44 protein-coding genes and 2 tRNA genes (1 of these 46 running past the window's edge) are annotated in these 57,671 nt (G+C 73.5%); 16 read left to right on the forward strand and 30 right to left on the reverse strand.

What is annotated here, in order from left to right; genetic code table 11:
- On the forward strand, positions 1 to 1,237 hold the 3' portion of the coding sequence (locus GQS52_RS03995; protein ID WP_182311682.1) for a pyruvate dehydrogenase. Its footprint begins 1,190 nt before the window's first position; 1,237 of the gene's 2,427 nt are visible here — the last part of the coding sequence; its start codon lies beyond the left edge, outside the window; the stop codon is at positions 1,235 to 1,237.
- Between the two features lie 57 nt (positions 1,238 to 1,294).
- Here the strand turns inward: GQS52_RS03995 and GQS52_RS04000 are convergent, their stop codons facing one another.
- Positions 1,295 to 2,926 carry an ABC-F family ATP-binding cassette domain-containing protein gene (locus tag GQS52_RS04000; protein ID WP_182311683.1) on the reverse strand — a complete coding sequence of 544 codons (1,632 nt, stop codon included), beginning with the start codon at positions 2,924 to 2,926 and terminating at the stop codon, positions 1,295 to 1,297.
- 128 nt (positions 2,927 to 3,054) lie between these two features.
- Here GQS52_RS04000 and GQS52_RS04005 point away from each other — a divergent pair, with 128 nt between their 5' ends.
- Positions 3,055 to 3,984 (forward strand): alpha/beta hydrolase, encoded by a 930-nt coding sequence (locus GQS52_RS04005; RefSeq protein ID WP_182311684.1) that lies wholly within the window; start codon positions 3,055 to 3,057, stop codon positions 3,982 to 3,984.
- 14 nt (positions 3,985 to 3,998) lie between these two features.
- Here GQS52_RS04005 and GQS52_RS04010 read toward each other — a convergent pair whose 3' ends face one another.
- The 6 genes from GQS52_RS04010 to GQS52_RS04035 form a co-directional block, all read right to left on the reverse strand.
- The gene (locus tag GQS52_RS04010; protein ID WP_182311685.1) at positions 3,999 to 4,835 is read right to left on the reverse strand and encodes a hypothetical protein; all 837 of its coding nucleotides are present in this window, start codon (positions 4,833 to 4,835) and stop codon (positions 3,999 to 4,001) included.
- Between the two features lie 116 nt (positions 4,836 to 4,951).
- A tRNA-Met gene (locus GQS52_RS04015) sits at positions 4,952 to 5,025 on the reverse strand.
- Between the two features lie 211 nt (positions 5,026 to 5,236).
- A complete protein-coding gene (locus GQS52_RS04020; RefSeq protein ID WP_182311686.1) occupies positions 5,237 to 5,602 on the reverse strand; it encodes a MerR family transcriptional regulator in 366 nt (121 codons plus the stop codon).
- Between the two features lie 731 nt (positions 5,603 to 6,333).
- A tRNA-Met gene (locus GQS52_RS04025) sits at positions 6,334 to 6,407 on the reverse strand.
- 154 nt (positions 6,408 to 6,561) lie between these two features.
- On the reverse strand, positions 6,562 to 8,013 hold the full coding sequence (locus GQS52_RS04030) for a WGR domain-containing protein (RefSeq protein WP_182311687.1): 1,452 nt from the start codon (positions 8,011 to 8,013) through the stop codon (positions 6,562 to 6,564).
- A gap of 159 nt (positions 8,014 to 8,172) precedes the next feature.
- Positions 8,173 to 9,210, reverse strand: a complete 1,038-nt coding sequence (locus tag GQS52_RS04035; protein WP_182311688.1) for a phosphotriesterase — start codon at positions 9,208 to 9,210, stop codon at positions 8,173 to 8,175.
- A gap of 313 nt (positions 9,211 to 9,523) precedes the next feature.
- Between GQS52_RS04035 and GQS52_RS04040 the strand changes: the two genes are divergently transcribed.
- The 4 genes from GQS52_RS04040 to GQS52_RS04055 all read left to right on the forward strand — a co-directional run bounded on the left by GQS52_RS04040 (position 9,524) and on the right by GQS52_RS04055 (position 15,537).
- The gene (locus GQS52_RS04040; protein ID WP_259370567.1) at positions 9,524 to 10,702 is read left to right on the forward strand and encodes a CaiB/BaiF CoA-transferase family protein; all 1,179 of its coding nucleotides are present in this window, start codon (positions 9,524 to 9,526) and stop codon (positions 10,700 to 10,702) included.
- A 115-nt stretch (positions 10,703 to 10,817) separates the two neighbouring features.
- Positions 10,818 to 11,960, forward strand: coding sequence for an acyl-CoA dehydrogenase family protein (locus GQS52_RS04045; protein ID WP_182311689.1), 1,143 nt, complete (start codon positions 10,818 to 10,820; stop codon positions 11,958 to 11,960).
- Positions 11,961 to 12,043: 83 nt separating this feature from the next.
- Positions 12,044 to 13,258 (forward strand): acetyl-CoA C-acetyltransferase, encoded by a 1,215-nt coding sequence (locus GQS52_RS04050; protein WP_182311690.1) that lies wholly within the window; start codon positions 12,044 to 12,046, stop codon positions 13,256 to 13,258.
- Positions 13,259 to 13,362: 104 nt separating this feature from the next.
- Positions 13,363 to 15,537, forward strand: a complete 2,175-nt coding sequence (locus GQS52_RS04055; protein ID WP_182311691.1) for a 3-hydroxyacyl-CoA dehydrogenase NAD-binding domain-containing protein — start codon at positions 13,363 to 13,365, stop codon at positions 15,535 to 15,537.
- 48 nt (positions 15,538 to 15,585) lie between these two features.
- Here GQS52_RS04055 and GQS52_RS04060 read toward each other — a convergent pair whose 3' ends face one another.
- The gene (locus GQS52_RS04060; RefSeq protein WP_182311692.1) at positions 15,586 to 16,416 is read right to left on the reverse strand and encodes a MerR family transcriptional regulator; all 831 of its coding nucleotides are present in this window, start codon (positions 16,414 to 16,416) and stop codon (positions 15,586 to 15,588) included.
- A 132-nt stretch (positions 16,417 to 16,548) separates the two neighbouring features.
- Entirely contained in the window at positions 16,549 to 17,598 is a 1,050-nt protein-coding gene (locus tag GQS52_RS04065; RefSeq protein ID WP_182311693.1) for a helix-turn-helix domain-containing protein, read from the reverse strand.
- Positions 17,599 to 17,650: 52 nt separating this feature from the next.
- On the opposite strand from GQS52_RS04065, the gene GQS52_RS04070 reads away from it, so the two are divergent.
- Positions 17,651 to 18,088, forward strand: a complete 438-nt coding sequence (locus GQS52_RS04070; RefSeq protein ID WP_182311694.1) for a cupin domain-containing protein — start codon at positions 17,651 to 17,653, stop codon at positions 18,086 to 18,088.
- 239 nt (positions 18,089 to 18,327) lie between these two features.
- On the opposite strand, the gene GQS52_RS04075 is transcribed toward GQS52_RS04070, so the two are convergent.
- The 3 genes from GQS52_RS04075 to GQS52_RS04085 form a co-directional block, all read right to left on the reverse strand.
- Entirely contained in the window at positions 18,328 to 18,849 is a 522-nt protein-coding gene (locus GQS52_RS04075; RefSeq protein ID WP_182311695.1) for a hypothetical protein, read from the reverse strand.
- Positions 18,850 to 19,018: 169 nt separating this feature from the next.
- Positions 19,019 to 21,271 (reverse strand): DUF6571 family protein, encoded by a 2,253-nt coding sequence (locus tag GQS52_RS04080; protein WP_182311696.1) that lies wholly within the window; start codon positions 21,269 to 21,271, stop codon positions 19,019 to 19,021.
- Positions 21,272 to 21,284: 13 nt separating this feature from the next.
- Positions 21,285 to 21,584: a hypothetical protein gene (locus GQS52_RS04085; protein WP_182311697.1), complete on the reverse strand. Its 300-nt coding sequence runs from the start codon at positions 21,582 to 21,584 to the stop codon at positions 21,285 to 21,287.
- Positions 21,585 to 21,954: 370 nt separating this feature from the next.
- On the opposite strand from GQS52_RS04085, the gene GQS52_RS04090 reads away from it, so the two are divergent.
- A complete protein-coding gene (locus tag GQS52_RS04090; protein ID WP_182311698.1) occupies positions 21,955 to 22,560 on the forward strand; it encodes a class I SAM-dependent methyltransferase in 606 nt (201 codons plus the stop codon).
- Positions 22,561 to 22,612: 52 nt separating this feature from the next.
- Here GQS52_RS04090 and GQS52_RS04095 read toward each other — a convergent pair whose 3' ends face one another.
- Positions 22,613 to 23,341 (reverse strand): maleylpyruvate isomerase family mycothiol-dependent enzyme, encoded by a 729-nt coding sequence (locus GQS52_RS04095; protein ID WP_182311699.1) that lies wholly within the window; start codon positions 23,339 to 23,341, stop codon positions 22,613 to 22,615.
- A gap of 217 nt (positions 23,342 to 23,558) precedes the next feature.
- Between GQS52_RS04095 and GQS52_RS04100 the strand changes: the two genes are divergently transcribed.
- The gene (locus GQS52_RS04100) at positions 23,559 to 24,035 is read left to right on the forward strand and encodes a GNAT family N-acetyltransferase (protein WP_182311700.1); all 477 of its coding nucleotides are present in this window, start codon (positions 23,559 to 23,561) and stop codon (positions 24,033 to 24,035) included.
- A gap of 52 nt (positions 24,036 to 24,087) precedes the next feature.
- Here the strand turns inward: GQS52_RS04100 and GQS52_RS04105 are convergent, their stop codons facing one another.
- The gene (locus tag GQS52_RS04105; RefSeq protein WP_182311701.1) at positions 24,088 to 24,864 is read right to left on the reverse strand and encodes a hypothetical protein; all 777 of its coding nucleotides are present in this window, start codon (positions 24,862 to 24,864) and stop codon (positions 24,088 to 24,090) included.
- Between the two features lie 480 nt (positions 24,865 to 25,344).
- On the opposite strand from GQS52_RS04105, the gene GQS52_RS04110 reads away from it, so the two are divergent.
- The 3 genes from GQS52_RS04110 to GQS52_RS04120 are packed head-to-tail and all read left to right on the forward strand — an operon-like array spanning position 25,345 to position 30,382.
- Positions 25,345 to 26,004 carry a DUF4011 domain-containing protein gene (locus tag GQS52_RS04110; protein WP_182311702.1) on the forward strand — a complete coding sequence of 220 codons (660 nt, stop codon included), beginning with the start codon at positions 25,345 to 25,347 and terminating at the stop codon, positions 26,002 to 26,004.
- The gene (locus tag GQS52_RS04115; RefSeq protein ID WP_182311703.1) at positions 25,995 to 29,015 is read left to right on the forward strand and encodes a hypothetical protein; all 3,021 of its coding nucleotides are present in this window, start codon (positions 25,995 to 25,997) and stop codon (positions 29,013 to 29,015) included. The genes GQS52_RS04110 and GQS52_RS04115 overlap by 10 nt, the downstream gene beginning before the upstream one ends.
- A complete protein-coding gene (locus GQS52_RS04120) occupies positions 28,901 to 30,382 on the forward strand; it encodes a DUF3320 domain-containing protein (protein ID WP_182311704.1) in 1,482 nt (493 codons plus the stop codon). Before GQS52_RS04115 ends, GQS52_RS04120 begins: the two co-directional genes overlap by 115 nt.
- Positions 30,383 to 30,646: 264 nt before the next feature.
- Here GQS52_RS04120 and rox read toward each other — a convergent pair whose 3' ends face one another.
- From rox to GQS52_RS04150, 6 genes are all read right to left on the reverse strand, one after another.
- Positions 30,647 to 32,113, reverse strand: a complete 1,467-nt coding sequence (rox, locus tag GQS52_RS04125; RefSeq protein ID WP_182311705.1) for a rifampin monooxygenase — start codon at positions 32,111 to 32,113, stop codon at positions 30,647 to 30,649.
- Positions 32,114 to 32,307: 194 nt separating this feature from the next.
- Positions 32,308 to 35,016 (reverse strand): tetratricopeptide repeat protein, encoded by a 2,709-nt coding sequence (locus GQS52_RS28190; protein ID WP_182311706.1) that lies wholly within the window; start codon positions 35,014 to 35,016, stop codon positions 32,308 to 32,310.
- Positions 35,017 to 35,512: 496 nt separating this feature from the next.
- Positions 35,513 to 35,785, reverse strand: coding sequence for a hypothetical protein (locus tag GQS52_RS04135; RefSeq protein ID WP_182311707.1), 273 nt, complete (start codon positions 35,783 to 35,785; stop codon positions 35,513 to 35,515).
- Positions 35,786 to 35,946: 161 nt separating this feature from the next.
- Positions 35,947 to 37,314 (reverse strand): hypothetical protein, encoded by a 1,368-nt coding sequence (locus GQS52_RS04140; RefSeq protein WP_182311708.1) that lies wholly within the window; start codon positions 37,312 to 37,314, stop codon positions 35,947 to 35,949.
- Between the two features lie 6 nt (positions 37,315 to 37,320).
- Positions 37,321 to 37,650: a hypothetical protein gene (locus tag GQS52_RS04145; RefSeq protein ID WP_182311709.1), complete on the reverse strand. Its 330-nt coding sequence runs from the start codon at positions 37,648 to 37,650 to the stop codon at positions 37,321 to 37,323.
- A 200-nt stretch (positions 37,651 to 37,850) separates the two neighbouring features.
- Positions 37,851 to 38,270 carry a DUF2809 domain-containing protein gene (locus GQS52_RS04150; protein ID WP_182311710.1) on the reverse strand — a complete coding sequence of 140 codons (420 nt, stop codon included), beginning with the start codon at positions 38,268 to 38,270 and terminating at the stop codon, positions 37,851 to 37,853.
- Between the two features lie 734 nt (positions 38,271 to 39,004).
- Here GQS52_RS04150 and GQS52_RS04155 point away from each other — a divergent pair.
- The gene (locus GQS52_RS04155; protein ID WP_259371033.1) at positions 39,005 to 41,440 is read left to right on the forward strand and encodes an SdrD B-like domain-containing protein; all 2,436 of its coding nucleotides are present in this window, start codon (positions 39,005 to 39,007) and stop codon (positions 41,438 to 41,440) included.
- A gap of 320 nt (positions 41,441 to 41,760) precedes the next feature.
- On the forward strand, positions 41,761 to 42,435 hold the full coding sequence (locus tag GQS52_RS04160) for a hypothetical protein (protein WP_182316191.1): 675 nt from the start codon (positions 41,761 to 41,763) through the stop codon (positions 42,433 to 42,435).
- Positions 42,436 to 42,442: 7 nt separating this feature from the next.
- Here the strand turns inward: GQS52_RS04160 and GQS52_RS04165 are convergent, their stop codons facing one another.
- Positions 42,443 to 43,798: a right-handed parallel beta-helix repeat-containing protein gene (locus tag GQS52_RS04165; RefSeq protein ID WP_182311712.1), complete on the reverse strand. Its 1,356-nt coding sequence runs from the start codon at positions 43,796 to 43,798 to the stop codon at positions 42,443 to 42,445.
- A gap of 87 nt (positions 43,799 to 43,885) precedes the next feature.
- On the opposite strand from GQS52_RS04165, the gene GQS52_RS04170 reads away from it, so the two are divergent.
- Positions 43,886 to 45,037, forward strand: coding sequence for a Dyp-type peroxidase (locus GQS52_RS04170; RefSeq protein ID WP_182311713.1), 1,152 nt, complete (start codon positions 43,886 to 43,888; stop codon positions 45,035 to 45,037).
- 124 nt (positions 45,038 to 45,161) lie between these two features.
- On the opposite strand, the gene GQS52_RS04175 is transcribed toward GQS52_RS04170, so the two are convergent.
- The 8 genes from GQS52_RS04175 to GQS52_RS04210 form a co-directional block, all read right to left on the reverse strand.
- Entirely contained in the window at positions 45,162 to 46,466 is a 1,305-nt protein-coding gene (locus GQS52_RS04175) for a DUF4190 domain-containing protein (RefSeq protein WP_182311714.1), read from the reverse strand.
- 104 nt (positions 46,467 to 46,570) lie between these two features.
- Positions 46,571 to 47,152: a hypothetical protein gene (locus GQS52_RS04180; RefSeq protein ID WP_182311715.1), complete on the reverse strand. Its 582-nt coding sequence runs from the start codon at positions 47,150 to 47,152 to the stop codon at positions 46,571 to 46,573.
- Between the two features lie 124 nt (positions 47,153 to 47,276).
- Complete coding sequence (locus GQS52_RS04185; protein ID WP_182311716.1) at positions 47,277 to 47,945, reverse strand: hypothetical protein; 669 nt, start codon at positions 47,943 to 47,945, stop codon at positions 47,277 to 47,279.
- 193 nt (positions 47,946 to 48,138) lie between these two features.
- A complete protein-coding gene (locus GQS52_RS04190; RefSeq protein ID WP_182311717.1) occupies positions 48,139 to 48,483 on the reverse strand; it encodes a hypothetical protein in 345 nt (114 codons plus the stop codon).
- Positions 48,484 to 48,518: 35 nt separating this feature from the next.
- Positions 48,519 to 50,255 (reverse strand): cytochrome c oxidase subunit I, encoded by a 1,737-nt coding sequence (gene ctaD / locus GQS52_RS04195; RefSeq protein ID WP_182316192.1) that lies wholly within the window; start codon positions 50,253 to 50,255, stop codon positions 48,519 to 48,521.
- 639 nt (positions 50,256 to 50,894) lie between these two features.
- Positions 50,895 to 51,719, reverse strand: a complete 825-nt coding sequence (locus GQS52_RS04200; protein ID WP_182311718.1) for a TrmH family RNA methyltransferase — start codon at positions 51,717 to 51,719, stop codon at positions 50,895 to 50,897.
- Between the two features lie 86 nt (positions 51,720 to 51,805).
- Entirely contained in the window at positions 51,806 to 53,164 is a 1,359-nt protein-coding gene (locus tag GQS52_RS04205) for a hypothetical protein (RefSeq protein ID WP_259370568.1), read from the reverse strand.
- On the reverse strand, positions 53,161 to 56,043 hold the full coding sequence (locus GQS52_RS04210; RefSeq protein ID WP_182316193.1) for a DEAD/DEAH box helicase: 2,883 nt from the start codon (positions 56,041 to 56,043) through the stop codon (positions 53,161 to 53,163). Before GQS52_RS04210 ends, GQS52_RS04205 begins: the two co-directional genes overlap by 4 nt.
- A 306-nt stretch (positions 56,044 to 56,349) precedes the next feature.
- On the opposite strand from GQS52_RS04210, the gene GQS52_RS04215 reads away from it, so the two are divergent.
- Entirely contained in the window at positions 56,350 to 56,715 is a 366-nt protein-coding gene (locus GQS52_RS04215) for a hypothetical protein (RefSeq protein ID WP_182311719.1), read from the forward strand.
- A gap of 104 nt (positions 56,716 to 56,819) precedes the next feature.
- On the opposite strand, the gene GQS52_RS04220 is transcribed toward GQS52_RS04215, so the two are convergent.
- Positions 56,820 to 57,569 carry a 3-oxoacyl-ACP reductase family protein gene (locus GQS52_RS04220; protein ID WP_182316194.1) on the reverse strand — a complete coding sequence of 250 codons (750 nt, stop codon included), beginning with the start codon at positions 57,567 to 57,569 and terminating at the stop codon, positions 56,820 to 56,822.
- Between the last annotated feature and the right edge of the window lie 102 nt (positions 57,570 to 57,671).

Below are 57,671 nucleotides of genomic sequence, written 5' to 3' on the forward strand. Positions count from 1 at the left end.
GGCCCGGCCCGAGCCGGCCGCCGTCGCCGCACCGGCACCCCCGGCCGACTTCGGCCGCCCCCACAACGGCCGCTCCTCCACCCAGCAGGCCCTGGGCCGCCTGCTGCTCGACCTGACCCGCTCGGCCCCCGAGGTCGCGCGCCGGGTCGTCACCGTCAGCCCCGACGTGGCGTCCTCCACCAACCTGGGCGGCTGGCTGAACAAGGTCGGCGTCTGGTCGGAGGAGGAGCGCACCGACTGGTTCGCCGACGACGCCGAGACCGTCCTGCACTGGCGGGAGGGGCGGCAGGGCCAGCACCTCGAGCTGGGCATCGCCGAGACCAACCTGGTCGGGCTGCTCGGCGAGCTGGGGGCGACCTGGAGCCGGTGGGGGCAGCCGCTGCTGCCGATCGGCGTGCTGTACGACCCGTTCGTCAACCGCGCCCTGGAGCCGTGGACGTACGGCGTCTACGCCGGCGGGCAGTCGATCCTCGTCGGCACGCCCTCGGGCGTGACGCTGGCGGGCGAGGGCGGGGCGCACCAGTCGGTCACCACGCCGTCGATCGGCCTGGAGCAGCCCGGCGTGCTCGCCTACGAGCCCGCCTTCAGCCAGGACTTCGAGTGGTGCTTCCTGCACGCCCTGTCGCGGCTGGGACGCCCGGACGGCACCTCCTCGTACTTCCGGCTGTCCACCCGGCCGGTCGACCAGCGCCTGGCCCGGGTGCCGCAGGACCCGCGGGAGCGGGAGGAGCGGCGGCGGCAGGCCGTGGCCGGCGGCTACGTGCTGCGCGAGGCCGACGACGCCGCGGTGACGATCGCGGCGATGGGCGCCGTCGTGCCCGAGGCGCTGGCCGCCGCCGACAGGCTGGTGGCGGCGCACGGGATACGGGCCCGGGTGGTGTGCGTGACCAGCGCCGACCTGCTCTACCGGGCCCTGCAGAACCGCCGGCACGCCGACGCGCCCCCCGGCGGGACGGACGGGACGGACGGGACGGACGGGACGGACGGGTCCGCCGGAGCGGGCCGTCCCGACATCCTGGCGGAGATCCTGCCGCCGGAGCGGGCGGTGCCGATGGTCACCGTCCTGGACGGCCACCCGCACACCCTCACCTTCCTGGCCACGGTCGACAGGGTGCCGGTGGTCTCGCTGGGCGTGAGCGGGTTCGGGCAGTCCGGCTCGCTGGAGGACGTCCTGAGCCACCACGGCATCGACGCCGCCGCGATCGCCGCGGCCGCCGCGGGCCTGGCCGGCCGGTAGCCGCACCGCCGCGTCCGCCCGGCCGTCCCCCGCGGGGGACGGCCGGGCGGACGCGGTTCACACGATCCGGCCGTCCTCGACCCGCACGTGCCGGGTGGTGTGCACCGCCTGCAGCATGCGGCGGTCGTGGGTGACCAGCAGCAGCGTGCCGGTGTACGAGGCCAGCGCGGACTCCAGCTGCTCGATGGCCGGCAGGTCCAGGTGGTTGGTGGGCTCGTCGAGCACCAGCAGGTTCACCCCGCGCCCCTGGAGCAGGGCGAGGGCCGCCCGGGTGCGCTCGCCGGGCGAGAGCGTCACGGCCGGGCGCAGCACGTGGTCCGCGGTGAGGCCGAACTTGGCCAGCAGCGTGCGCACCTCCGCCGGGCTCGTCCCCGGCACGGCCGCGCCGAAGGCGTCCAGCAGGGTGTCCGGGCCGAGGAACAGGCCGCGGGCCTGGTCGACCTCGCCGACCACGACGCCGGGGCCGAGGGCGGCGTGCCCCTCGTCCAGCGGGAGGCGGCCCAGCAGAGCGGCGAGCAGGGTGGACTTGCCCGAGCCGTTGGCGCCGGTGATCGCCACCCGGTCGGCCCAGTCGATCTGCAGGTCGACCGGCCCCAGGGTGAAGCCCCCGCGACTCACCCGCGCCCCGCGCAGGGTCGCCACCACCGCGCCGGCCCGGGGCGCGGCGGCGATCTCCATGCGCAGCTCCCACTCCTTGCGGGGCTCCTCGACGACCTCCAGCCGCTCGATCATCCGCTCGGTCTGCCGGGCCTTGGCCGCCTGCTTCTCACTCGCCTCGCTGCGGAACTTCCGGCCGAGCTTGTCGCTGTCGGTCGCCTTGCGCCGCGCGTTCTTGACGCCCTTGTCCATCCAGGACCGCTGCATGCGGCCGCGGGCCTCCAGGGCGGCGCGGGTGCCGGCGTACTCCTCGTACTCCTCGCGGGCATGGCGGCGGGCGGTCTCGCGCTCCTCCAGGTAGGCGCCGTAGCCGCCGCCGTAGGTGTTGACCTGCTGCTGGTGCAGGTCGAGCTCGACGACGCGGGTGACGGTGCGGGCGAGGAACTCGCGGTCGTGGCTGACGACGACGGTGGCGGCGCGCAGCCCGGTGACGAACTTCTCCAGCCGCTCCAGCCCGTCCAGGTCCAGGTCGTTGGTGGGCTCGTCGAGGAGGAAGACGTCGTAGCGGCTCAGCAGCAGCGAGGCCAGCCCCGCGCGCGCGGCCTGCCCGCCGGACAGGGCGGTCATCGGCAGGTCCAGGCCCACCCGGAGACCGAGCGAGTCCGCGACCTCCTCGGCCCGCTCCTCCAGGTCGGCGCCGCCGAGGGCGAGCCAGCGCTCCAGGCCGGCGGCGTAGGCGTCGTCGGCGCCGGGCGCGCCGTCCACCAGGGCCGAGGTGGCGGCGTCCAGGTCCGCCTGGGCGGCCGCGACGCCGGTGCGCCGGGCCAGGAAGTCCCGCACGGTCTCGCCGGGACGGCGCTCCGGCTCCTGCGGCAGGTGGCCGACGGTGGCGGTCGGCGGGCTCGGCCGCACGCCGCCCGCCTCCGGGGCGTCGAGCCCGGCGAGCAGGCGCAGGAGCGTCGACTTGCCCGCCCCGTTGGGTCCGACCAGTCCGACGACGTCCCCCGGGGCGACGACCATGTCCAGCCCGGAGAACAGCACGCGGTCGCCGTGGCCCGCGGCGAGATCCTTGACGACGAGAGTGGCACTCATGAGGCCACGATCCTACGGGCCCGCCCGCCGCTCTCCTCCCCGGACCGCCGCGAACGGACCGGGCGGTCGCCGCATGAGCAGTGCCCTCCGGGGCAGGGGGAACCGGACGTCCGAGGTCGGGAGGGTGCGTGTTCGACGGTTTCGAGCTGACGCGGTGCGAGGGGGACGGGGCGCGGTTACGGGTGCGTCACGGCGGCAGCGGTCCTGCGGTGCTGCTCCTGCACGGGCATCCGCGCACGCACGCGACCTGGCACCGCGTCGCCCCGCTGCTGGCCGCGTCCGGTCGCACGGTGGTCTGCCCCGACCTGCGGGGCTACGGCGGGTCCGACAAACCCCCGACCGATCCGCAGCACCGCCCGTACTCCAAGCGCGCCATGGCCGCCGACTGCCTGGCGGTCATGCGCCGGCTCGGGCACGAACGGTTCGCCGTCGTCGGGCACGGCCGGGGCGCGTACGTGGCCGCCCGCCTCGCCCTGGACCACCCGGAGGCCGTGTCCGCCGTCAGCGTGCTGGACGCCGTCCCCCTCGGAGAGGCACTGCGGCGCTGCGACGCGACGTTCGCCGCGAGCTGGTGGCACTGGTTCTTCCTCGGGCAGACCGACAAGCCCGCCGAACGCGTCATCAACGCCGACCCCGACGCCTGGTACAGGGCCACCCCCGAACAGATGGGCGCCGAGGCCTACGAGGACTACCGGCGCGCGATCCACGACCCGGCCACCGTGCACGCCATGTGCGAGGACTACCGGGCCGGCCTCGGTGTCGACCGGGAGCACGACGACGCCGACCGGCGGGCCGGCCGGCGCATCGGCTGTCCGCTGCAGGTGCTGTGGGCCACCCGCGACGACATGGCCGACCTCTACGGCGACGTGCTGGGCGTCTGGCGCGACCGGGCGGGCGACCGGCTGGACGGCGGCCCGATCGCCTCCGGCCACCACATCGCCGAGGAGGCGCCCGAGGAACTCGCCGTCGCCCTGCGCGGTTTCTGGCGGAACGCCGGAGGGAGCGGCCCCCGTGCGGAGCGCACGGCCGGCCGGCCCGGAGGCGGACCGGCCGGCTGAAGCGCCCGGCCGCGTCAGCCGGTGCGGCCCTCGGCCAGGGCGCGGACGGACGCCTTCATCGCCTCGACGAAGGCGTCGCGCGCCTCGGGGCCGACCCGGTCCAGGGACAGGTAGGGGTTGAGGTCCTCCAGCTCGACCAGGAGCAGCTCCCCCTCCCGGGTCCGGCACGCGTCGACGCGCTGGATGCCGTGGGACAGGCCGTTCCAGGCGACGAAGCGGCGGGCGAACTCCAGGTCCGCGTCGGTCGCCGCGTACGGCTCGAGCTCCCACCGCCGGGCCGTGCGCGGTGCATGCAGGGCGTACTGGAAGGCGTCGTCGACGAAGTAGAAGGACACCTCGTGACGGAAGTCGACGCGCGGCTGGACGAGGACGTCGCCGAACTCCACGTCCGCCAGCCGCTCGCGCCCGACGATCTCCAGACCCACCGAGTCCGCGCCGAACCTGGGCTTGACGACGTACTCGGCCGCCTCCGGCAGCCGGTCCAGGTCCTCGCGGCGGTCGGCGGTGGGGATGACCGGGTACCCCTGGGCGCTGAGGTCGGGCAGGTACTGCTTGCCGGCCATGTCGCCGCGGCCGGTCAGCGGGTTGTACACCCGGGTGCCGCGGGCGAGCGCCTGCTCGCGGAAGGCGTCGTACTCGGCGCGGTAGTGCAGCACGGGTCCGCTGTTGCGGACCACGACGGCGTCGAAGCCGCCCATGAGCGCGGCCGCGTCCTTCGGGTGGCACAGGGCGAGGTCGAAGTCCTCCCGCAGCCGGGAGGACAGGAATATGTCCTCGTCGCAGTAGCGGCGGCCCTTCGCCGGGTAGGCGAGGTCGGTGACGTAGAGGATCGTGGGGCGGCCGGACGGCATGTGTTCTCCCGGAGGTCGCGGCGGAGCCGCCAACCTACAGCCGCGCCGGGCGGCGCCCGGGAGCGCACACGCGTGAGGACCGGAACCGTTTCCGGTTCCGGGCCTCACGCCGTGAGTAGCGGGGACAGGATTTGAACCTGCGACCTCTGGGTTATGAGCCCAGCGAGCTACCGAGCTGCTCCACCCCGCGTCGGTGAACACCACTCTACGCGAGACCCGCAGCCGGGCCAAATCGTTTCCCCCGCGGCCCGTTCCGCACACCGGAAACGGCGGCCGGTACGCGCCGGCCCGGGCGGGCGGCGGGGCGGGCTGCGGTGATCGCGGACCATCGGGGGCCACCGCGTCACCCGCTCCGCGCCTCCGGCGGTCGGGGCGTTCCGGCGGTCAGGACATTCCTGCGGTCAGGGCTTCCCGGCCGCCGGGGAGTCGTCGGGGTCCCGGGCGTCGTCCCGGCCGCGGCGCAGCTCCTCGTTGATCCGCAGCGCCTCGTCCAGCTGGTCCTCCAGGACGACGATGCGGCAGGCGGCCTCGATCGGCGTGCCCTGGTCGACCAGTTCACGGGCGCGAGAGGCGATGCGCAGCTGGTAGCGGGAGTAGCGGCGGTGGCCGCCGGCCGAGCGCAGCGGGGTGATCAGACGTGCGTCGCCGAGTGCCCGCAGGAAGGCCGGCGTGGTGCCGATCATCTCCGCGGCACGCCCCATCGTGTAGGCGGGGTAGTCGTCGTCGTCGAGCCTGTCGGCCTGGGTCGGTCTGTTCTCAGAAGCCATTGCACCTCTTACTGGACGCGTCGAGGGGCCCTGGTGCCGTACGGCACCAGGGCCCCGAGGGGTTCAACACCATCTACCGGCCGAACTCGTCGGCCCTACTGTGTCCGCACGGCCCTCGAAGAGGGCTCGACTGCGGGGATCGCGGATGCGTGACCGGGGACCACCTTCCAATCCGGGGCCTGCGGTACCCGAGCGGGGCGGACCCCGACCCGGGCGATCCTGATGGCGTCAGCTCCTCTCCTCACTCATCTGTCTGACCTGTACTGCTGAACACTTCGGTACTGCTCGGCGGCCCTGGAGGCCGCCCGGTCCGGCAGCCAGTCCCCGGGCCTTCACTGCACTTCCCGGCCCCGGGGCTCCACTGCCGCACCGCGTGTGACACGCGCCAGTTCGTCTCTGCCGCGTACTGCTGACTTCCTTGGCTACGGCAGAAAATCTAGCAACACAGACGCCCAATGTCTACTGTCACCGATGCAGATTTTCATCAGCCGCGACGAGAGGCAGTCCGTCCCCGAAACGCACCCGGGCCCCGCGGTGCCGGTTCGGGAGGAGAGGCGGCGACCCGGGGCACGGCCGCGGTCTCCGGCGGCGGGGAAAGGGCCGGCGGCCGGGAGAGGGCCGGCCGCGGGGGAGGGTCGCGCGAAGGGCGCGGGAGCGGGGCGCGCACGAAACGGAACGCGCACACGCGTGAGGCCCGGAACCGTTTCCGGTTCCGGGCCTCACGCCGTGAGTAGCGGGGACAGGATTTGAACCTGCGACCTCTGGGTTATGAGCCCAGCGAGCTACCGAGCTGCTCCACCCCGCGTCGGTGAACACCACTCTACGCGAGACCCACAGCCGGGCCAAATCGTTTCCCCCGCGGCCCCTGTTTCCCGCGCCGCCCCGGGCCCGGGCCCGGGGCGGCGCGTCCCGGGGGCGGCCGTCCCCTCCGCGGTCGCCGCCCGGTGCCGGTGGGGCGCCTACAGCAGGCGCCGGATCTCCCCGCGGGCGCGGTAGAAGCCGCCGCCGGCGGAGGGCAGCACCTCGGCGACGACGTAGCGGGCGCCCGCCACCCGCACGTCCTTGGGGAACTGCACCCGCCGGGCCGGGTCGAAGCCGGGCGAGACCGCCCGGACCCGCAGCCGGCCGCCCTCCTGCACGCACTCGACGACCACGCCGCCGTCCCCGGCGAGGACCTCGGCCTCGACGACGGTGTCCAGGGCGGCGCCGGGCACGACCCGCTCCAGATGGGCGGCGTGGGCGGCCTTGATGTCGGTGCGCTGCGGCAGCTGTCCGCCCTCGGCCGCGCGCACGGCGGCCTCGCTCGCGTCGATGCAGGCCAGCGAGCCGTCGGTGGTGACGATGTACAGGCGCTCGTCGCGGTACTGCATGGAGTAGGCGGAGCCGAAGCCGGTGCCCAGCTTCCACAGGCGGGTGCCGTCGGCGGCGAAGCAGTAGACCGAGGAGGAGTTGTCGCCGGCGAAGACGTAGCGGCCGTCGGGGGAGGTGGCGCAGGAGAAGACGGCGGCGTCGCAGCGGTAGCGGGCGGTCTCGGCGCCGTCGTCCTTGGCGAGGCGGTGCACCAGGCCGCGGCTGGTGCCGGCGAAGACCTCGCCGGGCTCCTGCCAGCCGAAGAGCACTTGGCCCTCGGTGGCGGTGTGCCACACCGGCTCCCCGCTGCGGGCGTCGTAGTGGGTGACACCGCGGCCGTGGCCGTGGAAGACGCCCTCCTCGGAGCAGCGGACCATCCAGGCGTCCCGGCCGGCGGAGCGGCGCGACCACTGGAACTCGTCCTCGTGGTCGACGGTGGTGATGCCGCCCTGGCGGTCGGAGACGCCGAGGACGCCGTCGTGGATGTCGAGCCAGTAGATGTCGACGTCGCCCGCTATTTCGTAGGCGACGTGCGGGACCTTGCCGCCGAGGTCGTAGACGCGGCCGTCGTCGCAGCCGGCGTAGATCCAGAAGTCGTCGGCGACGATGCACTTGACACCGTCGGGCAGGCCGAAGCGGCCGGTGACCTGCCCGTCGTGGGTGAGGGTGTAGACGTCGCCGGCCTCGTTGCCGACCCATGCGCGGTCCTCGCCGACGAAGATGCCGAAGGCCGGCGCCCCGGAGGCGAACCGCCACAGCACCGGCGCCTGGCGGGCGGTGGAGCGGGTGACGGTGGCGACCGGCCGCCGGGTGACGGGGCGCGCCCCCCGGGCGCCGCGGACGGCCGGCGCGTAGCCCTTGCGGACCTTCTCGCCGATCTTCTTCGCCGCGGCGGCCGACGCCTTCGCGGCGTCCGCGTAGGAGGCGGTGCGCACCTGCCCCTTCTCGCCGATGCGGCCGTAGGCGATGGTCACCTCGGTGCCCGCCACCCGCACCTCGTAGAACTTGTGGGCGCCTGCGCCCTCCTCGGACAGTTCGAGGTAGGTGGTGGTGTCGGCCATCTGCGGCGGGTCTCCTCGGGCACGGCCCGCACCGGCGCGGCGGGGCGCACGGCGCCCCGCCGTCCGGACGGGCGGATCGGGTGAACACCGAGAAAGTTAGGGCCGGGCACTGACAGCGCCGGGCGGCGCGTGCCGGACCCCGGGCGGCGGGCGACGGGCTCAGCCGCCCTCGAAGAACCTCCGCGGGTTGGCGACCAGCATGCGGTCGACCTGCTCGTGCGTGACACCGCGCCCGATCAGCGCGGGGACGACGTTCTTCCGCACGTGCAGGTAGTTCCAGTCCGGGAGCATCGGCATGAGTTCCGGGTCGACCCAGTCGATGTAGCAGGCCGCGTCCTGGCTGAGCACCATGCTGTCGGCGTACCCGCGCTCGCACATCGCGGCGACCGTGCCGACGCGGCTGTCGAAGTCCAGTTCGAGGTCGATGCCGAACCGGTCCATGCCCAGCAGGTAGCCGGCGTCGGCCAGGCGTGCGAGGTGGTCGGTGTCGGTGGTGTCGCCGCTGTGGGCGAGCAGGACGCGCGAGGGGTCCAGGCCCTCCTCGCCGAGGACCGCGTGCACCTGGAGCCCGGTGTGCGAGCCGGGGTGGGTGTGGACCATCAGGGGGCGGCCGGTGTGCAGGGCGGCCTTGGCGCAGGCCCGCAGGACCCGTTCGACTCCGGGGGTGAGCCCGTGGTGGTCGATGGCGCACTTGAGGAACGCCGCCCGCACCCCGGTGCCCTGTATGCCCTCGGTGATGTCGCGGACGAACAGGTCGACCATCGGTTCGGGCAGGCCGGGCAGGGCGGCGGGGCCCCGGTGGGTGAAGAAGTTCGGGACGTCGGAGTAGGTGTAGATGCCGGTGGCCACGACGATGTTGAGGTCCGGCACCTCGGCGTTGATCCGGGCGATCCGGGGGACGTCGCGGCCCAGGCCGTCCACGGTGGGGTCGACGATCGTGCGCACGCCGGTGTCCCGCAGTTCCCGCAGCCGTGCGACCGCGTCGGCGACCCGCTTCTCCTCGTCCCACTCGCCGGGCCACTGGCGCTGGGTGTCGGCGGTGAGCACGAAGACGTGCTCGTGCATCAGGGTGGTGCCCATGTCGGCGGTGGGGACGGGGCCGCGGACGGTGTCGACGGTGCGGACGGCCGGGTCGGCGGAGGCGGTCGGGGTGTCCTGGGACTCCGGGGTGTCCTGGGTGGGCCGGGTGGCGCTCATGTGCTGCGCAGCTCCTTCGCAGGCAGGTGGGAGGGGTCCGCGGGCGCTGCCTGCCGGAATCCGGCGGACACCGGCCGGCCGGCGCGGCCTGCGGACCGGCGCAGCGTACCTACTGGTCGGTATGCCGTCCAGGGGGTGCGCGCGCCCGCCCCACGAGGAGTAACCGCAAGTAACACACCGGTGGCGGATGCGGACGGGGCCTTGCGGCCGGGACGGCCCCCGTTTAGCATTCGTCGTGTTACACCAGAACTGTCACACCGGGGATGACACGGCGCCTCGCGTACCGCGGACCGCCGGCGAAAGGTGCGTGGCCATGGGGACGGACGAGGACGCCGCCGCACAGCAGGGCCCGCTGGCCGGAATGCGGGTGGTCGAGCTCGCCGGGATCGGCCCGGGGCCCTTCGCCGCGATGCTGCTGGGCGACCTGGGGGCCGACGTGGTGCGGGTCGACCGCCCCGGCGGCTCCCCGCTGGACGCCGCCCCGGAGAGCGACGTCACCAACCGCAACAAGCGCTCCGTCCTGGTAGACCTCAAGCACCCGGACGGCCCCGGCGCCGTGCTGGACCTGGTGGCCCGGGCGGACGTGCTGATCGAGGGGTACCGGCCGGGGGTCGCCGAGCGGCTCGGGGTCGGGCCGGCCGAGTGCCTGGCGCGCAACCCCGGCCTGGTCTACGGGCGGATGACCGGCTGGGGCCAGGACGGGCCGCTGGCCCCGCACGCCGGGCACGACATCGGCTACCTGGCCGTCTCCGGGGTGCTCGGGATGATCGGCCCGGCCGGGGAGCCCGGGGCCCCGCCGTCGGTCCCGGCGAACCTGCTCGGCGACTACGCCGGCGGCTCCCTCTACCTGGTGGTGGGCGTCCTGGCCGCCGTGCTGCGGGCCCGCGCCACCGGCGCCGGGCAGGTGGTGGACGCGGCGATCGTCGACGGTGCGGCACACCTGTCCTCGCTCTTCCACGGCATGCTCCACGCCGGCACCTGGCACGACCGGCGCGGCACCAACCTGCTCGACGGCGGCTGCCCGTTCTACGCCGTCTACGCCACCTCCGACGGCGGCCACATGGCCGTCGGCGCCCTGGAGCCGGCCTTCTACGCCCGGTTCGCCGAGCTGCTGGAACTGGGCGAGGACGCGCCCGCCCAGCACGACCTGCCCCGCTGGGGCGAGCTGCGCGAGCGCATCGCGCGGCGGTTCGCCACCCGTACCCGCGCCGAGTGGACGTCCCTGTTCGAGGGGACGGACGCCTGCGTGGCGCCGGTGCTGTCCCTGCGCGAGGCCACCGCGCACCCGCACCTGGCCGCCCGCGGCACCTTCACCGGGCACGCCGGCATCACCCAGCCCGCCCCGGCACCGAGGTTCTCCGCCACCCCCGGCTCGCTGCGCCGCCCGCCGGCGGTGCCCGGCGCGGACACCGGGTCGGTGGCCCGCGACTGGGACGTCCCCGCCCTCCTCTCCCCCGGCGGACACGCCGGCACGCCGGAGGAGCACCGGTGACACGGCCGCCCGCCGGGGCCGGCACGGGCCCGCCCCGGCCCCGCACGCCGTCCCGTCGCCGCCCGGCCCCCGCCCCGCCACTGCACCGCCACACCGCCCGACCGGGAGGATTCGGATGAGACGCGAACTGTTCGACGAGGAGCACGAGGCGTTCCGCGAGGTGGTGCGGACCTTCCTGGCCAAGGAGGTGCTGCCGCACTACGAGCGCTGGGAGAAGGCCGGCGTGGTGGACCGCGGGGCATGGCTGGCCGCGGGCCGGCAGGGCCTGCTGGGCATCGCCGTGCCCGCCGAGTACGGAGGCGGCGGCGAGACCGACTTCCGCTACAGCGCGGTGATCGCCGAGGAATTCACCCGGGCGGGGGCACCCGGCATGGCGGTGGGCCTGCACAACGACATCGTCGGCCCGTACCTGACCGGCCTGGCCACCGAGGAGCAGAAGCGGCGCTGGCTGCCGGGCTTCTGCTCCGGCGAGACCGTCACCGCGATCGCCATGACCGAGCCGGGCGCGGGGTCCGACCTCCAGGGGATCCGCACCTCGGCCGTCGACAGGGGCGACCACTGGCTGCTCAACGGCGCCAAGACCTTCATCTCCAACGGCATCCTGGCCGACCTGGTCGTGGTGGTCGCCCGCACCACCCCCGAGGGCGGGGCGCGGGGCCTGAGCCTGCTGGTCGTCGAACGCGGCATGCCCGGGTTCGAACGCGGCCGCAACCTCGACAAGATCGGCCAGAAGGCGCAGGACACCGCGGAGCTGTTCTTCGACGACGTGAAGGTGCCCAAGGAGAACCTGCTGGGCGAGCCGAACGGCGCCTTCGTGCACCTGATGCACAACCTCGCCCAGGAGCGGCTGGCGATCGCGATGGCCGGCATCGCGGCGGCCGAGCACCTCCTGGAGATCACCACCGCGCACGTCAAGCAGCGCGAGGCGTTCGGCAGGCCCCTGTCCAAGCTGCAGAACGTGCGCTTCGAGATCGCCGAAACGGCCACCGAGTGCGCGGTCACCAGGACGTTCGTCGACCGCTGCATCGCCGAGCACAACAACGGCGGGCTCGACGCCGTGCACGCCTCAATGGCCAAGTGGTGGGCGACCGAGCTGCAGAAGCGTACCGCCGACCGCTGCCTGCAACTGCACGGCGGATACGGCTACATGACCGAGTACCCGGTGGCCAGGGCCTTCACCGACGGCCGCATCCAGACCATCTACGGCGGCACCACCGAGATCATGAAGGAGATCATCGGCCGCTCACTGCTCGACTGACGCCCATCCTCCGTCCCCCCGTCCCCCAGCGCCCCGTCCCCCAGCACCCCGTCACCCTGCGACCTCCCGGAAGGGAAAAGACGTTGAGCACCGAAGCGTACGTCTACGAAGCGATCCGCACCCCGCGCGGCCGCGGCAAGGCCAACGGGGCCCTGCACGGCACCAAGCCGATCGACCTGGTCGTCGGCCTGATCCACGAGCTGCGCCGCCGCCTCCCCGGCCTGGACCCGGCAGCGATCGACGACATCGTGCTCGGCGTCGTCACCCCCGTCGGCGACCAGGGCTCCGACATCGCCCGCACCGCCGCCATCGCCGCCGGGCTGCCGGACACCGTGGCCGGCGTCCAGGAGAACCGCTTCTGCGCCTCGGGCCTGGAGGCCGTCAACCTGGCCGCCGCCAAGGTCCGCTCCGGCTGGGAGGACCTGGTGCTGGCCGGCGGCGTGGAGTCGATGTCCCGGGTGCCGATGGGCTCCGACGGCGGCGCCTGGGCCATGGACCCGATGACCAGCTTCGAGACCGGTTTCGTCCCGCAGGGCATCGGCGCCGACCTCATCGCCACCCTCGGGGGCTTCTCCCGCCGCGACGTCGACGAGTACGCCGCGATGTCGCAGGAGCGCGCGGCGACGGCGTGGAAGGAGGGACGCTTCGACCGCTCGGTCGTCCCCGTCACCGACCGCAACGGACTGGTCGTCCTCGACCGCGACGAGCACATGCGCCCGGGCACCACGGCCGACTCCCTCGCCTCCCTCAAGCCGTCGTTCGCGGCGATCGGCGAGGCGGGCGGCTTCGACGCGGTGGCGCTGCAGAAGTACCACCGGGTGGAGCGGATCGACCACGTCCACCACGCGGGCAACTCCTCCGGCATCGTGGACGGCTCCGCGCTGGTCGCCGTCGGCAGCCGCGAGGCCGGGGAGCGGAACGGCCTGACCCCGCGCGCCCGGATCGTCTCGGCCGCCGTCTCCGGCTCCGACCCGACCATCATGCTCACCGGCCCGGCCCCGGCCTCCCGCAAGGCGCTCGCCAGGGCCGGGCTGACCGTCGACGACATCGACCTGGTGGAGATCAACGAGGCGTTCGCCGCCGTCGTCCTGCACTTCGTCCGCGACATGGGCCTGCCCCTGGACAAGGTCAACGTCAACGGCGGCGCCATCGCCATGGGCCACCCGCTGGGCGCCACCGGCGCGATGATCCTGGGCACCCTCGTCGACGAGCTGGAGCGCCGCGACCTGCGGTACGGCCTGGCCACCCTGTGCGTCGGCGGCGGCATGGGCATCGCCACCGTCGTCGAACGGCTCTGACCCCGCCCGGCAGCCCCGCCGCCCCGCGGGCCGCCGCCCTGCGGCCCCGCCGCCCCACGAGACTTCCCGACGCAGCCACCACCGACGGAGACCGAGAACCCACCATGGCAGCCTCCTCCACCATCCGCTGGGAGCAGGACGACACCGGCGTCGTCACCCTCGTCCTGGACGACCCGGACCAGTCCGCCAACACCATGAACGCGGCGTTCGCCGCCTCCCTCGCGGCCGTCGCCGACCGCCTGGAGGCCGAGCGCGAAGGCGTCCGCGGCGTCGTCGTCACCTCCGCCAAGAAGACGTTCTTCGCCGGCGGCGACCTGCACGACCTGCTCGCCGTGCGGCCCGAGCAGGCCCAGGAGCTCTTCGACCGCGGCATGGCCATGAAGCGCGACCTGCGCCGCATCGAGACCCTCGGCGTGCCCGTCGTCGCCGCGATCAACGGCGCGGCCCTCGGCGGCGGCCTGGAGATCGCGCTCGCCTGCCACCACCGCGTCGCCCTCGACGCGAAGGGGTCGAGGATCGGCCTGCCCGAGGCCACCCTCGGCCTGCTGCCCGGCGGCGGCGGGGTGGTCCGCACCGTGCGGCTGCTCGGCATCACCGACGCCCTGCTGAACGTCCTCCTCCAGGGGCAGCAGTACCGTCCCCGCGCGGCCATGGACAAGGGCCTGGTCCACGAGGTCGCGGACACGCCCGAGGAGATGCTGGCCCGGGCCCGGGCGTTCGTCGACGCCCACCCCGAGTCCGCCCAGCCCTGGGACGCCAAGGGCTACCGGATCCCCGGCGGCACCCCCGCGAACCCGAAGTTCGCCGCCAACCTCCCGGCCTTCCCCGCCAACCTCGCCAAGCAGCTCGGCGGCGCCCCCTACCCGGCCCAGCGCAACATCCTGGCCGCGGCCGTCGAGGGCGCCCAGGTCGACTTCGAGACCGCCCAGGTGATCGAGTCCCGCTACTTCACCGAGCTGGCGACCGGGCAGACCGCCAAGAACATGATCCAGGCGTTCTTCTTCGACATGCAGGCCGTCAACGCCGGCCGCAGCCGCCCGGCGGGCGTCGAACCGCGGAAGGTGCGGAAGGTCGGCGTGCTCGGCGCCGGGATGATGGGCGCCGGCATCGCCCACTCCTGCGCCCGCGCCGGCATCGAGGTCGTCCTGAAGGACGTGAGCGTCGAGGCCGCCGAGAAGGGCAAGGCGTACTCCGCAGGCCTGCTGGACAAGACCCTGGCCCGCGGCCGCACCACCCCCGAGGAGCGCGACGCGCTGCTGGCCCGCATCACCCCCGCCGCCGACCCGGCCGCCCTCGCCGGGTGCGACGCGGTGATCGAGGCCGTCTTCGAGGACACCGCCCTCAAGCACAAGGTGTTCCAGGAGATCCAGGACGTCGTCGCCCCCGACGCGCTGCTGTGCTCCAACACCTCCACCCTCCCGATCACCTCGCTGGCCGAGGGAGTCGCGCGGCAGCAGGACTTCATCGGCCTGCACTTCTTCTCGCCCGTCGACAGAATGCCGCTGGTGGAGATCATCCGCGGCGACCGCACCGGCGACGAGGCCACCGCCCGCGCCTTCGACCTGGTCCGGCAGATCGGCAAGACCCCGATCGTGGTGGGCGACTCCCGCGGCTTCTTCACCTCCCGCGTGATCGGCCGGTTCATCAACGAGGGCGTGGCGCTGGTCGCCGAGGGCGTCGACCCCGCCTCCGTCGAGCAGGCCGCCGCCCAGGCCGGCTACCCCGCCAAGGTGCTGTCCCTGATGGACGAGCTGACCCTGACCCTGCCCCGCAGGATCCGCGACGAGGCCCGGCGCGCGGCCGAGGCCGCCGGCGACACCTGGGAGCCGCACCCGGCCGACGAGGTCGTCGACCGCATGGTCGACGAGTTCGGCCGCCCCGGGCGCAGCGGCGGCGCCGGCTTCTACGACTACGAGGACGGCAGGCGGACCCGGCTGTGGCCGGGCCTGCGCGAACACTTCACCAAGCCGGACGCGGACGTCCCGTTCGAGGACATGAAGGAGCGGATGCTCTTCTCCGAGGCGCTGGACTCCGTGCGCTGCCTGGAGGAGGGCGTGCTCACCTCGGTCGCCGACGCCAACATCGGCTCGATCCTGGGCATCGGCTTCCCCGCCTGGACCGGCGGGGTGCTGCAGTACATCAACGGCTACCCGGGCGGACTGCCCGGCTTCCTCGCCCGCGCGCAGGAGCTGCGCGCGGCCTACGGCGAGCGGTTCGCCCCGCCGGGGCTGCTGGAGGAGAAGGCCGCCCGCGGGGAGACCTTCACCGACGCACGCTGAGGCCGCCGGGGCGGCGGGCGCCCCGCCCGCCCTGCGGGGCGCCCGCCGTCACGCCGGGCCGGGCCCCTCGCTCCCGGGCGGGCCCGCCCGGCCCGGGCGTCCCCCTCCGGGCTCCTGCCGCTCCGGGGCGGCCGCGCCGCGGGATCCCCGCAGCTCGTCCATCATCGAGCGCTGGAAGGCCGTCACCATCGCCTGGACGATGATCGGCTGGATGTGGGCGGACAGCGAGCGCATCTGCTCGACCTGCTCGGGGCGGGGGCCGCCCTCCCGGTAGGGCTTCCAGACCTCCTCCTTGAACAGGCGGTTGAGCTCGCGGGCCACGGCCCGGCTGTGCTTCTCCACCACCGCACGGGAGGCCAGGACGGTCTCCAGCGGGATCGGCAGGTCCAGCAGGCTCACGCCCAGGTGCAGGATGCCGGGGTCGGTGCGGTAGACGCCGTCGGTGCCGGTGCGCTCCAGGACGCCCAGCGCCGCGAGCCGGCCGATGTCCTGCCTGGTCAGCGGCCGGCCGACCCTGCGCTCCAACTGCTCGCGGGTGGTCTCCTCGGTGGACTCCGGCATCCAGGAGGCGACCAGGGCCCGGTGGACGGCCAGGTCCTCGGGGCTGATGTCCTCGGGCAGCTGCCGCAGGTAGCGCTCGATGGCCGCCAGCGTCAGCCCCTGGTGCTGCAACTCCTCGATCAGCGCCAGGCGCGACAGGTGCTCGGGGCCGTAGCGGCCCACCCGGCGGGGGCCGAGGACCGGCGGGGGCAGCAGGCCGCGGCTGCTGTAGAAGCGGACGGTCCGCACGGTGGTGCCCGCCCGGGCGGCCAGCTCGTCCACGGTCAGGCTCACCGCGCCGTCCTCGTCCGCCGCCCCGCGGTCCGGGTGCACCGTCATGGCCCCGACCTCCCTCTCCGAGATCCCACCTCCAGCAACGCTGCTGTGACAGTAGCAGTGTGACACCGGTCGCTCCCTTTCCCTCCGCCGCCGCCGGTGCCTCCGCCGACCGGACGGTGCGCGCCCCGACGGTCACCTCCCTCCGGCCGACGCGGCGTCCCGCCCGGCCCCGGCGTCCGGCGCCGCGCCGGGCGCCGTGCCCGGGCCGAACCTCCGCCGGTACTCCGACGGGCCCAGGCCCGTCTCGCGGCGCAGGCGCGCGCGCAGGTTCGCCGCACTGCCCAGCCCGCTGCGCCGGGCGACCACGTCGACGCGTCCCTCGCCCCGCTCGATGAGGCGGCAGGCGAGGGCGACCCGCTCCCGGGTGAGCCAGGCGAGGGGGGTCGTGCCGAGCTGCGCGCGGAAGCGGCGGTGCAGGGTCGCGGGGCTGACCGCCGCCCGGGCCGCCAGGTCGGCGACGGTCAGCGGTTCGCCGACCCGCTCCCGGGCCCAGTCCAGCAGCGGCGCCAGGGACTCGTCCGGCACGTCGAGGACGGGCCGTTCCACGAACTGCCGCTGCCCGCCGTCCCGGTGCGCGGCGAAGACCAGGCGCCGGCTCACCGAGTTGGCGGCCTCGGCCCCGTGGTCGCGGCGGACCAGGTACAGCCCCAGGTCCAGGGCGGCCGCGCTGCCCGCCGCGGTGAGGATGTCGCCGTCGTCGACGAACAGCACGTCCGGTTCGAGCCGGACGGAGGGGAAGCGGGCCCGGAAGGAGTCCGCCCACTGCCAGTGCGCGGTGGCCCGGCGGCCGTCCAGCACTCCGGCCTCGGCGAGCGTGAAGGCGCCGCTGCAGAAGCCCACCAGCCGCGCGCCGCGCGCGTGCGCCCGCCGCACCGCGTCCAGCACCTCCGGGCGGCGCGGCACGTCGGTGTCCGGCCGGTTGGGGACGATCAGGGTGTCCGCGGTGTCGGCCGCCCCGAGCCCGGCGACCCCCGTGAGAGTGAAGAACTTGTCCCTCATCGGGGTGAGCGGCTCCGGGGAGCACAGGGAGAAGTCGTACAGGTCGCGTCCGAGTTCGGGCCTGCGCAGACCGAACACCTCGGTCGCGCAGCCGAGTTCGAAGGGATTGGAGTTCTCGTCGACGATCACGACGACCCGGTGGGTGCGCGGCGTCGAACCCGCCTGCGAGGATCCTTGCGCCATGTGCGATTCCTAGCACTCGCGGTGACGGGGCGTCACGCCCGAGGATGGGCCCGTGAACAACGAACCCGTCGCCCTGCCGCAGGCCCTGGCCTCCTTCGACGCCCTGTGGAGCCCCCGCGTCGTCACCCGCGTCAACGACTACGACGTGCGCGTCGCCAAGGTCGCCGGCGAGCACGTCTGGCACGTCCACGAGCACACCGACGAGTTCTTCCTGGTGCTCTCGGGCGAACTGCACATCGCCCTGCGCGAGCCCGCCGGGGAGCGGACGGTGACCCTCGGCCGGAACTCCGTGTTCGTCGTCCCCTGCGGCACCGAGCACAAGCCGTACTCCCCCGACGGCGCCGAGATCCTGCTGTTCGAGCCCACCGGCACCCTCAGCGTCGGCGACCGCCACGACGAGATCCCCGCCCACGTCGACGCCACGACCGGCCACGCACTCACCCCCGCGGCCCCCCGCCCCGACACCCGGCCCACCCCCGGAGACGCCTGACGGAACTCCGGGTCCCGGTTCGCCGCACCTACGACGCCGCATCCCGAGCAGCACCGGCCGGGCCGAGCAACACGGCTCGGCCCGGTGCACCCCGGGGAGACAGCGAACCGTGCGCCGTTCCCGGAGCCGATTCTGTTGCAGTGCCCTTCACGAAGAGCAGGACCCCTGGCAGGGCATCTTCCCGGTCGGCGCTCCGCCCTCCAGGAAAACCGCTTCCCTGCCCGACCGCACCGAAAAGGTCATCGCTCTTCGACAAGCTCGGGGATTCCTTCAGGAATCGAGGTGTTTTCGGTGCACCCGACAGCAGACTGAGCAGTTTCCGTCATACTCACCGCAAGCCGCGCTATATCCCGTCGATAGGAGTCGTCACCGGACTTGGGGAAATTTTCCGCATCCACCCCCCAGGCGATCACGGAAAGGTGCGGATTTTTCATCCTTTTAAAACCAGGGAGACTTTCCTGACCAGGCGGAGTGCACTTCAAATAAACAGCAGCGTGACTTTTCCCAGAAATTCCCTCTCCTCCCCCGTCGAACGACAGGGAGTCATTGAACCCCCCAAGGTCGCCTTGCCTCTTCAGGCTCATCTTCCAGTCTTCCAGTCCGCCTTCTTTCAGCTCGGCCCGGAGGTGCAGACCGCCGGCAGCATGCACCCAGATGGAGCAGTTGACCGAGAAGGAGTTCCCGTAATCCCTCACTCTCCAACTGGAAGCCACGCCAACACCGGAGGGAAGCGCACGCTTCACCGTTTCCACATCTTCCACCGAAAAAGTGTCCGCATCGCAGAGATCCCTGTAACCCACCTGCGCCACCCTGTCCGGAGAAAATACCGTCCGACCGGCCAACAGGCCTGCCGAAACCCCGAGCACAAGGACCACCGAACTTGTTGCGACAAGTTTCTTTTCGGTGAATTTCCTCCACCCACCCCCGAGATTATTCACCGGACTCTCCCCCCGTGGGCAAATTGTCTTTGATCCTGTCATTGGCCTGGCCGATTCCGTCTTTTACGCCGTCTCGAACCAGGGCTTCGAGGTCGGCGCGCGACATTCCGGAGGGATTCTCTTCGTCCGCCTTGGCAGCGGCATTCCTGATCACTGAGGTTGTGGATTCTTCGGCTTCCGACTTATCAAGCCCCGAACGATAGACCGCCCCATCCTTGGTATCTTTTTCGAATCCTTCGATAATTCCGTCGATTATTGCCCCGCTAATAGCTTTGGCGGAATCCCCTGCGACGACTCCCCCGACCGGGGAAGTCGCCCCCGCGACACCGACACCGATTCCTATTCCGATGGCAGCCTTGGCCCACTCTCCACCGGAAGCAAGAGAGTCGTTGAATTCCTTATCGCTTTCGATTGCCCCTTCCACCACCGCATTCCTTCTGGCCTCTCCAATAATCCCTTCTATCTGCCCACCGCCCGCAGCAACCTCCCTAAGGGTGTCTTCGGTGGAGCGCCCGTAAGAATCTGGATTGGAGAAATGGTAGTTGATAATCTCACTAGTGTAGATGTGCTGTCCGTAGTTCACCGCCGCGTACCCATCCGGGTCCTTTCCGACTTCATACAGGAAGCGCGTGATGTCGGAGCTGTTGAAGTGAGCTCCTGTACTTTCTCCGTGCGGGTACAGATTTTCCATCTCCGATCCGCCTCCCACCAGCGCGTGGTGAATGTCGGGCATGTACTCCGCAGCCATTCTTCCCAAGCTGTCCGCCATCCCCGCGTGCGCCTTTTCCGGATCCTTTGAGACCAGACTCACGACGTCCTCCATCACTGCGGCTCGCTCCGCACTGTGCGGCGGTGTGCTGCCGTTGGGTGGCCTGTCATAGGGGTGACCCGTGACAGCCGCCTCCAGTGCGTGACCGAGGGAATTGTGCCCGGATTTTCCTTCGGATTTGGCGCCGAGAATGTTGTCGTGCGGCCAATCGCGTTCCTTGAGAAGGTAGTCGAGGTTGCTCTTCTCACCCTCAACCCCCTCCTTCGAATAGAAGAATTCGGTAGCTGCCTCCGGGTTGTGCCCCAAAGCCTCCATGAAGCCGGTCATGGGATCATTTCCGCGGTCGTTCTCGTCCCCGAAGTTGAGGTCGGAGTGGCTCATTGTGATCCAGTGATGCCCGGGAGTGACGCCACCGGTGAAACTCTTGTCCACCTTGACGAGTTCTTTCCCGTACTCACTGAGGAAGTCAGTGTCGTACTTCCCGTGACGCATCAGGTTGCTCATCACCTGGAAGCCGTAAGGATTAGCAGCGTGCTCGGTTCCGAGTCGTTGGTTCCCCAGGCCGATCACTTCCTTCTCCCATGCCTTCATCGCCACACTGTCCCCGTGCGTGGCGGTGGCGAGGGTGGTCCCCAGGTTCTTCTGAAGTTCCTCCAGGAGGACGGTCCGCTTCTCGTCCGGAGCGCTGGTCCCATAAAGTTCCAGCCGGGGGTCCGCCATCTCGGACCAGAACTCGAGCGTCCCCCTGCCCCCCATGCCCACGGCGAACTTCTCGGCGAACTCCTTGTCGTTGCGGTTCGCCTTAAGGAGTCCGTTGAACTCTTTCAGATCCTTGTCGGACATTTCTTTGCCCTTTTGGGCAAGCTGGAGAGCACGGCCGGCGTCGGCAGAGTCGAAGGTACTGTGAACCCGGGAGTTGAAGTCGTCCTTCTTGCTCCCCACGTTCCGTTTCAGCGCCCAGGAAGCGGTCTCGTCCGCCTCCTGGGCGCGAGCGAGGACCTTGTTGATGCGGTTGACGAACTTGTCGATGTTCTCCTGCTCCATCGCCAGCGCGGTGGAGTAGTAGTGGTCAAGCGGAGCGTCGGGGTTGTCGGCAACCGACTTGCCCTCCTGGTACCTGACGATCCCGGTGCCGCTGACGTGCAGCAGGTTCTTCTTCGCCTCGGGTCCGGCGAGTTCGTGCAGGTCCTCCTTGCACTTCTTCAACGTGGAGTGTGCCTCGTCGAGGATGTCAGCGATGGCTTTGGCCTCGGTGGCGGCGTCGGAGAACTCCTTGCCGGTCGTCTTGATCAGGCTCGCGGCATGGTCGGAGGTGCGGTCGGCGCTGGTCCAGCCGGCTGCTTGAAAAGGTTTGACGACCTCGTTGTCCATGGCGTGGTCGAGGCTCTTGAGCTTGCGGGCCATCTCGCCCCAGCTCTCGGCAGCCGCCTTCAGCGCTCCGATGTTCAGGTGGTAGAGCTGCTCGTAGTCGGGCATGGCGACGGGCTCCTCAGCCGAAGGGGCTCTGCTTGGTCGTCGTGGAGAAGGCGGCGGTGTTCTCCCTCTCGGTCCTGGTGTAGTTGTCCGCAGTGGCAGTGCACTTGCTGTGGATGTCACGGCACTTGCGAACCAAGGAGGCGGTCTGCCGGGACCAGGTGTCCAGCACGGTGTCCAGGGTGCTGCCCAGAGCCCCGTGCCAGTGCTCGCCCTTGAGAGCCTTGACCGCGTGGGCCGTGTCGTCCTCGGCGTGCTTGCCGTCGGCATTCAAGCGGCCGGCCAACTCGTTCGCGTTGTTCCCGGCCTTCTTCAACGAAGCAGGATCATCGATCTGCGCAGTACCCACAGCCCCGGGCGGAGTCAGGTGCCCCGTTCCCGGCGTGCTCGGTGGAGTCAGGCTCGGCTGCTGTGAATCAAGATCAGGGCGTAAGTCGCCACTCATGAGTGAAATTCCCCGTTAAGTCCGACAAGGCGTCACTTTCAGTGACGCTCTATTGCCTTGGTGTAACCAATCGCAAAACTATCAGACCTTGTAGGCCACACGAGTTGGGGAGCGGCGGCGTCGGTGACCGGAGCAAGGCTGTCCAGCAGCCCGCTTCGGTGGTAGGAACCGCGCTCCCTTGCCTGCACACGGAGAGGACCGCTCTTGAGGGCGGGCAGCGGCTGCTGGTGGGATGCCGGGCATGACGTCAGGAGCGCACGGCGGCAGGTCGGCGACCTACGACCGCATCGGGGTCGGCTACCGAGAGGTGCGGCGGCCTGACCCCCGGCCTGCCTCGCTGATCGGCGAGGCCCTGGCCGGGGCCCGCACTGTCGTCAACATCGGTGCCGAGGCGGGCTCGTACGGGCCGGCGGACGCCGAGGTGACCGCGGTGGACCCCTCTCAGGTGAGGCTCGACCAGCACCCCGGCCCCCGCGAGGCGCGCGCAGTCGCCGAGGAACTTCCCTTCGTCGAGCGGCAGTTCGACACCGTCATGGCGGTGATGACCGTTCACCACTGGTCCGACGCACGACGCGGCCCGGCGGAGATGGGCCGGGTGTCACGGCGGCAGACGGTCTTCACCTGGGATCCGGGCCACGAGCGGGAGTTGTGGATGGTCTCGGAGTACCTCCCGGAGATCCGGGAGACGGAGCACGGCCGCTGTCCCGCCCTGGCCGAGGTGGTCGGGGCGGCCGTGGAACGGCTGCGTGCCGATCTGGCGTCCGGCTCCTGGGCGCGCCGCCACGCCGACCTGCTGTCCGCGGAGAGCGTCGACCACGGCTACCGCCTGGTCGTGACGGGCGGCTGACCGCACGGGAACGGGCGGGCCGGGAACGGGCCGGGCGGGAGCGGTCCGGTGCTCAGCGCGCGGGGGCGGAGGCCGCGGGCCACGGGCCCAGCTCCGGCAGCTCCCCGGCGGACGTGTGCAGGGGGCCGTCGGTGCTTCGGCCGGCCGTCCAGGCCGCGAGGTCGCGCACCGTTCCGGAGACCTCGACCGTCGCGCCCGTCCCCAGGGCTTCGGCGAAGTCGTGGTCGGTGGCCCGCAGGACCAGCCGGACGCCTTCCGGGGCCCTGGCGGACAGGAAGTCCAGGGCGTGCAGGGCGAACGGCAGCGGCCAGTCGCGGGGCCGGCAGCCGGACGCGAGGTCGACGGCGTGGATCTCCGCCTCCCTCCACCGGGCCGGCACGGTGTCCAGCACCGTGGCGTTGCGGAAGCTCACCGGGCGCCTCCAGTCCTCCGCCGTCAGCAGGGCCCAGGTGTCCTCCAGGTCCTGCTGGGCCGACTCCAGTTCCTCCCGGAGCCGCGCCAGGGGGAGGGATGCGCCCTGTTCGATCGACAGGTCGCGCCCCTCCGGGCCGCCGTCGTACACGTCGACGAGCCGGTCCTGCAGCGCGAAGCGGGCCTGCCGGTCGAGGGCGCGTGCGTTGTCCGCCAGGTGCTTGAGGACGTGGCCCCGCGTCCACCCGGGCAGGGCCGTGTCCGCACGCACCCACCCGTCGTCCCGTCCGTCGAGCAGTCCCAGCACCCGTGCGTGTGCGCGGGAAACCTGTTCCAGGAGTTCTTGAGGGGGCGTCTGCGCATCGGTCACGCCCGCAGCCTACGACCTGTCCGGCCGGTCCCGCGGCTGCTTCGGGCCAGGGCCTCCGGCACGGCCGTGGGCAGGGAGACGTACGCCGCCGCCGTCGGGTTCCGGACCGGAGCCCGGTGCCCGTGCAGCGCCGAAGGCACACCGGGCGGCCTGCGCACCCCGCTCGCGGCGCCGTAAACCCTTTGCCCTCCGGGTCCGCCTCCCCGAGGCTTCCCGCATGATCACCCCGCCCCGCCTGGAGAAGGTCACTCCCGCCAACCTCGACGCCGCGATCGCCCTGAGAGTGCGCCCCGACCAGGAGCACCTGGTCGCTCCGGTCGTCAAGTCCCTCGCCGAGGCGTACGTGCACCCCGGCACCGCCTGGCCCCGGCTCGTCATGGACGGCGACCGGACCGTCGGCTTCCTGATGGCCTTCTTCGACATCGACTTCGCCGGTGACGGCACCGGCACCGACGTCCGCTCGGGCCTGTGGCGCCTGAACATCGCGGCCGGTGAGCAGGGCCGCGGCTACGGCCGCTTCGCGGTCCGGGCGGTGGCCGACGAGATCCGCCGCCGTGGCGGCACCCGCCTGACGGCGACCTGGCACCCCGGCGACGACGGCCCCGAAGGCTTCTACCTTGGGCTCGGGTTCCGGCTCACGGGAGAGACGAGCGGGGACCAGAGCGTCGGCGAACTGGAACTCGCCCCGTCCTGACCCGCCGGGCGGGCCCCGGCCCCCTGCGGCACCGTCCCGCCGGGACTCGTCCTCAGTGCGGCGGCGGCCCGGAACGGCCGTGCCGCTCCGGGGGAACGGCGGGGCCGGGCAGGACCGGGCGCGGGAAGCGGCGGGAAATCCTGGGCAGTCCCGGCCTGCGCCTCGGCATCACGGTCGGCGCGCCCTGGGCCCGGGCCCGGCGGCGCTCCCCCGCGCAGAACAGGCACCGGTCCTCGTCGGGGACCACGGGGGCGTCCTCCCCGACGGGTTCCATGGGGGCTCCCGGGTGCCGGGGGCAGCCGGAGGCGCTGCGCGGCCGGGACAGTTCCCGGGCCACGATGAACGCCTGGTGCACCAGGTCGGCCAGCTCCGCGAACTCCTCCTCCGGGGAGGTGATCTCCAGGTTGCACTGCAGGTTGTTGATGCGGCGCATGTACCCGTTCAGGGACTCGAGGGTGTAGGGCGGCTCGGGGACGGGGTAGCCCATCCGGTTCTGCCGCTCGGCGGGGGGCGGCACGACGCGCTCGCGCATCCGCCGCCGGGTGTTGCAGAGCAGGCAGCGGCTCCAGCCGACCGGCGCCTCGGGGTCGACCGCGCCGTCGGGGTGCTGGGGGCAGCCGGTGCGGCTCCTGGGGGGCGCCAGGCCCGCGGCGCTGCGGAACGCCGCGTGCAGGTCGTCGGCGATCGCGTCGAACTCCAGCGGGTCGGCCCCCTGCCACAGGGCACCCACCCGGTCGTCGAGCGCGCTCAGCTTGGCGTGCACCTCGCGCAGCAGGTGGGGGCGTCCGGAGGGGACCGAGTAGCCGCCGGTGCGAGGAGCGTCGTTCATAACAGGGGAGGGTGGCAGAGCGCGCCTTCCGCGGCAAACCGCCCCCCTTCCGGACGGCTCGCGGCGTCGGCCCCCGCACCGGTGCCCCGGCCCGGCGGGCTCGCGGGCGTCCGGGCTCGCAGGCATCCGGCGGCAGAGTGCGGCGGCCGTGATGTGCCGGATTGCACGGTGCGGCGCACACGCCCACGTGGCGGGCACCTGCGAGTGTCCCCCCGCCGACGCGGTACGCTGCCGCGCGGGTCCGCCGGACGCATCGGCGGACCGCGGGCGGTGCCCGGATGCGCCAGCACTCCGGAGTCCCGCACCGGGCAGGCATGACGCGGCGTCGCGCCCCCTCCCTACTCCGTCCGGACGAAGGCGGCCATCCTCCCCGTTGCGGAGAAGTACGGATTTCTTGCGAAGGAACAGCCCCCATAAGGTAAGTCCCGGCCGTCCGCGGTTCGGCCGGCAGACCGTGTACTGCGTAGGAGTCATTGCCTGATGCCAAGCACCCAACAGCCGGTCGTCCCCTCCGGTCTGTCGTTGCACAAGGTCCTGGAGGACTGGCGCGATTCGCTGACCGACCCCGGCACCCGCAATCGGCTTCTCGGCGTCGGGCACAGCCCCGCCCCCTCCCTGGAGATCCTCGCCCCCGGCCCGGACGCCCTGCTGGGCGGCACCGGCGCCGGGTGGGTCCTGGTCCCGGAGACGGCGGACGCCGCAGCGGACCGGGGCGCCGCCGGGACCGCGGACGCCGGGACGACCCGGGACACCGCGGGCGGCCCGGCCGTCGCGCAGCCCACCGCGATCCCGCGGATCACCGACGGCGTGCCCCGCCTCCCCTCCCCCCGCGCCGACGCCGCCGGCGGCCCGGCGCGGCTGGTCGTGCGGGCGGGCGGGCAGGACGGGCAGTCCTCGCCGCAGTCCGTCCTGGACAGCCTGTACCGCTCCGCCCGGCAGGTGTTCGACGAGCACGGCACGTGGACCCTGCACCTGGGCGCCCGCATCGTCGAGGGAACCCTGCCCGGCACGGAGCTGCGCTTCACCGCGCCCCTGTACCTGCTGCCGGTGGAGCTGGAGGGCCCCGAGGGCGGCGAACGCCGCCTGGTCGTGGTCGAGGGCGCGGGACCGGTCCTCAACCGGCTCTGGCCGTGCTCCTGAGCACCTCGGGGAAGCTCGACCTGGACGATCCGGCCAAGGCCGCGGAGGCGCTGGACGCGGCGCTGAAGGACCCGGCGGGCGGGTGGACGGTCACCGAGCGGGCTGTGCTGTCCCTGTTCGAGCACCGCGCGGAGACCGCCTTCCAGGACCTGCTGAAGAACTGGGAGGCCGTCGCGGCCGCCCCGCCGGTGCGGGCGGCCGTACGCGGTGAGCGCCCCGCCCCGGCACCGCACGGCTACTCCTTCGAACCGTCCGACGGCGGGGTGTTCGCGCTGTCGGACGGCGCCCCCGGCTCCCCCGATTCCTCCGGCGCCTCGGACGCCTCCGACAGCGGGTCCGGGGACCGCGCCGCGGCGGTGGCGGACGCCGTCGCCGCGCTGCTGGGGCAGGGCCGCACCGTGCTCCTGGCCGGCCGCAGGGCGGCGGCCCTGGAGGTCGTGCGCGAGCGCCTCGCCGACGCGGGCCTGACGGACCGCCTCCTGCCCCTGTACGGCCGCTCCGCCGGGAACAAGGAGGTCGTGCGGGCCCTCGCCGCCTCCCTGGCGGGACGTCTCGCCCTGCTGGAGCGGGCCGGCGCCCGGGCCGGCCTGGGTGCGGCCCTGGAGGAGGTCCGGCAGCCGCTGGGCCGCTCCCTGAACGAGGTGCGGGAGCGGCTGGCCGACCTGGAGGACGCCCCCGCGCAGACCCTGCCGTCCGGCTGGGACGCCTCGCGGCTGAGCGCCGAGGCGCTGGAGGAGCTGCTCGACGCCGCGCGTTCGCTGTCCGCGGCCTGGCGGCCGCTGCGGGAGGGCGACGGGTTCGTCTGGCGCGGCCTGGCCGACGCCACCGCGGAGGCCGGTGCCTCCGAGGGGAACGTGGAGGCCGGTGCGCTGCGCGCCGCCGACGCCGCCCTGGACGCGCTCGAGCAGCTGGAGTCCGCCGTGCACGAGCACGCGGACCTGGCCGGGGCGACGGACGCGACCGGCCCGGCCCTCGCCGAGCGCCTGCACGCCCTGCTGTCCCTGTGCGAGGACCGTCCCGAGGTGCCCGCGCAGTGGCTGACCGGGGGCGACCTCGACGAGCTGGAGCGCCGCACCGAGGACGCCGAGCGGAGCACCCAGGAGGTGCAGGAGGCCGAGCGGGCCGCCGCGGAGCGGCTCGGCCCCGCCTGGCGGACCCTGCCCGTCGACCTCGGCACGGACACGGCCACGGAGCCGGACGCAGACCCGGACGCCGACGCCGACGCCGAGAACGACGCCGACGCTGCCGCTGAGAACGGCACGGACACGGACGCGGGGAACGGCACGGACGCGGACGGGAGCACCGTGCGGGACGCGCGGCTCGACCCCGACGTGCTGTCCGGGCTGACCGCGGCGCAGGCCCGCGCCCTCGCCGAGCGGCTGGAGGCCGACGCGCCCCTGCTGCGCCGCCACGCCGCCGCCCTGCTGGACGTGGCACGGCTGTACGGCGTTCCCACCCCGAGGACCCACGCGCAGGCCGTCGCCCTGTGCGACCTGGTCGAACTGTCGGCCGCCGAGCACAAGCCGGACGCGTCCTGGCTCACCGACGAGGGCCGCGCCGCCGCACGCGCCGCCGTGGACACCCTGGAGCAGGCGGTCGCCGGGCTGCAGGCCGCGCGCGGCGAGGCCGTGCGCACCTTCGGGCCGCAGGTGCTGGAGGAGGACGGGCTCGAGGCCCTCGCCGAGCGCTTCGCCGACCGCTACCGCGGCCTGCGCGGGCGGCTGTCCGGCGCCTACCGCGCCGACAAGAAGACCCTGGCGTCCCTGGCGGGCACGGGCACCTGGAGCAAGGACCTGCCCCGTGAGCTGCCGTCGGCGGTGGCGTGGCAGCGGGCGCACCGGAAGCTGGAGCAGGCCGGGCAGGAGCACGCCGGCCTCCTGGCCGCGCACTGGCAGGGCGAGGAGACCGACTTCGAGGCCCTGCGGGCCCTGGTCGACACCGCGGAGCGCGTCTCCGTCCTCGCCCCCGAGGTCGACGACCCCGCCGCGCTCACCGCGCTGGTGGCCTCCGGCGGAACCCCGCAGTCCTCGGCCGTCGCGACGGCCGCGCGGATCCGCACCGACCTGCTGACCTGGCACGCCTCCCTCGCCCCGGACACCCCGGCGGGACGGCCCGACCTGTCCGCCCTGGCCCTCGTCCCCCCGGCCGACGCCGCCGCCTGGTGCGCCGCGCACGTCGCGCCGCTGCGGGCCGCCGCCGAGCTGGCCGAGACGGTCGACGACGTCGTCGCGCGTTCCCTGGCCGGCGCCGAGTCGGAGGGCGAGGTCTCGTGGGCGGCCGTGGCGCCGTCGACGGAGTCGACCGTCGGCGAGGCCCGCGAGGCCGTCGAGCTGGTGGAACGGGCCCGCACCGCCGGAGCCGCGGGCTCCGAGGCCGGGGACGAGCCGCTGTTCGGCCCCCTCGGCGACGACCACGCGGCCGCGGCCGCCGCCCTGGCATGGGCCCGCCGGGCCCGGCAGGAGGCCGGTCTCCCCGGCGGCCTGCCCGAGAACGCGGCCTCCGCCCTCCTGGCCGCGAAGCCCGACCCGGTCCTGGGCGAGCGCCTGGGCGCCTGGCGCACGGCGGTCGGACAGCTGCTCGGCCGCTTCGACGCCGAGCGCGCCGCCGGGCTGGAGGCCGCGCTGGCCGCCGACGCCCGCGCCGCCCTGGCCCCCCTGGCCGGGGACCGCACCGGTCCGCACGAGTGGCACGCCCACCGCAGGGCCGTCGCCGTCCTGGCCGAGCACGGGCTGGGCGGCCTGCCGGAGGCGGCCGCCTCCGGCGACGTGCCCCCGGGGACTTCCCCGAGGCGCTGGAGCGCGCGGTCCTGCGCGCCTGGGCCGACAGGACGACCGCCGACGACGAGCGGCTGGCCTCCGCCCCCGGGGCGGAGACCGGCACGGACGCCGGCACGGAGGTGCCGCCCGCCGACCTCGCCGCCGCCGAGGCCCTGCGGGCCCACGCCGACCAGGTCGCCGTCATCGAGCGGGAAGCCGCCAAGGAGAGCGGGCACATGCCGGTCCGCCGCCTGATGGAGGAGTGCCGGGACGTCGTCCCGCTGCTCACCCCCTGCTTCCTGACGACGCCTTCGGCCGCCGTCCGCTCCCTGCCCGCCGACCACCGCTTCGACGTGGTGTTCCTCGACGAGGACCTCCGCCCCCACACGGCGGAGACGCTCTCCTGCCTCTACAGGGGCAGGTCCCTGATCGTCCCCGACGCCGGGCAGCCGGTCCTGTCCGCCGGTCTCCTCGCCGCGGAACCGGCCGACGCCGGCACCGGCAACGATGCCGCCGTCGCCCCCGCCGACGAGACCCCGGCGGACGAGATCCCCGCCGACGGAACCCCGGCGGACGAGACCCCGGCGGGCGCCGTCCACAGCGACACGACCGACACCGACACCGACAACGCCGACGGTGACAACACCGACGAGGGCACCCGGGTCGCGGTCGACACCGCTGACGACAGCGCCGTCAGCACCGACGCCGACGACACCGTTGCCGAAAGCCCTGCCGCTGCCGACGACACCGACACTCCGGCCGAGCCCGTTGCCGAGGGGCCTGCGGGCGAGGCCGCACCGGAGCCCGTGGCCGAGGAGCCGGTCACGGTGGCCGCATCGGAGCCCGAGCCCGCCGCGGCCCCGCCCGCGGAGGTGCCGGCACCGGAGGCTGCCGCCGACGAGCCCGCTCCCGTCGTGGCTGACGACGCCGCGGGCGACCCCGGGACCGCGCCCGCCGGAACGGCTCCGGCCGAGACGGCAGCCGTCGAGACGGCTCCGGTCGAGACGGCGCCCGCCGACACCGCCGACGCCACCGTCACCGCCGACACCGCCGAGGTGCCGGCAGCCGCCGACGGCCGGTGGACGCCGTACGTGGTCTCCGCGCCCGCCGTGCCCGAGGAGCCCCGGCCGGCCCTGCACACGGCCAAGGCCCAGGAGGCCCTGGTCTCCGTCTTCCGCGAGATCCTCGCGGTCGAGGGACCGATCCACCAGGACCTGCTCTTCCTGCGCGCCCGTGAGGCGTGGGGCGTGGCCCGCATGGGCGCGCGCATCAAGGAGAGCATGGAGAACGTCCTGGAGCGCATGGCCGAGGACGGCGGGGTCGAGCGGGACGGCGAGTTCGTCGACCGCACCGACCGCACCGGTCCCGTCCCGGTCCGCACCCCGGTCGACGCGCTCCGGCGCAAGGCGGGGCAGGTCGCCCCGTCCGAGCGCCGCGCCGCGATCGTCGCGCTGCTGGGCGAGGACGGCGTCAGCCGGGCCGCCCTCCAGTCGGAGCTGGTCGCCGTCTTCGGGTGGGGCCGTGCGAGCAAGGAGGTCACCGCGGCCCTCGACGCCGACCTGGAGGCGCTGAAGGCGGACGGTCTGATCACCGGCACCGCCCGCAAGCTCCGCCGCGCCTGACCCTCCGCCGGGCCCTCGGCCCGGGCCGGAGCCGCCCGTCCCGCGACCGCGCGGTGCGACCCCTCGCACCGCGCGGTCGCGCATTCCGGAACCGGCCCACGGAACCACCGGCCGGAGGACGTCCGGGTGGGGGACGCGGGAGTTCGGCGGGACGCTCACCGGCTTCGGGAACGCCGGCAGCGGTTCGCGCTCGTGGGGCGCGTTCCTCCGGCGGTGCAGCAGCGTCCCTGTCAGGGTCCCGCCCGTCGGGCCGCCTCCGCGTGCTCACACGGCGGCGGCGCCGAACCACTTCTGCAGTACGCCGAGGAGGTCCTGCTGGTCCTCGCCGGTCCACGCCACGTGGCCGTCCGGCCTCAGCAGCACCGCGGGGACGTCCGGCTCGTCGCCGTCGTCGACGACGTGGTCGACCCGGTCCGTCCAGCCCTCCACCGAGAGCCGGCTGGTCCGGTCGAGCAGCAGCCCGCGGCCGCCGCGCATCAGCTCGTAGAGGCGTCCCTGCTTCAGCACCACGTCACGCAGGCGCCGGCCGAGCAGTGCGTGGCCCTCGCCGAAGTCGTAGCGGACCCCGACCGCGGTGATCATCCCGGTCACGTACCGGTTCACCTCCTCGAAGTCCATCAGCTTCGAGAACAGCTCCCGCAGCGCGGTCGCGCCCGGGTCGGTCCCCAGCAGTGTGATCTGCGCGCGGGTGTTGTCCAGTACGCGTGCGCCCACCGGGTGCCGTTCGGCGTGGTAGCTGTCCAGCAGTCCTTCCGGTGCCCAGCCGTTGACCTCGGCGGCCAGTTTCCAGCCGAGGTTGAACGCGTCCTGGATGCCGAGGTTGAGTCCCTGGCCGCCGGTCGGCGGGTGGATGTGCGCCGCGTCGCCGGCCAGCAGCACCCGGCCGACCCGGTAGCGCTCGGCCTGCCGGGTGGCGTCGCCGAAGCGGGAGAGCCAGCGCGGCGAGTGCGCGCCGAAGTCGGTGCCCGCGACGGCCCGCAGTTGCCGCTTGAACTCCTCGAGGGTCGGCGGGGCCGCGCGGTCCTCGGCCACGCCGTCGGCGGGCACGACCAGGCGGTACCTTCCGCCCTCCTGGGGGACGGCGCCGAACCGCAGCTGGGTCCTGCGGACCTCCTCGACGACGGCGGCGACCGTCTCCGGGTCCTCGGTCAACTCCATCTCGCCCAGCAGCGTCTCGACCGTGGCGGGCTCGCCGGGGAAGCCGACGCCGAGCAGTCTGCGCACCGTGCTGCGGCCGCCGTCGCAGCCGACGAGGTAGCGCGAGCGCAGCCGCGTGCCTTCCCCGCCGGCCACGCCCCCGCCCGCAGGGGCTCCCTTCTCGGCCAGTTCGACGGTCACCCCGTCCTCGTCCTGGCTCAGTCCGACCACTTCGCGGCCGCGCCGGATCTCGGTGCCGAGTTCGAGGGCGCGCTCGTCGAGCAGCCGCTCGGTGACGGGCTGCGGGACGGCGAGCCCGTAGGGGTGCGCCGTGTCCAGCCGGTCCGGCCACGGCTTGGCGATGCCGCCGAAGAGACCGCCGACCCGGAACTTCTCACCGACCGCGAGGAACCGGTCCAGCAGACCGCGCTGGTCCATCATCTCGACGCTGCGCGCGTGCAGGCCCTGCCCGCGGGACTGCCCGGTCGGCTCGGCCAGCCTCTCCAGGACGACCACCTGCACGTCGTGCAGCCGCAACTCGGCGGCCAGCATCAGCCCGGTCGGCCCGCCGCCGACGACGATCACGTCAATCATCACAATCCCCGTTTCCGCAGATCCTCGCTCAGGCCGGCGATTCTGCGGCACCACCGGGGTCTTGCCGCAAGCCCCCCGGTGCGCTATAGCTTGAGAGTGGCAAGGAGCGGTTGCGCTCCTTGCCTTTGCTTTTGCGGCCCGCCGCGGACGGCGGTACGGCGGGCGGTGCCTCATCGGTGCGCCGGCCCGGACCGTCACCAGTGCCCGACGGTCGGGCCGCGGTACTCCTCGGGTTCGACGGAGCTTCCTTCGCCGTGATAGCTCGCGGCGGGGTCGAGGGCGTGCGCGAGCGCGTGGGCGTCCTCGGGCAGTTCGGGTTCTGAGCGGCCGCGGCTGAGGTGTTCGGGGCCGAAGGGTTCGGAGTCGAGGCGTTCGGGGCTCCGCACTGCGCGGGGGCCTCCGGGCGGCGGGCCGGCCGCTGCGCCCGGCGGGGCGTCGCCGCCGCGAGCGCGGGGCAGGGACGGGGCGGCGACCGGCAGGGGGGCCGGGGGCGGGAGCGGCCGGAACGGGTGCCCGCGCAGGGCCGTCCACCGTCCGGAGAGGCCGCCGAGGGCCGCCAGGTCCTCCTCCACGCGGCGGGCCTGCCGCACGTCCTCGCGCCGCAGCAGTCCGGCCGCCGACCTCCAGTCCTGCCGGGTCAGGCGCAGGCCGCGCAGAGCACGGACACCGGGCACGTCGATGTGCAGCAGCCCGCTGTTGTAACGGGCCCGGGCCTCGCCCTCGCGGTCTCCCGCCTCCCGGAAGCACTCCGCCGCCCGACCGTAGGCGCGCAGCGCCTCGTCCGCCGCACCGCGTGCCCGGTGGACGTTGCCCAGGCCGAGCAGTGACCGTCCCGCGTCCCCCACCGCGTCCGCGCCCTCCGCGGCCTCCGCGCCCTCTCGCAAACGGAGGGCTTCCCGGTGGCACCGCAGTGCGGCGTCGTGCTCCTGGCGGCGCAGGCGGAGGGCACCGAGCCGGTCGAGGAGGGCAGCACGCACCGGGCCGTCCCCGGGCAGGTCGTACGCCTCCAGGGCAGCCGTGAGCAGGGGGACGCCCCCGGCCGCGGCCCCGCGGTTTCCGGGCCCGGGACCGTCCCCGGTCCTCTCCCTGTCCCCGGCGGCGCTCTCGCCCTCGCCGGTGCGGTCGTCCTCCTGGAGGGCGGACAGGATCAGGCCGCGCGCCCGTTGCCGTCCCCGTTCGTCCCCGGTCTCCCGGTGGGCGCGTTCGGCCCCGGCCCAGCAGCCGGCCGCCTCGGCGAGGAGTCCTTGCTGCATCCGGCACCTGCCGAGGGCCTCGAGGAGTCCGGCCAGTGCGGGCCGGTCGTCCGAAGCCCGCGCCGCCTCCGCCGCCGTCAGGTGGACGGCCTCCCAGTCGTCGCGGTGGCCGCGCAGGTCGAGGAAGGCGGTGAGGCCGCGGGCGAGGTCGAGGGCGTGGCGGTGCTCCCCCGCGCCGTGGGCGTACCGCACGGCGGCCACCAGGGCGGGCCGTTCGGCGTCCAGCCACCGCACGGCCTCGCCGAGGGCGGGGAACACTCCTCGGGGGACGCCCGTGCGGGCCTCGTCCAGGTCGCGGTGGCCGCGCAGTCTGCGATCGGCCTCGTGGACGGTGGCGGCCCAGTGCGCGAGCAGCCGTCCGCGTGCGGTGGCGAGTTCCGCCGCCGAGCCGTCCGTGCCCGCCCGGTCCGCCGCGTACCGGCGGACCGGGTCCGGGAGCCGGTAGCCCTCGTAGGGTGCGCAGACCCGCAGGAGCCGGGCCCGGCGCAGGGTCTCCAGCCGCTTCCTGGCGTCGGCCCGGTCGAGGTCAGCCAGGGTTGCCACCGCGTCGACGCCCAGGTGGGGGCCGGGATGCAGCGACAGCAGCCGCAGCAGCCGCCGGTCGTCGTCCGCGAGTCGGCGGTGGGCGAGGTCGAACGCCGCCCGCAGCCCCGGGGGGTCGGGGTGTCGCGGGCCGGGCTCCGACGGGCCGGGACCTGACGCGCCGGGACCTGACGCGCCGGGACCTGACGGGCCGGGGCCTGACGCGCCGGGATCTGCTGCGGCGTCCGCGGCGGGGCGTGTCCGCTGCCGGGCCGCGGCCTTCCCCAGTTCGTCCGCCAGTTTCCGCACCGTCGTACGCGGTCTGTCGACGAGGGCGGTCGCCGCGACGGCCAGGGCGAGCGGCAGCCGGCCGCACAGTTCGGCCGCCTCCCGGAGGGCGCCCGGGTCGGTGAGCGTACGCGGGTCGGAGGGGTCGGCGCAGGTGACGATCTCCGTCATCAGGGTCGCCGCGTCCTCCAGCGGGAGGGGGCCGAGGTCCAGGCGGCAGGGTCCTTCGACTCCCGGCAGCGGGCCGCGTCCGGCCACAAGCATCCGGGCGGCCCCGTCGGGCGGGACCAGCGGCAGTACCTGCCCTGCGTCGGACGCGCCGTCAACGACCACCAGGAGCGGGCGGCTCCCCGTCCGCGCGCGGTGAGCGAGCATGTCCCGGTAGAGGGCGGCGCGTTCCGCCCGCCGTGCCGGTACGCGTTCGGGTCCGGCTCCCAGTGAGCGCAGGAGCGCTCCGAGCGCGTAGTGCGCGGCACGGTCGCCGGAACCGCCGCCGCTGTCACTGTCGCGGGCGGTCCGGTTCCCGGGCTTCGTGCCGTCTGGCAGGTGCGTTCCGCCGTCGTGCAGGTCCACGTACAGGATGCCGCCGAACCAGCCCTTGTTGTACGCGGTGCGTGCCACGTGGCAGGCGAAGGCCGTCCTGCCCGCCCCCGGCGGCCCCGTGACGACGAGGTCGGCCGCTGCGCGCGTTTCCCCGCGGGCCCCCGCCCGCTCCCCCGGGCCCGGCTCCGGCTCCGGGTCCGCCGGGGCGCTCACGGGCCGCAGGCTCTCCAACGCCCGGCGCGTCTCGGCCTCCCGGCCGATCACCTTGCCGGTGTCGGGCGGCAGTTGGCCCAGCACTTCGGGCAGCGCCCACGGGTACGGCGTGCCGGCGGCTCCAGCCGGTCCGGGGAGACCGGAGAGTCCGGGGAGACTGGGGAGACCGGGGAGACCGGGGAGACCGGGGAGACCGGTCGCACCGGCTACGGGCTCCCGCCCGGCCGGACCGTCCGCGCGCCGGCGCCCCCCGTGCAACACCTCAGCCATGCAACGGTTCTATCCATCCGTCCGGCCGGAAAACCCGGCCCCACCGGCGCCGGGAGCCGGGGACCGCACGATGCGGGAACGACCGCTCCCCTGCACCGTGCGGCCCCCCTCCACGGCTTCGTCCGGTGTACGGCGGAGCCGCGGGGGACGTGGGCCGTGCGTCGGGTCCGGGCCAGGAAACCGGCCTCGGCCCACGGGTCGGCGTCCCCCGGCGTGGTGGGGGGAAGCCGCCCGAGCGGGTCCTCCAGCACGGCGACCCGCTCACCACCCGCTCACCACGCGCTTGCCGCGTGCTCCGCCCGGGACGGGATCACCAGGGGTCGTAGACCTGGCTCACCCAGGCGTAGCGGGCCGCGGCGAGGACGAACAGGGCCGCCGGGGCCGCGAACCACCTGCGGCCCAGCCACCGCAGGGCCACCGGCAGGACGGTCAGTGCCGCCGTCGCCACCGCCACCCCCATGCCCAGCAGTGCGCCGATCCCTGCGCCGTCCAGGGCGTCCCGGTCCCACCGGTCCTCGGGGACCATGACGAACGCCAGGAGCACACAGCAGGCGGCCAGCAGGTTCAGCGCCACCAGCACCACCGCGCTCAGTACGGAGGCGGCTCTCGACGCCGTGCGCGGTGCAGGTGCAGGTGTCGGTCCCGGACCCGGTCCCGGTGCCGGTGCCGGTGCCGGTGCCGGTGCCGCCGGATCCCCCTCCGCCCGGCGGTTTCCCGCCGGGCCGCCTTCCGCCGGGCCAGTGCTCACTGCAGTGCCCGCCTCGCCTTGTCCAGGTTGGCCTCGAAGTCCTGCCCGTACGCCTGTGCCTGGTTGTTCTGCCAGTAGGGGCCGCCGTTGTAGCGGGAGGCCATCTCCTTGTACTGCTCCGGGGTCATCTGCTCCGGAGGGACGTCGACGGCGGAGCTCTCCGCCTTCAGGTCGGCCAGGTACTTGGCCGAGATGAAGAGGTTCTGCGCCGGGTCCTGCAGGGCGCCGCGGATCTCGTCGCGCTGCTCCTCGGAGAGGTGCTCCGGGTCGTAGCCGAGGACTTCCGCCGCGCGCCGGATCTGCACGGCCATCGGACCGTAGGAGGTGTTGTCGCGGTCACCGCCGAGCGGTCCGGGCAGGTTCTCCGGCGTGATCGGGCTCAGGTCGCCCTCGGCGAGTTCGCGCGCGGTCTCGGTGATGTTGTCGAAGATGTAGGGCTTGCCGCCGACCTCCTTCAGGGCGATGCCGGCCAGCAGGTCCGGAGGCAGACCGTTCTCCTCCGCCGCCGCCGTGATCAGCTCCTTGTTGTCCCTGATCCACTGCTCGCGGTCCAACTCGTCCATCAGCCAAAGGCTTTCGCCCTCCGGCAGGGACTTGAGCCGGTTGCGGATCTCCTGCAGGGCCGGGGAGACCTTGGCGTCGCCCGCGCCGGAGAACGGGTCCTTGTCCGGGTCGTCGCCCTTCAGGTGGACGTTGGGGTCGTTCTTCGCCTGGGTCTCCTCGTCGAGGAGCGAGGTGACCCAGCCCTTGAGGTCCTCGCCGTCGGCGAAGTCCCCGCCGCGGAAGTCGGGCAGGGCCGCGTGGGCCGCGGCGAGCTTGGCCACGCACTCGCGCCGGGCGTCCTCCTCGGTCTTCAGCGCCCGGCCGAACGCGGCGTCCGCGTCGCCGTGCACCCGGTTGGCGTCCTCGCGGATGGAGTCGGCGTCCACTCCGATCTCGGCGACCCAGTCCCAGAAGCCGGTGGTGGCCCGGATGTCCTCCCAGCGCCGCATCGGCTCCGCCGCCTGCGCCGTGGGGGTGATCGCCTTGGCCACCGAGGAGACCAGCCGGTCCAGTTCCTCCTCGGCCGTGATCCCGTCCTTGAGCTGCGACTGCGCCAGCTCCACGGCGTCGGCGTAGCGCAGCAGGGCGTTGCGGGCCAGCTGGAACCCCTCGGCGAGGTGGGTCACCAGCCCGGCCACCTGCGTCAGCCGCTGGTCGAAGCCCTCGCGGGCCTCGCTCTCCCACTGCGTGCCGCGCGCCTTCTTCACCGCCGGCTCCACGGATTCCAGCAGTTCCCTCATCCGGCCGAACTCGGCCGCGTTGCGCTCGATCAGGGCCGGCGTGCACTTCTCGATGTGCTCGACGTCAGCGTGGTAGGCCATGGCCGGTCACCGGTCCCCGGGGGCCACGTACTGCCCCGCACCGAGGATCTTGTCCAGGTCGGCCTGGACCTTGCCGTCCACCCGGACGTAGTTGCTGCCGGTGGCCTTGAGTTTGGTGGACAGGGCCGTCAGCAGGGCGACCAGGTCCTGGTACTGGTCGTCGGCGAACTTAGCGAACTCCTCGACCTTCCTGCCCACGTCCTGGTGGGAGCGCGGTGCCCGCGCCGCCGTACCGGTGTCCCCGTCGAGCCGGCCGGCGTGCAGCAGGCCGGCGATCTCGATCAGCAGGTGCGCGCTTCCGTCGATCGACGAGGCTTCCGCGGAGAATTCCGTCATCCTTCGATCACCCCCGTGGTGTGCGGGCGGGGTGTCGGTGTCCCGCCCGTCGTTCCGCCGGAAACACTATGGCGGAGCATCACGGCCCCGACCACCTCCGCGGCGGCCGTCCGCAAAGGATCTTCACTGTTCCTGCGGCTGCGGACACCGGATCCGTCACAGTCGCGCCGTCACGGGTTGCGCCGTCACGGGTTGCGCCGTCACCGCTCCCCGTCGACGTTCCGCCGCCGCTTCGCGACCGCCGTGTGGACGAGCCATCCGGCCGCGGCGCCCGCCGCGTACCAGAACAGGTCGGGCGCGTTGAAGGTGGAGCCCAGCACGAGCCGGGCGAGAACGCTGTGCCGGGACAGGTCCGCGGGTATTCCGGTGAGTTGCAGGAACTCCACCGCCCAGCTGAACGCCAGTGCGATCCCGGCCGCCACCGCGGGCCGCACCCGGGGCACGACCAGGACGACCAGGGCGTGGACGAGGACGGTGTAGAGCGCGTCCCCGGCGTACTCGGCCGCGTCCCCCTCGGCAACCGCCCTGGTCGCCAGTCCGGCGGTCACCGTCACCGTCGCGGCCCCGGCCGCCGTCGCACGGACCCGCAACGCACCCGCGCTTCCCCCCGAACCGCTCATTCCGGCGAGTCTAGTCTTCCGGGCCAAAAGCAAGGAGACGGGCTGTCGCAGTCGACCGTGTAGCGGATCCGGCGGGCTCCGCTGTTCCGCGTGGACGGGAAGAGCCGGATACAGGCCATGGCCGGCTCCCGCTTCCACCTGCATTTTCCCCCGGGCGGCGCGGATTCGACGGGACCGGATTCAGCCATTGCTTCAATGTCGCACGTTCTTCCGGTCGCCATTCGTCGGACGCCCGAAGGCTGTCGCGGATTCCGACAATGCGAGAAGTTCCACTGGCGACGGCGAGACTTCGGGGGATACGATATCGCGCGCTGCCCGCGACGACGGTCGGCGAGTTCGGGGCGGGTCGGGGCGGGTCGGGGGCGAAGACACCGTGATTGAGCTGCACAAACGCGCAACCCGGGGTGGTCCTGACCGAGATTGCGAACGCGCGTTCGCTTTCCTGACCCGCAATGCCTGCAACTCAAAGAAAATATCTTCATACGATCATCGCAAAGCGGTCCACACAACAGCAGTGGGCCCTTTTTCTTCCGTGCTGTTCGCGACCGGCGTCTGCGCCCGGCGTCCCGAAGTGGACGTACAGCGAGAAGCAAGTGCTTCGTTCTCACGACAAGAGAAATATGGAGTGTGATGCCATGAACCGACTCGGCAGAGACTCGCGCCGGTTGGCCCGGAGGCGCGTGGGGCCACCGGCGCGCATCGCGTTGTCCGTTCTCCTGCTGGCGGGCGGCGCCGTGGGAAGGACGGCCGGACCGGCCGCCGCTTCGGCCGCCGACGGCACGCTGACGGTTCAGGTACTGCGCGACTTCTTCGGCACCGGCGTGATCAACACGACGATGGACGTGCCGCAGCGGGGTATGCGGGTGAAGGTCTCCGACCCCGCCGGGCACGCCGTCACCGGCGTCACGGACGTCACCGGAAAGGTCGTGGTGTCGCAATCGGCCGCGCTGAACGGCGGCCGGTACCGCGTCGACGTCGGCATCCCGGCGCCGTACAGCGGCTACCTGCGGGCGGCGCCCGCCTCGACGGCGGAGAACCACTTCGACAGCTTCACGTCGTTCGTGGACGTGTCGGAGGGAAAGAACGCCTCGGTGGTGACGGGGGTGTGGAACCCGGCCGACTACGCACTGCCGGACTCGCGGTACTTCGTGCCGATCCACAACGGCGCCAACGGGACCGACAACCGGGCGTTGGTGGCGTTCGGCACGAAGGTCCGGGGCACGTGCCCCACCGACACGGCGTGCCCGACCACGCTGGCCACGCAGGACCAGGTGGGCACGACGTTCGGGTTGGCGTACGACAAGTACCGGACCCGGCTGTTCCAGAGCGCGTTCGCCCGCCGGTACGCCCCGTACGGGCCGCAGGGCGGGGGCGCGATCTACACGGTGCCGGTCGACGGCTCGGGTGCGCCGAAGCTGTTCGCGCGGGTGCCGGACGCCGCGGTGACGCGGCACGACACCGCCAACATGATCAAGGATCCGGGGTTCACCGACGCGCCGGGCAAGGAGAGCATCGGCGGCCTGGCCCTGTCGGACGACGGCTCCACGCTGTACGCGGTGAACCTGCGGACCCGCAGCCTGGTGAGCTTCGACGCGACGGGGGACACCGCCACGGCGCCCGGGTCGACGGTCCCGATCCCGGACCCGGGGTGCGCGAGCCCCGACGACTGGCGGCCGTTCGGCCTCCAGGTCCACAACAACACGCTGCACGTCGGCGGCGTGTGCAGCGCGGAGAGCACGCAGCGGCGCGCGGATCTGAAAGCCTTCGTCTCCACCTACGACGGCAAGCGGTTCACCACGGTGCTGAGCCACCCGCTCACGGCCGAACGCGGCAGCGTCTTCGGCCCCGGCGACAGGGCCACCCACTGGAACCCGTGGAACACCGACCTGGAGACGTGGGACGACCGGAAGTCGGGCAACGTCTTCATCGACCCGCAGCCGGAGCTGGCCTCCCTCGCCTTCGCCCGCGACGGCTCGATGATCCTGGGTTTCCGCGACCGGTTCATGGACGTGCTCAGCTGGGGAGGGCTGGATCCCCGCCCGGGGAACGACACGGCGGAAAGCGGCATGTCCGGTGGTGACATCACCATGGTCTGCGCCACTCCCACCGGTGAATACCACTGGGAGGGCACCGGGAGCTGTCCCAACCACGCCACCCCCGCCAACAACGGCGGCCAGGCCGCCGACGTCGTCGAATACTTCCCGGGCGACTTCTACGCCAACGCGCACCAGGAGACCGCGCTGGGGTCGGTGGCCTACATCCCGCAGCAGCAGTGGGTCGTCAGCACGGAGTTCGACCCGGTCCGCGACGTCGCGACCTCGGGGACCGGATACCACGACATCGCGACCGGTGAGGGCCCGGGCAACAACCCGACCGCCAACGGGTTCCAGTTCGTCAGCCGGGCACAAGGCGGGTTCGGCAAGGCGGGCGGGCTCGGTGACATCGCGTACGCGGCGGCGAACGCACCGGTCCAGATCGGCAACGTCGTGTGGTTCGACGGCGACCGCAACGGGATCCAGGACCCGGAACACGTACTGCTGCCGGGGGCGACGATCAACCTGCTGGACGCGGACGGCAAACAGGTCGCCACGACCAGGACCAATGCCGCCGGCGAGTACTACTTCGGCGGTGTCGGCGCCGAGTACGAGCTGACGCCGGGCGCGAAGTACACGGTGCAGTTCGACGTGTGCACCGCGGACACCGGCCAGGTGCCCGAGCAGCCCCCGGCGAGCGAGCTGAGGTTCACGCTCCCGCGGGCCGGTGCCGACCGTGCGCACGACTCCAATGTGACCCCGCCGACCACCGGGCCGCTGTGCAACGGCTACGCGCCCGTCACGGCGCCGGACAAGCCGGGCGGGGTCGACCACACGATCGACGCCGGGGTGTACATCCCGAAGCAAGCGCCGACCCCGACCCCGACCCCGACTCCCACACCGACACCGACACCGACGCCGCCCGCGGCTTCCGCACCGCCGCCGCCCGCGCCGCCTGCCGACCGCCCGGCGCCGCCTGCCGACCGCCCGGCCCCGCCGGCCGGTGGAGGCGGGGGTTCGCTGGCGAACACCGGCACACCCGGGCTGACGGAGATGATCGGCATCGTCGGTCTGCTGGTGGGCACGGGCCTGGTGATCGCGTTCGTGACCCGCAACCGTCACGCCCGGCACCGCTGAACCGACCGCACAACGGTGTTCTGCCCGTCCGCGGCCCGGACGGCGCGGACGGGCGGATCACGTCTCGGCCGGTCCACGCGGGCCGGCCCCCTCGTGGTCCGCCACCGGACCGCAGTCCGGCCGCCGCGAGCCCGCGGCGGCCGGACGGCGCGGTGAACGAAAGGAAGAATCGGAGAATGTCGGCGTCGAACCGCGTGCAGAGCGTGAGAAACCGGCAAGCCGCATCGGGACGTCCGGCCGACCGGCGCCGACGGCCGCGGTCGCGCCGGGCCGCAGCAGGCATCGGCATCGCAGCCGTCGCGGTGGCCGCTGTGGCCGCGGTGGCCGCGTTCCTGGTCGTCGACGGCGGCTCCGGCGGTCCGCGCCCGCTGACGACGGACGAGGCGAACCGGCTGGCGATCACGCGATTCCGCAACCACCAGGCGCAGGGCCGCGCGGTGACGATCACCGTGCCGGGCGCTGCCGGCGGGCTGACCGTCACCGGGTCCGTCGACTACCGGCGCAAGGTCGGTTACGGCGTGGTGCACGGCACCGGGCGCGACGAATCCGGCGACGGGCTGATCCGGTGGACGCCCACCTCGGTGCACATCCGTCCGATGGCGGACGCCCCGGCGCACGCACCCGCGTCGCCGCCCCGTTCGGGCTGGTACGACCGTCCGCTGCTGTCGTCCGGCAGCGCGCTGGACACCTCCCTGTCCATCGCGCTCGGTCTCGGCGGCGACCGGCCGGACAACGCCGAACTGCTGCCGCAGAACGGCGCCGCCTGGTGGGGGCGGGAGCAGGTGGACGGGCGCCGGGTGGACGTCATGGCCGGACCGTCCTCCCCCGACCGCTCCGGCACGGCGGGCAACGTGCGCTACTGGATCGGCTCCGACGGCACCATGTACCGCGTCCGCGTCGACGTGGATTCGCAGCCGGAGCCGGTGGTCATCGACTTCGACACCCACGCGTACGTTCCGGTCGAGCCGGTACCCGGGACCGCCCCGGCCCGGTGACCGCTGTTCAGGGCGTCCGCACCAGCGCGTTCGCGGCGAGCAGGGACGCCGGCGGCAACCGGACGCCCTCCGTGCTCGGCAGGTCCGGGACGGGCGGGACGACGGTGGCGCCCGCCGTGGCGGCGTCGGGGAACTGCGGCTGCGGAGCAGGCGCCGCGACCTCGGTGAACGGGACACCGCCGGGTGCCGTCGGCGCCGCCCACGTGCCGGCCGGCGAGGACTCCCCTGCCGGGAGCGGGCAGGCCGCGGTCGTCGCGAGCCGGGCGGGCACGGTGGTGCGCAGATCGTTGCCCCGCAGGCAGTTGCCCCGTCCCCGCGTGGCGGTGGGGAACGTCCAGCCGATGTCGACGCCGTTGCCGGTGAACGTGTTGTCCACGATCCGGTTGCCGACGGGAGGTATGTCGGAGGTCGCGGTGATCACCAGTCCGGCGTTGCGGTTGCCGGTGATGCGGTTGCGGACGAACCGGTTTTCGCTTCCGCCGTCGATGCCGGCGCCGATGCCCCACCCGCCGTCGGCCTGCTCCGGGGTGGCCGTCTGCTGGTTGGCGGCGATCAGGTTGCCCGCGACGACGGAGCCCTTCTGCGGGAGCAGTTTCTCCTGGTGGTTCGAGTTGGTGGTGAGTCCGACCCGGTTGCCGACCAGGCGGTTGCCGACCACGTACATGTCCCCGCTGGCGTTGGTGCCTTCGTAACCGACCGCGTTGAGTTCGGCGACGTTGTCCCGCACCACGATGTTGCAGGGCTTGCACTGGCCGACATAGATCCCCGAGTCGGCGCTGCCCGACGCGTACGAGTGCTCGATGACACCGTTCCGGGCGGAGAACGCGTAGATGCCGTACAGGCCGTTGCGGGTCGCGGTCACGTGGGAGACCAGGAACGACTTCAGGAAGGTGACGGGCTCGTCGCCGGTGTCGTAGCCGCCGCTTCCCCCCGGCAGGCCGGCTGCCGCCTTCGCCGAACCGGTGACCAGGATCCCGTTCTGCGTGTTGTTCCGCACGGTCAGGTTCTCCACGGCCACCCCGGGCGCCGAGACGACGACGCCGTTCGGCTGCTGCAACCGCCCGTCGACGACGACCTTCTCCCGGGACGAACCGCGAAGGGTGATGCGCGCCGTGTCGATCCTCACCGACTCGTGGTACACGCCCGGCGCGACCAGCACCAGGTCACCGGGCCGCGCCAAGGACACCGCGTCCGAGATCGTCGGGGCGTCCGCAGGTACTTCGATCGTCACGTGCGCACCGGCCGGACGCCGGCCCTTGCCCGATCCTCCGCCGCCGTCGCCGCCACCGTCGCCGCCGCAGCCTGCCACCAGTGTCAGCGTGCCCGCTAACGCCGCCACCGCGCGAAGAGTTGATCGAGGCATGGGCCCAGTCTGGCACGCCGCCCAATTCCCCACCAACATCACAAGATTGACGGGCACGCACGATTCGGGTGTGGCATTCTGCACCCCATGCGTCGAGCCGATCACCACCCGTCACGCCGCATGTTCCTCAATGCCGCCGGCGCCGTGGCGGCCGCCGGGTGCGCATCGGGCTCGGTCCGGCCGGACCGGCACGCCCCTGCCCCGAAGGCCACGCCGACGCCGGTTCCGGCGACGGGCCGTCACCAGGCGGGCATCGTGCTCCCCCGGCCGGCCCAGCCCAACCTGCTCGCCGTGGTGGCCGACCTCGGTGCCTCCGTGGCTCCCGGCCCGTTGCTGGCCGAACTCGGCAGGGCCGTCCTCTCACTCACGGCGGGGACCGACACGCGGCTGCTGGGACTGCCGCCGGGCGACCTCACCGTGACCGTCGGCGTGGGCCCCCGGCTGGTGCGCACGGCCGGGGCCTCGCTGCCCGGCACGGCCGACCTCCCGCGATTCTCCCGCGAGCGGATCGCCCCGCAAGCACGCGGCGGCGACCTGCTGATACAGATCTGCGCCGGCGACGCGCTGCTCCCGCCGGTCGTCGCCGCCGCGCTCCTGGACCAGGCCGGCGACCGCGTCCGCGAACGCTGGCGCCAGTCCGCACGCCGCGGTACGAACGTGTCCGTCGGCAACGGCCTCACCGCGCCGCGCAACCCGCTCGGCTTCATCGACGGCATCGTGGGCCCGCACACGACCGCCGAACAACAACGCGACCTGTGGCTGGCGGGGCCCCCTGCGGTCGCCGGCGGCACCCTCGCCGTAGTGCGGCGCATGGAACTCGACCTGCCGCGGTTCGCCGCCCTGCCCGTGGCCGAACAGGAAGCGGTCCTCGGACGGCGCCGGGCCAGCGGCGTCCCCCTCTCGGGCGGCACCGCCGCATCGGGCCCGGAACTCGGGGCCAAGACACCGGACGGACGCTATCTCGTCCCCGCGGACGCCCACGTGCGCAGGGCGCACTCCACCGTGGTCGGGGTCGGGCACATGCTCCGCCGCTCCTACAGCACCGACGAGCCCGCCCCCGGCCTGCTCTTCATCAGCTTCCAGAACGATCTGCGGACCTTCACCGCCACCCTCACCCACATGGACGCCTCCGACGCGCTGCTGCCCTTCACCACCACGACCGCCGGCGCGACATTCCTGATCCTCCCCGGCTTCAACCGGCAACACCCGCTCGGTTCGCAGTTGTTCGGACGATCATGATCAGCTCGGGGGCGGGGGGCCGCAGTCCCCCCGCCCTGCCCGCCGGTGTGCACACGGCGACGCACGGCCTGCCGTCCCGGCACCGCCGGCCGTCCGGCCCGCCGTGTCCCGCGGCTGCGACCCGTCAGAGTGCGGGGGCGTCCTCCATGTCGGTGGCGAGGTCGAGCGCCTCGCGCACCTTCTGCGCCTGCTTCTGGCCGGAGTGGTCGTAGGCGGTCCCGTAGGAGAGGTAGAAGTCGTCGGCGGTGGTGGCCCTGCCGGCCCCCTGCCAGCCGGGCAGGCCCTTCTCCAGTTCGGCGACGAGCTCCGTCACCTGCTTGCCGGCCTCCGGCGACCAGTCGTCGGCCTTCAGGTCGCGCACCGCGTCGGCCTGGGCCTTCGCCGCGCGCGCGGCCCACTCGGTGTTGGCGGTGAGGTCGTCCTCGGGCTCGGCCTCCGGGGTGGCCAGCTGGACGTCGTAGAGGGGCTTGACGGCCTCGAGGTAGGCGGTCTGCTCGTCGGTGAGGGTCGTCCCGTCCTGGCGCAGCGAGCCCTCGAGCCTGTCCCCGGAGCTGCTGAGGAAGCACAGGACCTCGCGGTCGCCCCTCGCCCAGCTCGTGCTCTCCGGGTGGTAGTAGGCCACGTCGACGTCGTCCGCGTAGGACCAGGTGTCCATCATGTAGCCGCTGACCAGTTTCATGCAGCGGTCGTCCGCGATCTTCTGGACCTCCTCCATCCCGGGGAAGGAGGAGTGGCCCTCGATGTCGAAGGTCGCGTACGCCTCGCCGTCGTGCGGCTCGTCGCAGGGGACGAGCCCGACACGGAGCTCCGACTGCCTGCCGTCCGCGTCGTCGATCCGGCCGGCGGCACGGCCGTTGAAGCAGTCCCCCTTGCGGATGTCGAAGACCGAGGCGGAGGTCGCCTCGTCGACCCTGCCGTCCTCCCCCCGCTCCGGCTCGGAGAGGGCGGCGACGGTGAGGCCCACGGTCGCCAGCAGGACGACCGCGCTCGATATCGCCACGGCCGCCACGGCCTGCCCCTTGCCGCGCTGCCCGCTGCGGGAGATCCGGACGAGCGCGACGATGCCCAGGACGAGCGCGATCGGTGTCAGGCCGACGAGGAACGACATCACCAGCGCCACGATCGCCAGGGGGTCCATGCGCGGCAGCGGCTGCGGCTGGAAGGGCGGCGGGGTGCCGTACGGCCCCGCCTGCTGCCCGGGGTACGGGCCGGGGTACGGACCGCCGGGCTGCCCCCCGTACGGACCGCCGGGGTGTCCCCCGTACTGCCCGGTCTGCTGACCGCCGTACTGCCCGGCCGGCTGCCCGTCGTACGGGCCGGCCTGCTGCCCGCCGTACGGGCCGGTGCCTCCCCCGGTCGGTGGCGGCGGAAAGCCGGTGTTCCCACCGGCAGCCCCGGGATTGCCCCGGGGATCACGCGTGTCCGGCATGGCCGTACGAACTCCTCGCGTCTTGGCGGTCGGTGTGTGGGGGGACGGCGGTCCTCCGGTCGCACCGCCGGGGGCCAAGACTTCCACACCGCCCCGACAGCCCGTCACCCGGTTTCCTGCTCCGACCGGCCGGCTGTTCCGCAAGGCCCGGAGAGCTGATCGGTGTCGCTCGTGTCCCCGTCCTTCCAGCGGCAGAACGGCTCGAGGCGGAAGACGGCGGGAGCCACCGTCTCCAGGGACCGGGCGAACTCCACCGCCAGTTCGGCGGCCATGGCCTCCAGGTCCTCGCGCCTGTGCACCTCCTCCTTCGGAGGGGAGTTCGGATTCCTGTGGTCGAAGCACTTCACGACGACCTCGCCGCCCGCCGGTTCGAAAAGGAGGGTCCGGTCCACTCCCTGCGGGTACAGGTAGATCTCCACGGGAGTCCCGGACCGCAGCCCCTCGACGAGTTCAGGAAGCTCCTCGACGAACGAGGACATGTCGTAGCCGATGTCGAACCCCCAGTCCTGCGTTCCGAACCCTCCGATGCGGAACCGGGCGTCCGTCTTCGCGAGGGCGCTGCAGGCCGTCATGGCCAGGTAGACGTAGTCCTCCGGATCCTCGAGGGGTTCGTCCTCCCACGTCTTCCGGACAGGCCCGGAGGGCGGAACGAAGGAGAAGCCGAAAGACCGCCGTGCGTCCGTCATCGAATCCGCTCCTCACGGGAAAGGGAGCAGCGTCCGGGCCGCCCTGCGCATCAGGATGCACCTTGCCTCCGGAAGCAGCCGGGGCCGCCTCCGGAGGCGCATCCGCGCGTGGGAGCGGACTCCCTCACGGGTGGGGCTGGGTGTGCTTCAGGCGGACGGGGAAGGACTCGACCAGGGTGCCCCATCCGGCACCGGGAAAGTGGACGGTCGTCCACGAGCCGTCGGCGAAGCCGAATTCGAACTCCCCCGCACGCACGTCGCGTCGGTCGCGCAGCCACGTCACCTGCGCGCGTTCCAGACTCAGGCCGAGCACGGCCTCGCCCGGCTCGCCGCTGAAACGGGCCTGCTCGACGTACACGACGTGGAGCCGCAGTTCGGTGAGCAGCAGGACGCACGCCACACCCGTGGAGGCCACGGGCGCCAGCGCCGCGGCCATGGTTCCCGCCGTGCTGCCCCATCCCCCGAAGAAGGGCTTGCCCTTCTGCCGTTCACGGTCCTGCCAGGCCTCGTACAGCCTGCCGGGAGCGTCGGCCGGGTTCAGGCTCACGCCCGAGAGGAGCGCAGCGCCGGGCAGGCCTACCCGCACGAGCCAGTCGCCGGGCGAGTTGCGGCCCTGGAAGACCGCAGGCCGGTGCTTCTTCGGCGGAACGGGCATGTGACAACCGGGGACCACGCCGTGGCTGTCGAGAGCGTTCTCCCCCGGCGGCAGTGCCTGTGCCGCCAGCCTGCGGACGTCGGCACCGACCGGCTTCAGCCGGGTGCCGCCCATCCGCAGGGCTCCGAGGATGTTCACCTGGGTGAGGGTACCTTCACCGGCTGCCGATGCCGGGGGCTTGTCACGCACGTGCTTCTCCCGGGCGTCGAGAAACCGGGGCGGCTCCGGCTGCCGTATCGGTTCGGGCGGTCGGAGAGGGCGGAAACCGGAGGGGCCGGGCGAGCCACAAGGCTCGCTCGGCCCCTCCGGTCCTGTCCGTCCGCCGCGTCCCTCAGCCGGTGCCGGCCAGGAGCAGCACGAACACGGTGGTGAGGGCCGGGATCACGGCCGCGGCGGTGCACCAGGTGGCCAGGCGCAGCTGCCGGTAGCGCTCGTTGTACTCGCCGCGCAGCTCGGTCGCGCGGTCGGCTATGCGCTCCAGGGTCTGACGGGTCAGACGGCGGCGGTCCTCGGTGTACAGGCGCACGATCTCCTCGCGCTGGCCGCCGGTGAGCCAGGGCATGCGGGCGGCGAACTCCTCGGCGTCGTGGCGGGCGCTGCTGCGCTCGGCCTCCAGCAGCAGGTAGCCCTCCAGCTGGTTGATGCCGTCGGAGGCTTCCTGTCGGGTGGCGGACATGGCGGACTCCTCTCCTCGGATGGGCGGTGCGCCGGTCAGCGGGCGGTGTCGGTCGCGGGTGCGGCCGGCACCTCGCGGGCTGTGTGGCCGTCGACCCCGTCCAGGGCGGCGATGTCGGGGTGGTGCAGGTCGAACGCCGGGGATTCGGAGCGGATGCGCGGCAGGCGGGTGAAGTTGTGCCGCGGGGGCGGGCAGGAGGTGGCCCACTCCAGCGAGCGGCCGAAGCCCCAGGGGTCGTCGACCTCGACCTTGGGCGCGTACTTGGCGGTCTTCCACACGTTGTAGAAGAACGGCAGGAAGGACAGGCCGAGGAGGAACGAGCCCATGGTGGAGATGGTGTTGAGCAGGGTGAAGCCGTCGGCGGTCAGGTAGTCGGCGTAGCGGCGGGGCATGCCCTCGACGCCGAGCCAGTGCTGGACGAGGAAGGTGGCGTGGAAGCCGGCGAACAGGGTCCAGAAGGTGATCTTGCCCAGGCGCTCGTCGAGCATCTTGCCGGTGAACTTGGGCCACCAGAAGTGGAATCCGGCGAACATGGCGAAGACGACGGTGCCGAAGAGCACGTAGTGGAAGTGGGCGACCACGAAGTAGGTGTCGTGGACGTGGAAGTCCATCGGCGGGGAGGCCAGCATGATGCCGGTCAGGCCGCCGAAGAGGAACGTGGCCATGAAGCCGACCGCCCACAGCATCGGGGTCTCGAAGGACAGCGAGCCGCGCCACATGGTGCCGATCCAGTTGAAGAACTTCACTCCCGTGGGCACCGCGATGAGCAGGGACAGGAAGGAGAAGAACGGCAGCAGGACCCCGCCGGTGGTGAACATGTGGTGCGCCCACACCGACATCGACAGGCCGGTGATGGTCAGGGTGGCGCCGATCAGGCCGATGTAGCCGAACATCGGCTTGCGGGAGAAGACGGGCACGACCTCGCTGATGACGCCGAAGAACGGCAGCGCGAGCACGTAGACCTCGGGGTGGCCGAAGAACCAGAACAGGTGCTGCCACAGCAGCGCCCCGCCGTTGGCGGAGTCGAAGATGTGCCCGCCGAACTTGCGGTCGTACTCGAGGGCGAACATCGCGGCGGCCAGGATCGGGAAGATCAGCAGGATCAGCACGCTGGTCAGCAGTACGTTCCAGGTGAACACCGACATCCGGAACATCGTCATGCCCGGGGCGCGCATGCACAGGATGGTGGTGATGAAGTTGACCGCGCCGAGGATGGTGCCGAAGCCGGACAGGCCGATGCCCATGATCCACAGGTCGGCGCCCAGGGTCGGGGTGTGGACGGCGTCCGACAGCGGGGTGTAGCTGGTCCAGCCGAAGTCCGGCGGGCCCTGCGGGGTGAGGAAGCTGGCGGCCGCGATGAGCGAGCCGAACAGGAACAGCCAGTAGGCGAACATGTTCAGCCGCGGGAACGCCACGTCCGGGGCGCCGATCTGCAGCGGCACGATCCAGTTGGCGAAGCCGGCGAACAGCGGGGTGGCGAACATCAGCAGCATGATGCCGCCGTGCATGGTGAACGCCTGGTTGAACTGCTCGTTCGACAGCATCTGCATGCCCGGGCGGGCCAGTTCCGCCCGCAGCACCAGCGCCAGCACACCTCCGATGCAGAAGAACGCGAAGGAGGTGACCAGGTACATCGACCCGATCTTCTTGTGGTCGGTGGTGGTCAGCCAGGCCACCACCGCGTTGCCCGGGGCCTTGCGGCCGCGCACCGGGCCGTCCGGCCGTGCCGGAGCCGCCGGCTCCGGGCCGACCGCGGCCGACGGTCGTTCCATGGATGTCGTCATCGCGATCCGTTCCTCCTGCTGCCTCGGCGCCCGGAGCGCCCCGCGGCTGCGGGTCAAGGGGATCGGCCTCGTGGGTCGGGGCCGGGGTCGCGGCGGGCGCGTTCCCGCGCACACAATGACGCACGGTCCCTCGGGACCAAGGGCCCGGGCTTGACGGCCCATCCACAGGTCCCGGGGCGGGAGGCGGCACCAGGGACCTGTGGCCCTGTCGGGCGACCGACCGGCCCGAACCTGCCCGCAACCCCTGCCGTCGGAGGCTGACGCGGGGCCATGATGGGCACTCCGGCCCGGCCCCAGTCTCGCACCGGCCCTGCCCTGGCCCTGCGGCGCCTCCCGCACGGGGCCGGCCCGGAACCGCTTCACGGCGCGCTGCCCCCGCGCGGGCCGTCCGCTCCGTCCGCGCCGAGTGGCGTGCCTCGGCCCGGCCCCGCTTCCACAGGACGTCGGCGGCGAACTCGGCCGGGCGCACGAAGGTGAAGTCGATACCGGACTCCTCCACGGCCTGCTCCACCGTGCGGTGGTACTCACCCGCTGTGGTCGCCGCCGGAGGTGTCGAGCACGGACCAGGAGGAGAGCACGACGAGCCGTGCGGAGGGGCCGTGCGGGGGGGCCTTGTGGGGGGCCGGTTCAGCGGCCGCCCGCCGCCCGCCGCTGCCGTGCCGCCTCGTAGAGGACGGCCGTGCCGGCGTTGGCGGCGTTGAGGGAGCTGGCGGCGCCGTGCATGGGGATGCGGACGGTGCGGTCGCAGCGGCTGCGCCAGGCGTTGCTGAGGCCGGTGGTCTCGTTGCCGATCAGCAGGAGCACGGGGCCGGTCAGGTCGGCGGCGTCGAGGGCGGTGTCGCCGTGCTCGTCGGTGCCGACGACGGTGACGCCGCTGCCCTCCAGCCAGGCGAGGACCCGGTCGGGGGCCGCGACGCGGACTGCGGGGAGGGAGAAGAGGGAACCGGTGCTCGCGCGCACCGACTTGGGGTCGTAGACGTCCGCGGCGTGCCCGGTGACGATCAACCCGTGGGCACCGAACGCGTCGGCCGAGCGGAGCAGCGAGCCGATGTTGCCGGGGCTGGTGGGACGGTCGAACAGGACGCCCAGGAACGGGGTCTCCGGCTCCAGGGGGATGCGGGCCAGATCGTCCGGCGGCAGGGCGACGACGGCGATCAGCTCGGCGTCGCCCTCCTCGCGTTCGCTCAGCTCGGCGAGGAGGGCCGGGTCCATCTCGACGCGGTCGCCCGGGACGTCGGACGCCAGCAGGTCGCGCGCCCAGCCGGAGAGCCGGCGGCCCGCCGGGTGAAGCAGGGCGCGGACCGGCCAGCCGTGCTCGACGGCGAGCGTGACCGGGCGGACGCCCTGGACCAGGAACTCCCCGGACCGCTGCCGCTTGGTGCGGTTGGTGAGGAGGGACTGCCACTGCTGGAAGCGGGCGTTGCGGGTGGTGATCCGCTGGACTGTGCGCACCCGGTCGAGGGTACCGGGCGCGCGGCGGCCCGACGGCGGGTCGGTTTGCCCGCCGCCGGGCCGCCGCCGGGCCACCGGCCCCGCTTTCAGGCGGCTCCCGACGTGCCGTCCGCACCGTCCGCGCCGCCGGTACCGCCCGTGTCACCGGCGTCGGCGAGTTCGGCGAGTTCGGCGAGTGCCTCGGCGGGGTCGGTGGACGGGGTGCCGGCGGGCCACCAGGCGCCCTCCCGCTCCCGGTAGGGGTACCAGCGGCCGTCGCGGCCCTGGCGCAGCTGGAGGCCGCGGCCGGTCAGCGTCCAGTGGTTGCCGTCGACCGTGATCGGGGGCAGTTCCTCGTCGTCCCAGCCCGCGGCCATCGCGGTGCGGGCCTGCGCGATCTGCTGGTCGGCGGGTGTCCAGGGCCGCTCCAGGACCTCCAGTGCGGCCCGGCCCCCGGTGCGCCACGCCGCGGCGGCCCGGTCCAGCTCGCCGGGCCGGCCGCAGCTCTCGCGCAGCCGGGCCGTGACGCGCGGGTCGGGGTGGGTGGCCGCCAGGCGCACGGTGTCCTGCCACTCGTCGAGCGGCGCCGGCGGCTCGGCGCCGAACCCGTGCAGGTGGGCGAGGAGTTCACGGGCGTGCACGGCCGCGTCGGCGGCGAGCCGGTCCAGCGGGTCGGCCTCGATCCCGGTGAGTGGCTCGTCGGGGGCGGCGGGCGGCTCGGGCAGCGGCGGCAGGGCGGGCAGCGGGACGGCGGGGCGGGCGTACGCCTCGCGCTGGAGCTCGAAGGATCCGGCGCCCTCCCCCGTCCCGTCCCTCCCCTCCCCGGTCTCTCCGGTCTCTTCCTCCCAGTCCTCCTCGTCCTCCTCGTCGTCGCCGGTCAGCGCCCGCAGCAGCAGGGCCGACTTGAGTTCCTCCACCGCCTCCTCGGGGGCCCTGCCGCGGATCAGCAGCAGCAGCCACGGGTCCTCGTCGAGCAGCCAGGACAGCTGGTAGCTCAACGCGGTGGCGTGCGGGCAGGGGTGGTCGAAGGCGTCGCAGTCGCAGTGCGCGTCGAGGTCGCCGTAGCCGGGCAGCATCCGCACCCGGGCGTCCTCGACCGCCTCCAGCAGGTCCTCGGGGAGTTCCCCGGCCAGCAGCGCCTCGGTCTCGGCGGGCCGGTCGGCGGTCTTCTCCCAGAGGAGGTCCCACTCGTCGGCGTCGAGTTCCTGGAGCGTCAGCACGGTCGTGCACGTCTCCTCGCCGCCGTACACCTCGGCGGCGACCCGTCCCGGGCTGACCGTGATCGGGCCGATCCGGCCGGTGCGGGCGAAGGACCGCCCCTTCTTCAGCGGCTCCTCCTCCGGCCAGACGTCCTCCGCGGCCGCCACCCACGCCCTGGCCCAGAACGACTGGCCGCGGGCCCGGCCGCCCCGGCGTGCCGCGAAGGCGGGGAAGCCCCGCGCGCCGCTCTCCTGTGCCCCGCTCATACCGTGCTCCTCAGTTCCACCAGGTTGGCCAGCTCGTCGTTGGTCAGCTCCGTCAGGGCCTGCTCGCCGGAGCCGAGGACGGCGTCGGCGAGTTCCTTCTTGGCCTCCAGCAGGGCGGCGATGCGGTCCTCGACGGTGCCCTCGGTGATCATCCGGTGCACCTGCACGGGCTTGGTCTGGCCGATGCGGTAGGCGCGGTCGGTGGCCTGGGCCTCCACTGCCGGGTTCCACCAGCGGTCGTAGTGCACGACGTGGTCGGCGCGGGTCAGGTTCAGGCCGGTGCCGGCCGCCTTCAGCGACAGCAGGAAGACCGGGAACCCGCCGTCCTGGAAGCGCCGCACCATCTCCTCCCGCTTCGCCACCGGCGTCCCGCCGTGGAGCAGCAGGGCGGGGGTGCCGCGCTCGCGCAGGTGGCGCTCCAGGAGCCGGGCCATCGTGACGTACTGGGTGAACACCAGGGCCGCGCCGCCCTCGGCGGTGATGGTGCCGATGAGTTCGTCGAACAGCTCCAGCTTCCCGGAGCGGCCCGCGAGCGGCGCGTCCTCCTCCTTGAGGAACTGCGCGGGGTGGTTGCAGATCTGCTTCAGGCCGGTGAGCAGTTTCAGTACCAGGCCGCTGCGGGCGATGCCGCCGGCGCCGTCGCGGATCTCGCCCATCACCTGCTCGACCTGCTTGCGGTACAGGGCCTCCTGCTCGGCGGTGAGCGCGACCGGCCGGTCGGTCTCGGTCTTGGGCGGCAGTTCGGGTGCGATGCCCGGGTCGGTCTTGCGGCGGCGCAGCAGGAACGGCCGGACCAGGTCGGCGAGGAGCCGGGCGGTGTGCTGCTCCTGCTCCCCCTCCGCGGCCAGGGCGCGCTCGGCCTCGATTGGGGCGACCCAGCGCTTGCGGAACCGGCCGTGGGTGCCGAGCAGTCCGGGCGTGGTCCAGTCGAGGACCGCCCACAGTTCGGAGAGGTTGTTCTCGACCGGGGTGCCGGTGAGCGCGATGCGGGCGCGGGCGCCGATGAGCCGCAGCGCCTTGGCGGTGGAGGAGTGCGGGTTCTTGACGTGCTGGGCCTCGTCGGCCACCACCAGGCTCCAGGGGTGCGCGCCGAGCTGCCCGGCATCCAGCCGCATGGTGCTGTACGTGGTCAGCACGAAGCCCTCGTCGGCGCCGGCGAGGGTGCGGCCCGGGCCGTGGTAGCGGTGGACGGGGGTGCCCGGCGCGAACCGGCCCACCTCGCGCTCCCAGTTGCCGAGCAGGGAGGCCGGGCAGACCACGAGGGTGGGGCCGCGGTCCTCCTCGTTCTCCTGGCGCAGCAGGTGCAGGGAGATCAGCTGGATCGTCTTGCCGAGGCCCATGTCGTCGGCGAGGCAGCCGCCGAGGCCCAGCGAGGTCATGCGGTCCATCCAGCGCAGCCCGCGCAGCTGGTAGTCGCGCAGGGTGGCGGTGAGCGCGGTGGGCTGCTCCACCGGTTCGCCGCCGCCGTCGGGGTCGGCGAGCCGGTGGCGCAGGGCGAGCAGCCACTCGCTGGGCGCGACCCGCACCCGCTCCCCGCCGATCTCGGTGTGGCCGGTGAGGGCGACGGCGAGCGCCTCGACGGCGGTGAGCGGCGGCAGTTGCCGCTCGCGGGCCCTGCCGGCGGTCTCGGCGCCGACCAGGAGCCAGCGGTCCTTCAGGCGCACGACGGCCCGGCCCTCGCCGACTGCCGCCGCCTCGTCCTCGGTGAGCGGCTCGCCGTCGAGCTCGATGCGCCAGCGCAGGTCGACGGTGCCGTCGCCGCCGAAGAACGAGCGCAGGTCGGCGGGCGGCACCCGGTCGGCGCCGACCACCGCGCGGGCCGTGAGCGCCCCGGCGGCCTCCTCGGGCCAGGTGACGTCGATGCCGTGCCCGGCCAGCCGGCCCGCCGCCCCGCCGAGCAGTTCCTGCAGTTCCCGGCCGGTGAGGTCGATGGCGCCCGGCACGGGCAGCAGGCGCTCCAGCGGCTCCCAGACGCCGGCGGCGCGGCGCACGGCGAGCACCATGTCGGCCTGGGCGCGCGGCCCGAGCGCATGGTCGGCGCGGACGAACAGCTCGTCCGCGTCCAGGGCGAGGGTGGGGTCGGCCAGGCTGTGGGCGCGCGGCACCAGGCGCGGCACGGGCGGGGCGTCCGGTGCCGTGCCGGTGAGTTCGACGCGCAGGGACATCCGCAGCCCGGAGTCGAGTCCGGCGGAGATCTCCTCGGCCCAGGCGCGCAGTTGCGGCACGTGCTGGGGTTCGGTCGCGGAGAACGCGGCCCGGCCGGTGGCGGCCTGCGCAGCCGGGGTGCGCGGCAGCGTGTCGGCGACCGCGTCGAGGAAGGCGCGTACCAGTTCGGCGGGGTCCGTGCCGGGCACGGCGATCGCCTCGGCGGGGGCCGCGTCGGCCAGTTCCCGTAAGCGGGCGATGTCGGAGGCGTCGAACGGTCCGGCGCGCCAGGTGTCGTACCCGCCCGGGGAGACCCCGGGCAGCAGCCGCTCGCGGGCCGTCACGTGCAGTGCGAGGGCGAGCGCCCCGCCCCAGAACGCGGCGGCGGGATGCGGCCGCACGCCGTCGCCGCCGTCGGCGTCGGCGTCGGCGTCGGCGTCGGCGTCGGCGTCGCTGCCGCCGGCGCCGTCCCCGGCCGCGCGGCGGGCCAGCGCCAGCGCGGGCAGCGCGTGCGCGAGGGGCAGGCGCAGCACGGGCAGGGTCCGCAGGGCCACGTCCTCGCCGTCCCGGACCACCAGCTCCGCCTCGCCGGGCTCGCCGCCCGGCGCCTCCGGCGGTGCGTCGCCGGCCGGGTCCCAGAAGGCGATCCGGCCCGTGCGGGCCGGATCACCCGGTTCGAACACGGCCGCGCACCGCGCCAGCGGCGCCGCCTGCTCCGGCGTCATCCACACCATGCGTTCCAACTCTCTCCCTGATTCCGGACCGCTGCCGCCCACCCGGCACCGGCGGATGCGGGTGCACCGCCCGCCGATGATCCCTCATGCACGGCGCGCGGCGCCGAGGAGCCGCTCGATGATGGCTTGAAGCGGGCGCGGCGGGTGCCGCCGTTGTCGACCGCCCTTCGAGGGCACGTCGGGAGAATGCGAGCGCTGCGGCTGCCTGCAGCGTTCCGATGCCCGTTTCCCGGAGGTCGGACGAAGAAGCCGGCGCCCCTGCCGTGCACGCCGGACCCGCGGACGTTCTCCACCCCCACCGCGACGGTGGGGGAGCTCGCGGGCATCGGCCTGTACCCGGTGCGGGCCGCGGTGCACCTGCTGGGCACGGACCTGGCCGTGGCGGGCGCGGTGCTCTCCCGGGGTCCCGGGCGCCGGGCGCCGGGCGCCGGGCGGAGGACGCGGGCGCCGCGCTGCTGCGCCGCGCCGACGGGGCACGCGCACCTCACCTTCGGCATGGGCCACGCCTACCGCTCGTACTACGAACGGTGGGGCAGCAGGGGCCGCATCACCGTGGACCGCGCCTTCGCCCCGCCCGCCGACCACCGGCCGTCGCTCGTCGTGGAGGGCCGGGGCGGCGCGCGCACGCTCCGGCTGCCCGCCGAGGACCAGGTGACGGCCGACGGCCCCTGAGGCCCGCCCTGCCTGCCCGGCCTGCCCGGCCTGCCCGGCCTGCCCGGCCTGCCCGGCCTGCCCGGCCTGCCCGGCCTGCCCGGCCTGCGTCGGACCGTGCCGGCTCAGGCCGCGAAGCCGCCGTCCACCGCCAGCTCCGCGCCCGTGACGTACCGGGCGCTGTCGCCGACCAGGTACGAGACGGCGTCCGCGACCTCCGCCGCCGTGCCGTAGCGGCCGAGCGCGGTGAAGCCGCGCTGGAAGTCGGCGGATTCGCCGTCGCCGGGGTTCATGTCGGTGTCGGTCGGTCCCGGGTGGACCAGGTTGACGGTGATCCCGCGCGGGCCGAGCTCCCGGGCCATGCCCTTGGTGAGGCCGGTCAGCGCGGCCTTGCTGGTCGCGTAGAGCGCGCTCCCGGGGAAGGGCACGCGCTGCGCGAGGCAGCTGCCGATGCTCACGATCCGTCCGCCTTCGGCCATGTGCTCCACCGCCGCCTGGGCGTAGAGGTAGGGCGCGCGGACGTTCACCGCCAGCACCTGGTCGACCTGGCCGAGTGCCACCGCCTCCACCGGTCCGACTGCGCCGACACCCGCGTTGTTCACCAGGACGTCCAGCCGTCCGAACCGCTCGACGACCGCCGCCACCGCGCCGCGCACCTCCTCCGGGTCGGCGCTGTCCGCGCGGACGGCCCAGCCCTTCCGCCCCGTCGCGGTGATCCTGGCGACCACCTCCTCGGCCGGGCCGGCCGAGCCCCGGTGGGTCAGCGCCACGTCCGCGCCGTCCTGGGCCAGCCGCAGCGCGACCGCCGCCCCGATCCCCCGGCTGCCGCCGGTCACCAGCGCCACCTTGCCGTCGAGCGCCTTCGCACCGTTCATCGCCATCTCCGCAGAGTCCCTTCCTCCGGTCTTGGACACGTTCGATTCAAGACCGGAACACCCTGCGGTTCCGGCGGTATTCAGACGTTGCGTCCAATCTTC

This window comes from Streptomyces sp. SCUT-3, assembly GCF_014083985.1.
In the GTDB taxonomy this organism is placed as follows: Bacteria; Actinomycetota; Actinomycetes; order Streptomycetales; family Streptomycetaceae; genus Streptomyces_H; species Streptomyces_H thermolineatus.

Excerpts from the sequence above, each read along its gene's own strand:
- GQS52_RS04000 (WP_182311683.1), bottom strand. The coding sequence starts at position 2,926 with ATGAGTGCCACTCTCGTCGTCAAGGATCTCGCCGCGGGCCACGGCGAC.
- GQS52_RS04010 (WP_182311685.1), bottom strand. The coding sequence starts at position 4,835 with ATGCCGTCCGGCCGCCCCACGATCCTCTACGTCACCGACCTCGCCTAC.
- GQS52_RS04020 (WP_182311686.1), bottom strand. The coding sequence starts at position 5,602 with ATGGCTTCTGAGAACAGACCGACCCAGGCCGACAGGCTCGACGACGAC.
- GQS52_RS04030 (WP_182311687.1), bottom strand. The coding sequence starts at position 8,013 with ATGGCCGACACCACCACCTACCTCGAACTGTCCGAGGAGGGCGCAGGC.
- GQS52_RS04035 (WP_182311688.1), bottom strand. The coding sequence starts at position 9,210 with ATGAGCGCCACCCGGCCCACCCAGGACACCCCGGAGTCCCAGGACACC.
- GQS52_RS04040 (WP_259370567.1), top strand. The coding sequence starts at position 9,524 with ATGGGGACGGACGAGGACGCCGCCGCACAGCAGGGCCCGCTGGCCGGA.
- GQS52_RS04045 (WP_182311689.1), top strand. The coding sequence starts at position 10,818 with ATGAGACGCGAACTGTTCGACGAGGAGCACGAGGCGTTCCGCGAGGTG.
- GQS52_RS04055 (WP_182311691.1), top strand. The coding sequence starts at position 13,363 with ATGGCAGCCTCCTCCACCATCCGCTGGGAGCAGGACGACACCGGCGTC.
- GQS52_RS04060 (WP_182311692.1), bottom strand. The coding sequence starts at position 16,416 with ATGACGGTGCACCCGGACCGCGGGGCGGCGGACGAGGACGGCGCGGTG.
- GQS52_RS04065 (WP_182311693.1), bottom strand. The coding sequence starts at position 17,598 with ATGGCGCAAGGATCCTCGCAGGCGGGTTCGACGCCGCGCACCCACCGG.
- GQS52_RS04080 (WP_182311696.1), bottom strand. The coding sequence starts at position 21,271 with ATGCCCGACTACGAGCAGCTCTACCACCTGAACATCGGAGCGCTGAAG.
- GQS52_RS04090 (WP_182311698.1), top strand. The coding sequence starts at position 21,955 with ATGACGTCAGGAGCGCACGGCGGCAGGTCGGCGACCTACGACCGCATC.
- GQS52_RS04100 (WP_182311700.1), top strand. The coding sequence starts at position 23,559 with ATGATCACCCCGCCCCGCCTGGAGAAGGTCACTCCCGCCAACCTCGAC.
- GQS52_RS04105 (WP_182311701.1), bottom strand. The coding sequence starts at position 24,864 with ATGAACGACGCTCCTCGCACCGGCGGCTACTCGGTCCCCTCCGGACGC.
- GQS52_RS04110 (WP_182311702.1), top strand. The coding sequence starts at position 25,345 with ATGCCAAGCACCCAACAGCCGGTCGTCCCCTCCGGTCTGTCGTTGCAC.
- rox (WP_182311705.1), bottom strand. The coding sequence starts at position 32,113 with ATGATTGACGTGATCGTCGTCGGCGGCGGGCCGACCGGGCTGATGCTG.
- GQS52_RS04140 (WP_182311708.1), bottom strand. The coding sequence starts at position 37,314 with ATGGCCTACCACGCTGACGTCGAGCACATCGAGAAGTGCACGCCGGCC.
- GQS52_RS04145 (WP_182311709.1), bottom strand. The coding sequence starts at position 37,650 with ATGACGGAATTCTCCGCGGAAGCCTCGTCGATCGACGGAAGCGCGCAC.
- GQS52_RS04150 (WP_182311710.1), bottom strand. The coding sequence starts at position 38,270 with ATGAGCGGTTCGGGGGGAAGCGCGGGTGCGTTGCGGGTCCGTGCGACG.
- GQS52_RS04165 (WP_182311712.1), bottom strand. The coding sequence starts at position 43,798 with ATGCCTCGATCAACTCTTCGCGCGGTGGCGGCGTTAGCGGGCACGCTG.
- GQS52_RS04170 (WP_182311713.1), top strand. The coding sequence starts at position 43,886 with ATGCGTCGAGCCGATCACCACCCGTCACGCCGCATGTTCCTCAATGCC.
- GQS52_RS04175 (WP_182311714.1), bottom strand. The coding sequence starts at position 46,466 with ATGCCGGACACGCGTGATCCCCGGGGCAATCCCGGGGCTGCCGGTGGG.
- GQS52_RS04180 (WP_182311715.1), bottom strand. The coding sequence starts at position 47,152 with ATGACGGACGCACGGCGGTCTTTCGGCTTCTCCTTCGTTCCGCCCTCC.
- GQS52_RS04190 (WP_182311717.1), bottom strand. The coding sequence starts at position 48,483 with ATGTCCGCCACCCGACAGGAAGCCTCCGACGGCATCAACCAGCTGGAG.
- ctaD (WP_182316192.1), bottom strand. The coding sequence starts at position 50,255 with ATGGAACGACCGTCGGCCGCGGTCGGCCCGGAGCCGGCGGCTCCGGCA.
- GQS52_RS04205 (WP_259370568.1), bottom strand. The coding sequence starts at position 53,164 with ATGAGCGGGGCACAGGAGAGCGGCGCGCGGGGCTTCCCCGCCTTCGCG.
- GQS52_RS04210 (WP_182316193.1), bottom strand. The coding sequence starts at position 56,043 with ATGGTGTGGATGACGCCGGAGCAGGCGGCGCCGCTGGCGCGGTGCGCG.
- GQS52_RS04220 (WP_182316194.1), bottom strand. The coding sequence starts at position 57,569 with ATGAACGGTGCGAAGGCGCTCGACGGCAAGGTGGCGCTGGTGACCGGC.